At 63.0% G+C, this 56,387-nt stretch carries 53 protein-coding genes (2 of these 53 only partly in view); 30 read left to right on the top strand and 23 right to left on the bottom strand.

Going from position 1 to position 56,387, the window contains the following annotated elements; genetic code table 11:
- The 3 genes from AC0L14_RS01905 to AC0L14_RS01895 all read right to left on the bottom strand — a co-directional run.
- Window positions 1–1,150, bottom strand: partial view of a sugar ABC transporter ATP-binding protein gene (locus tag AC0L14_RS01905; RefSeq protein WP_473748491.1) — the 5' portion only. Its footprint begins 359 nt before the window's first position; only the first 1,150 of its 1,509 coding nucleotides appear in the window; it begins with the start codon at window positions 1,148–1,150; its stop codon lies off the left edge, out of view.
- Between the two features lie 66 nt (window positions 1,151–1,216).
- Window positions 1,217–2,155, bottom strand: coding sequence for a sugar ABC transporter substrate-binding protein (locus AC0L14_RS01900; protein ID WP_123146961.1), 939 nt, complete (start codon window positions 2,153–2,155; stop codon window positions 1,217–1,219).
- A gap of 147 nt (window positions 2,156–2,302) precedes the next feature.
- Window positions 2,303–3,313, bottom strand: a complete 1,011-nt coding sequence (locus AC0L14_RS01895) for an ABC transporter permease (protein WP_473488284.1) — start codon at window positions 3,311–3,313, stop codon at window positions 2,303–2,305.
- Between the two features lie 433 nt (window positions 3,314–3,746).
- Here AC0L14_RS01895 and AC0L14_RS01890 point away from each other — a divergent pair, with 433 nt between their 5' ends.
- Complete coding sequence (locus AC0L14_RS01890) at window positions 3,747–4,709, top strand: sugar-binding transcriptional regulator (RefSeq protein ID WP_473488283.1); 963 nt, start codon at window positions 3,747–3,749, stop codon at window positions 4,707–4,709.
- 27 nt (window positions 4,710–4,736) lie between these two features.
- Here AC0L14_RS01890 and AC0L14_RS01885 read toward each other — a convergent pair whose 3' ends face one another.
- The 6 genes from AC0L14_RS01885 to AC0L14_RS01860 form a co-directional block, all read right to left on the bottom strand.
- On the bottom strand, window positions 4,737–5,282 hold the full coding sequence (locus AC0L14_RS01885) for a hypothetical protein (protein ID WP_473748490.1): 546 nt from the start codon (window positions 5,280–5,282) through the stop codon (window positions 4,737–4,739).
- A gap of 153 nt (window positions 5,283–5,435) precedes the next feature.
- Window positions 5,436–6,929 (bottom strand): xylulokinase, encoded by a 1,494-nt coding sequence (locus AC0L14_RS01880; protein WP_473748489.1) that lies wholly within the window; start codon window positions 6,927–6,929, stop codon window positions 5,436–5,438.
- 20 nt (window positions 6,930–6,949) lie between these two features.
- The gene (locus tag AC0L14_RS01875; protein ID WP_473488280.1) at window positions 6,950–8,272 is read right to left on the bottom strand and encodes an NAD(P)H-dependent oxidoreductase; all 1,323 of its coding nucleotides are present in this window, start codon (window positions 8,270–8,272) and stop codon (window positions 6,950–6,952) included.
- A 356-nt stretch (window positions 8,273–8,628) separates the two neighbouring features.
- Window positions 8,629–9,735: a mandelate racemase/muconate lactonizing enzyme family protein gene (locus AC0L14_RS01870; RefSeq protein ID WP_473748488.1), complete on the bottom strand. Its 1,107-nt coding sequence runs from the start codon at window positions 9,733–9,735 to the stop codon at window positions 8,629–8,631.
- Window positions 9,736–9,794: 59 nt separating this feature from the next.
- On the bottom strand, window positions 9,795–10,532 hold the full coding sequence (locus tag AC0L14_RS01865; RefSeq protein WP_473488278.1) for a GntR family transcriptional regulator: 738 nt from the start codon (window positions 10,530–10,532) through the stop codon (window positions 9,795–9,797).
- Window positions 10,533–10,640: 108 nt separating this feature from the next.
- Entirely contained in the window at window positions 10,641–11,429 is a 789-nt protein-coding gene (locus AC0L14_RS01860; RefSeq protein WP_473488277.1) for a HalD/BesD family halogenase, read from the bottom strand.
- Between the two features lie 102 nt (window positions 11,430–11,531).
- On the opposite strand from AC0L14_RS01860, the gene AC0L14_RS01855 reads away from it, so the two are divergent.
- Entirely contained in the window at window positions 11,532–12,467 is a 936-nt protein-coding gene (locus AC0L14_RS01855; protein WP_473748487.1) for a LysR substrate-binding domain-containing protein, read from the top strand.
- A 10-nt stretch (window positions 12,468–12,477) separates the two neighbouring features.
- Here the strand turns inward: AC0L14_RS01855 and AC0L14_RS01850 are convergent, their stop codons facing one another.
- From AC0L14_RS01850 to AC0L14_RS01840, 3 genes are read right to left on the bottom strand one after another with little or no spacing between them, the layout of a single operon-like run.
- Window positions 12,478–13,635 (bottom strand): efflux RND transporter periplasmic adaptor subunit, encoded by a 1,158-nt coding sequence (locus tag AC0L14_RS01850; RefSeq protein ID WP_473488275.1) that lies wholly within the window; start codon window positions 13,633–13,635, stop codon window positions 12,478–12,480.
- A 16-nt stretch (window positions 13,636–13,651) separates the two neighbouring features.
- On the bottom strand, window positions 13,652–16,828 hold the full coding sequence (locus AC0L14_RS01845; RefSeq protein ID WP_473488274.1) for an efflux RND transporter permease subunit: 3,177 nt from the start codon (window positions 16,826–16,828) through the stop codon (window positions 13,652–13,654).
- A complete protein-coding gene (locus tag AC0L14_RS01840; RefSeq protein WP_287245229.1) occupies window positions 16,822–17,079 on the bottom strand; it encodes a hypothetical protein in 258 nt (85 codons plus the stop codon). The genes AC0L14_RS01845 and AC0L14_RS01840 overlap by 7 nt, the downstream gene beginning before the upstream one ends.
- Before the next feature lie 259 nt (window positions 17,080–17,338).
- On the opposite strand from AC0L14_RS01840, the gene AC0L14_RS01835 reads away from it, so the two are divergent.
- Together AC0L14_RS01835 and AC0L14_RS01830 are read left to right on the top strand one after the other, a co-directional pair.
- Window positions 17,339–17,920: a TetR/AcrR family transcriptional regulator gene (locus tag AC0L14_RS01835; RefSeq protein ID WP_123146972.1), complete on the top strand. Its 582-nt coding sequence runs from the start codon at window positions 17,339–17,341 to the stop codon at window positions 17,918–17,920.
- Window positions 17,921–18,259: 339 nt separating this feature from the next.
- The gene (locus AC0L14_RS01830; protein WP_473488273.1) at window positions 18,260–18,475 is read left to right on the top strand and encodes a hypothetical protein; all 216 of its coding nucleotides are present in this window, start codon (window positions 18,260–18,262) and stop codon (window positions 18,473–18,475) included.
- A gap of 266 nt (window positions 18,476–18,741) precedes the next feature.
- On the opposite strand, the gene AC0L14_RS01825 is transcribed toward AC0L14_RS01830, so the two are convergent.
- From AC0L14_RS01825 to AC0L14_RS01805, 5 genes are all read right to left on the bottom strand, one after another.
- Window positions 18,742–19,764, bottom strand: a complete 1,023-nt coding sequence (locus tag AC0L14_RS01825; RefSeq protein WP_473488272.1) for a LacI family DNA-binding transcriptional regulator — start codon at window positions 19,762–19,764, stop codon at window positions 18,742–18,744.
- Window positions 19,765–19,833: 69 nt separating this feature from the next.
- On the bottom strand, window positions 19,834–20,628 hold the full coding sequence (locus tag AC0L14_RS01820) for an ATP-binding cassette domain-containing protein (protein ID WP_254025385.1): 795 nt from the start codon (window positions 20,626–20,628) through the stop codon (window positions 19,834–19,836).
- 3 nt (window positions 20,629–20,631) lie between these two features.
- The gene (locus AC0L14_RS01815; protein ID WP_123146974.1) at window positions 20,632–21,618 is read right to left on the bottom strand and encodes an ABC transporter permease; all 987 of its coding nucleotides are present in this window, start codon (window positions 21,616–21,618) and stop codon (window positions 20,632–20,634) included.
- 119 nt (window positions 21,619–21,737) lie between these two features.
- The gene (locus AC0L14_RS01810) at window positions 21,738–22,670 is read right to left on the bottom strand and encodes a substrate-binding domain-containing protein (protein WP_473488270.1); all 933 of its coding nucleotides are present in this window, start codon (window positions 22,668–22,670) and stop codon (window positions 21,738–21,740) included.
- Between the two features lie 276 nt (window positions 22,671–22,946).
- Window positions 22,947–24,104, bottom strand: a complete 1,158-nt coding sequence (locus AC0L14_RS01805; protein WP_473488269.1) for a fumarylacetoacetate hydrolase family protein — start codon at window positions 24,102–24,104, stop codon at window positions 22,947–22,949.
- A 265-nt stretch (window positions 24,105–24,369) separates the two neighbouring features.
- On the opposite strand from AC0L14_RS01805, the gene AC0L14_RS01800 reads away from it, so the two are divergent.
- From AC0L14_RS01800 to AC0L14_RS01770, 7 genes are all read left to right on the top strand, one after another.
- Window positions 24,370–25,653 carry an NAD(P)/FAD-dependent oxidoreductase gene (locus tag AC0L14_RS01800; RefSeq protein ID WP_473748485.1) on the top strand — a complete coding sequence of 428 codons (1,284 nt, stop codon included), beginning with the start codon at window positions 24,370–24,372 and terminating at the stop codon, window positions 25,651–25,653.
- An 85-nt stretch (window positions 25,654–25,738) separates the two neighbouring features.
- The gene (locus AC0L14_RS01795) at window positions 25,739–26,626 is read left to right on the top strand and encodes an ABC transporter permease (RefSeq protein WP_236369936.1); all 888 of its coding nucleotides are present in this window, start codon (window positions 25,739–25,741) and stop codon (window positions 26,624–26,626) included.
- Entirely contained in the window at window positions 26,623–27,501 is an 879-nt protein-coding gene (locus AC0L14_RS01790) for an ABC transporter permease (protein WP_473748484.1), read from the top strand. The genes AC0L14_RS01795 and AC0L14_RS01790 overlap by 4 nt, the downstream gene beginning before the upstream one ends.
- Complete coding sequence (locus tag AC0L14_RS01785) at window positions 27,486–28,556, top strand: ABC transporter substrate-binding protein (RefSeq protein ID WP_473748483.1); 1,071 nt, start codon at window positions 27,486–27,488, stop codon at window positions 28,554–28,556. The genes AC0L14_RS01790 and AC0L14_RS01785 overlap by 16 nt, the downstream gene beginning before the upstream one ends.
- 168 nt (window positions 28,557–28,724) lie before the next feature.
- Window positions 28,725–29,333 carry a cupin domain-containing protein gene (locus tag AC0L14_RS01780; RefSeq protein WP_473529511.1) on the top strand — a complete coding sequence of 203 codons (609 nt, stop codon included), beginning with the start codon at window positions 28,725–28,727 and terminating at the stop codon, window positions 29,331–29,333.
- The gene (locus tag AC0L14_RS01775) at window positions 29,323–30,408 is read left to right on the top strand and encodes an ABC transporter ATP-binding protein (RefSeq protein ID WP_473748482.1); all 1,086 of its coding nucleotides are present in this window, start codon (window positions 29,323–29,325) and stop codon (window positions 30,406–30,408) included. The genes AC0L14_RS01780 and AC0L14_RS01775 overlap by 11 nt, the downstream gene beginning before the upstream one ends.
- Window positions 30,409–30,447: 39 nt before the next feature.
- Window positions 30,448–31,875, top strand: coding sequence for an aldehyde dehydrogenase family protein (locus AC0L14_RS01770; RefSeq protein ID WP_473748480.1), 1,428 nt, complete (start codon window positions 30,448–30,450; stop codon window positions 31,873–31,875).
- 65 nt (window positions 31,876–31,940) lie between these two features.
- On the opposite strand, the gene AC0L14_RS01765 is transcribed toward AC0L14_RS01770, so the two are convergent.
- Window positions 31,941–32,633 (bottom strand): FadR/GntR family transcriptional regulator, encoded by a 693-nt coding sequence (locus AC0L14_RS01765; protein WP_065010097.1) that lies wholly within the window; start codon window positions 32,631–32,633, stop codon window positions 31,941–31,943.
- 178 nt (window positions 32,634–32,811) lie between these two features.
- Between AC0L14_RS01765 and AC0L14_RS01760 the strand changes: the two genes are divergently transcribed.
- Genes AC0L14_RS01760 through AC0L14_RS01730 form a run of 7 tightly spaced genes read left to right on the top strand, consistent with a single transcriptional unit; the run spans window position 32,812 to window position 39,426 of the window.
- Window positions 32,812–33,807, top strand: a complete 996-nt coding sequence (locus AC0L14_RS01760) for an ABC transporter substrate-binding protein (protein ID WP_473748479.1) — start codon at window positions 32,812–32,814, stop codon at window positions 33,805–33,807.
- A 12-nt stretch (window positions 33,808–33,819) separates the two neighbouring features.
- Complete coding sequence (locus AC0L14_RS01755; RefSeq protein WP_473748478.1) at window positions 33,820–34,647, top strand: ABC transporter permease; 828 nt, start codon at window positions 33,820–33,822, stop codon at window positions 34,645–34,647.
- Between the two features lies 1 nt (window position 34,648).
- Window positions 34,649–35,452 (top strand): ABC transporter ATP-binding protein, encoded by an 804-nt coding sequence (locus tag AC0L14_RS01750; RefSeq protein WP_127314370.1) that lies wholly within the window; start codon window positions 34,649–34,651, stop codon window positions 35,450–35,452.
- Between the two features lie 6 nt (window positions 35,453–35,458).
- Entirely contained in the window at window positions 35,459–36,214 is a 756-nt protein-coding gene (locus AC0L14_RS01745; RefSeq protein WP_473748477.1) for an ABC transporter permease, read from the top strand.
- Window positions 36,215–36,216: 2 nt separating this feature from the next.
- Window positions 36,217–36,915 carry a fumarylacetoacetate hydrolase family protein gene (locus AC0L14_RS01740; protein WP_473748524.1) on the top strand — a complete coding sequence of 233 codons (699 nt, stop codon included), beginning with the start codon at window positions 36,217–36,219 and terminating at the stop codon, window positions 36,913–36,915.
- Entirely contained in the window at window positions 36,881–38,443 is a 1,563-nt protein-coding gene (locus AC0L14_RS01735; protein WP_473748476.1) for an acyl--CoA ligase, read from the top strand. Before AC0L14_RS01740 ends, AC0L14_RS01735 begins: the two co-directional genes overlap by 35 nt.
- Window positions 38,443–39,426 carry a 2-dehydropantoate 2-reductase gene (locus tag AC0L14_RS01730; RefSeq protein WP_473748523.1) on the top strand — a complete coding sequence of 328 codons (984 nt, stop codon included), beginning with the start codon at window positions 38,443–38,445 and terminating at the stop codon, window positions 39,424–39,426. The genes AC0L14_RS01735 and AC0L14_RS01730 overlap by 1 nt, the downstream gene beginning before the upstream one ends.
- 77 nt (window positions 39,427–39,503) lie before the next feature.
- On the opposite strand, the gene AC0L14_RS01725 is transcribed toward AC0L14_RS01730, so the two are convergent.
- Together AC0L14_RS01725 and AC0L14_RS01720 are read right to left on the bottom strand one after the other, a co-directional pair.
- A complete protein-coding gene (locus AC0L14_RS01725; protein WP_123146991.1) occupies window positions 39,504–39,989 on the bottom strand; it encodes an SRPBCC family protein in 486 nt (161 codons plus the stop codon).
- Window positions 39,986–40,351, bottom strand: a complete 366-nt coding sequence (locus AC0L14_RS01720) for an ArsR/SmtB family transcription factor (protein ID WP_473748475.1) — start codon at window positions 40,349–40,351, stop codon at window positions 39,986–39,988. Before AC0L14_RS01720 ends, AC0L14_RS01725 begins: the two co-directional genes overlap by 4 nt.
- Before the next feature lie 166 nt (window positions 40,352–40,517).
- Between AC0L14_RS01720 and AC0L14_RS01715 the strand changes: the two genes are divergently transcribed.
- Window positions 40,518–40,874 carry an ArsC family reductase gene (locus tag AC0L14_RS01715; protein WP_473748474.1) on the top strand — a complete coding sequence of 119 codons (357 nt, stop codon included), beginning with the start codon at window positions 40,518–40,520 and terminating at the stop codon, window positions 40,872–40,874.
- Window positions 40,875–40,889: 15 nt separating this feature from the next.
- On the opposite strand, the gene AC0L14_RS01710 is transcribed toward AC0L14_RS01715, so the two are convergent.
- Window positions 40,890–42,392 (bottom strand): xylulokinase, encoded by a 1,503-nt coding sequence (locus tag AC0L14_RS01710; protein WP_473529499.1) that lies wholly within the window; start codon window positions 42,390–42,392, stop codon window positions 40,890–40,892.
- 40 nt (window positions 42,393–42,432) lie between these two features.
- Window positions 42,433–43,416, bottom strand: a complete 984-nt coding sequence (locus AC0L14_RS01705; protein ID WP_473529498.1) for a sugar-binding transcriptional regulator — start codon at window positions 43,414–43,416, stop codon at window positions 42,433–42,435.
- A gap of 138 nt (window positions 43,417–43,554) precedes the next feature.
- Here AC0L14_RS01705 and AC0L14_RS01700 point away from each other — a divergent pair, with 138 nt between their 5' ends.
- Both AC0L14_RS01700 and AC0L14_RS01695 read left to right on the top strand, forming a co-directional pair.
- Window positions 43,555–44,883, top strand: a complete 1,329-nt coding sequence (locus tag AC0L14_RS01700) for a sn-glycerol-1-phosphate dehydrogenase (RefSeq protein ID WP_473748473.1) — start codon at window positions 43,555–43,557, stop codon at window positions 44,881–44,883.
- Between the two features lie 4 nt (window positions 44,884–44,887).
- The gene (locus tag AC0L14_RS01695; protein WP_473748472.1) at window positions 44,888–45,697 is read left to right on the top strand and encodes an HAD family hydrolase; all 810 of its coding nucleotides are present in this window, start codon (window positions 44,888–44,890) and stop codon (window positions 45,695–45,697) included.
- Between the two features lie 172 nt (window positions 45,698–45,869).
- Here the strand turns inward: AC0L14_RS01695 and AC0L14_RS01690 are convergent, their stop codons facing one another.
- Window positions 45,870–46,790, bottom strand: a complete 921-nt coding sequence (locus AC0L14_RS01690) for a sugar-binding transcriptional regulator (protein ID WP_473748470.1) — start codon at window positions 46,788–46,790, stop codon at window positions 45,870–45,872.
- A 155-nt stretch (window positions 46,791–46,945) separates the two neighbouring features.
- Between AC0L14_RS01690 and AC0L14_RS01685 the strand changes: the two genes are divergently transcribed.
- The 9 genes from AC0L14_RS01685 to AC0L14_RS01645 form a co-directional block, all read left to right on the top strand.
- Window positions 46,946–47,833, top strand: coding sequence for a carbohydrate ABC transporter permease (locus tag AC0L14_RS01685; protein WP_473748469.1), 888 nt, complete (start codon window positions 46,946–46,948; stop codon window positions 47,831–47,833).
- 1 nt (window position 47,834) lies between these two features.
- Window positions 47,835–48,707, top strand: coding sequence for a carbohydrate ABC transporter permease (locus AC0L14_RS01680; RefSeq protein ID WP_135935923.1), 873 nt, complete (start codon window positions 47,835–47,837; stop codon window positions 48,705–48,707).
- 59 nt (window positions 48,708–48,766) lie between these two features.
- Window positions 48,767–50,272 carry an ABC transporter substrate-binding protein gene (locus tag AC0L14_RS01675; protein WP_029355472.1) on the top strand — a complete coding sequence of 502 codons (1,506 nt, stop codon included), beginning with the start codon at window positions 48,767–48,769 and terminating at the stop codon, window positions 50,270–50,272.
- A gap of 307 nt (window positions 50,273–50,579) precedes the next feature.
- The gene (locus tag AC0L14_RS01670) at window positions 50,580–51,305 is read left to right on the top strand and encodes an SDR family oxidoreductase (RefSeq protein ID WP_473488245.1); all 726 of its coding nucleotides are present in this window, start codon (window positions 50,580–50,582) and stop codon (window positions 51,303–51,305) included.
- 31 nt (window positions 51,306–51,336) lie between these two features.
- Window positions 51,337–52,404 carry an ABC transporter ATP-binding protein gene (locus tag AC0L14_RS01665; protein WP_473748468.1) on the top strand — a complete coding sequence of 356 codons (1,068 nt, stop codon included), beginning with the start codon at window positions 51,337–51,339 and terminating at the stop codon, window positions 52,402–52,404.
- A gap of 424 nt (window positions 52,405–52,828) precedes the next feature.
- The gene (locus AC0L14_RS01660) at window positions 52,829–53,140 is read left to right on the top strand and encodes a helix-turn-helix domain-containing protein (protein WP_123147004.1); all 312 of its coding nucleotides are present in this window, start codon (window positions 52,829–52,831) and stop codon (window positions 53,138–53,140) included.
- Window positions 53,137–55,155, top strand: coding sequence for a hydrogenase 4 subunit B (hyfB, locus tag AC0L14_RS01655; protein ID WP_473748467.1), 2,019 nt, complete (start codon window positions 53,137–53,139; stop codon window positions 55,153–55,155). The genes AC0L14_RS01660 and hyfB overlap by 4 nt, the downstream gene beginning before the upstream one ends.
- Window positions 55,146–56,102 carry a respiratory chain complex I subunit 1 family protein gene (locus AC0L14_RS01650; RefSeq protein ID WP_473488241.1) on the top strand — a complete coding sequence of 319 codons (957 nt, stop codon included), beginning with the start codon at window positions 55,146–55,148 and terminating at the stop codon, window positions 56,100–56,102. Before hyfB ends, AC0L14_RS01650 begins: the two co-directional genes overlap by 10 nt.
- A protein-coding gene (locus tag AC0L14_RS01645) for a hydrogenase-4 component E (protein WP_123147006.1) crosses the window boundary here: on the top strand, window positions 56,102–56,387 show its 5' portion. 377 nt of this gene lie beyond the right edge of the window; 286 of the gene's 663 nt are visible here — the first part of the coding sequence; its start codon is at window positions 56,102–56,104; its stop codon lies beyond the right edge, outside the window. The genes AC0L14_RS01650 and AC0L14_RS01645 overlap by 1 nt, the downstream gene beginning before the upstream one ends.

The following is a 56,387-nucleotide window of genomic DNA, read 5'->3' as shown; positions in this document are numbered from 1 at the left end:
ATTTCTGTACCGCCTTGGGAAATACCCAGCCATTCGGCGCGACATGGTCGAAATTGCCGATCGCCAGATTCTCGCCGATGGTCTGGTCGAGCACCACGCCTTGCGCCTTGCGGTCTTCCGGAACCAGCACGACGCCGGCCTTGATCGCCGCCGCCGGGCCATTGAGGTGCACCGGTTTGCCGGCGACACGCACCGACCCTGAGGAAATCGGATCGGCGCCGGCGATCGCCCGCACCAGCTCGGTGCGGCCGGCGCCGATCAGGCCGGCGATGCCAAGGATTTCGCCGGTCCGCACCGAGAAGCTGACATTCTGAAAGCTGCGTTCCGGCGAGGACAGGTTCTCGACCTCGAGCAACGTCTCGCTGCCCGGCTGCGAGAGCGGCGGGAACATCCGCTCGACGCTGCGGCCGACCATCTGCTCGACTATCGCGCGCACCGGAATGTCGGCGCGCTCGTGGCGGGCGACGATGCGCCCGTCGCGCATCACCACCACTCGGTCGGCGATCTCTGCGATCTCGTCCAGCCGGTGGCTGATATAGATGAAGGACATGCCTTCCGCCTTGAGCTTGCGGATCTGCTGGAACAACAGTTCCGTTTCCTCGCTGCCAAGCGCTGCTGTCGGTTCGTCGAAGATCAGAAGCTCGGCATTGAGCGTCAGCGCCTTGGCAATCTCGACCTGCTGCTGGGCGGCGATGCGCAGCGTGCGCACCTTGCGTTCCGGCGAGACATCGAGGCCTAGCCGCTTCAACTGCGCCGATGCCCGTGCATTCATTGCCGCGCGATCGATGCGGCCGCCGCGCATCGGCAGGCGTCCGACATAGACGTTCTCGGCGACCGACAGATCCGGCAGCAGCTTCAGTTCCTGGTGGATCATTCCGACGCCGGCGTCGATGGCGGCGGCGGGAGAGGCGGGGGAATAGGGCTTCCCCCGCCATGTGATGGTGCCGGCATCGGATTTGGTCGACCCGGCGATGATGTTCGAAACGGTGGACTTGCCTGCGCCATTTTCGCCAAGCAGCGCCACGACCTCGCCCGGCCGCACCTCGAAGCTTGCATCGGCCAGGACCTGGACCGGTCCGTAGCTCTTGCAGAGGCCGTTGACGAAGAGCCCCAGATGCGGTGTCTGCGTGTGGCTGGGATCCAAGGACATCGTTCCGCTCGTTAACCGTCAGAAATGCTTGGGATCAGGGATGCCTGATATTATGGATGCCTGATATTAGGGATGCTTGGCGATGAACTGATCGACATTGTCCTTGGTGGTCAGCGTCGCGTCCTGCAGCTGTTCTGCGGGAACGGTTTCGCCGGCAACCAGCTTGATCGCCGCATCGACGGAAAGCCGGCCCATGCCTTGTGTCTGCTGCGTCGCGGTTACGTCAAAAACGCCGCCCTTCAGAGCCTTGAGCGCCGCCACGTCGCCGTCGAAGCCGGCAACCCAGACCTTGTGGCCGGGATTGGCGACCTTGACCGCCTGCGCAGCACCGAGCGCCAGCGCGTCGGCCTGGCCGATGACGATCGATACGTCGGGATGGGACTGCAGCAGGTCCTGCGTCAGCTTGAAACCTTCGTCCTGATGCCAGCCTTCGCTCCATAGCTCGCCGACCACCTTGATGTCGGGATAGGCGCTCAGCGCTTCGCCGCAGCCCTTCGACCGGTCGACCTCGGGCGTCGTGCCTTTCTGGCCATGGATGATGATCAGCTCGCCCTTGCCGCCGGCCTGCTTGGCGATGTAGTCGCATACCGCCTTGGCCGACGCCACGCTGTTGGTGGCGATGAAGGTGTCGCCGGGTGCGCCTTCAGCGTTGCGGTCGACATTGATGACCGGGATGCCGGCCGCCTTGGCCGTCTTGGTCGGCACGGTGGCGGCGGTGGCGCCGGCCGGGATGTAGATCAGCGCATCGATGTTCTGCGTGATCAGATCCTGCACCTGGCTGACCTGGGTCGCCGAATCGCCCTTGGCGTCGACGGTGACGATTTCGATGCCCTTTTCCTTGCCATAGGCTTCGACGGACTGCTTGATCTGGTTGAAGAAGTCGGCCTGCAGATTGGCGACGGCAAGGCCAAGCTTCTTGGCCTCCTTGGCCGACGCCATGTCGGACAATCCGAGCAGCGGAATGACGGCCGCGGCAGCTAGCAGCAATGAACGTTTGGTCAGCATGTGTTTCCTCCGTTGATGTTCAATCTGTCCTGCCGGCGCATCACGGCGCCCCTTGGCCGAACAACTCCCAGTTTCGGATCACCGATCCGTTTTCGCCCGGACATCCGGGTGAATCTCATTGCGCCCCGCTCTTCATTGCGCCCCGCTTCATTGTGCTCTGCGCCGCCATGTATCCGTGGCCACCGCCAGTGCGATCACGACGCCGATCACCACCTGCTGGACGAAGGGCGACACGCCGAGCAGGTTCAGCCCGTTGCGCAGCACGCCGATGATCAGCACGCCGATCGCGGTGCCGCCGATCGAGCCGATGCCGCCTGACAGGCTGGCGCCGCCGATCACCACCGCGGCGATCGTGTCCAGTTCGTAGCCGAAGCCGGAGCTCGGCTGGACGGAATCGAGCCGTGCCGCAAGCACGATGCCGGCAAGCCCGGCCAGCACGCCGCAGATCGCATAGACCCAGTTGGTCAGCGACTTGACTGGTATGCCGGACAGCCGGGCGACCTCGGCGCTGCCGCCGATCGCGTAGAGGCTGCGGCCGGTGGCGCGATAGTTCAGGAAGATCGCGAAGATGATGGCCAGCACGATCATCAAGCCGACGGTGACCGACAGGAAGCCGAAATGGCGGATAATCGACAGGCTGGTGAACCAGTCGGGAAAGCCGATGATCTGCGAGCCGTCGGTGATCATGTTGGCGAGACCGCGCGCCACCGACATCATGGCCAGCGTGGCGATGAAGGGCGGCAGCTTGGTGACGGTCACGAGCAGGCCTGAAACCAGCCCGCAGAGTCCAGCAACGACAAGCGCTGTGACGATGCCGGCGGGCATGCCGAGATTGAGATGGTCGGGATGGGCGACGAACCCCATCACCATGGCGGCGAGCGCCAGCACGGAGCCGACGGAAAGATCGATGCCGCCGATCAGGATGACCAACGTCATGCCGATCGCCATGATGCCGAGCACGGTGACCTGGTCGAGCACGTTGAGGATGTTGCGGACGGTCAGGAACGTGTCGGTGGTCAGCGACAGCGCAAGGCACAGCAGTACCAGCCCGATCAGCGGTCCCAAGGTTCCGGCGAACAGGGCCGAAAGCTTCGTGCCCGCCGCGGCCTGCGCACTTGGGCCGGCCTTCAACTCGCTTGCACCGTTGCTCAGAGCCATCTTGTCTCCTCCATCAGCGATCCGGCGATGCGTCGTCGGCTCACTCTTGCTCACCAGGCACCTCCCTGTGAACAATTTATCTTTGATATGTAATTTTGTTCAGCTAAACTGTTCGTCGGAAAATTGTCAAGGCCCGCCGCATCATTCCACGCCGGTTTGCGCCGCCAGCCGGTTTGCCTTACGAAAGGGCATGAAATGCCGCGTTTCAGGTCCGCTCTCATCCTGCGACTTCGTTTCGTCTGCTTGAGCAGGCCGGGACGGCCAAGACAAAGTAAATGTTGACCATTTTGGCTTTCATCTCGCGTTGTAGACGATATCCTGTCGATGTCTTAAACCTTGAATCCTGGGCATGCAGATCGATTTCGTGGCGCTTGGTCGGATACGCCATTTGAATGGCATTTAAGGATTCGGACGACCGCGTGAGGGCAAAAAGATGGCGATGATAGAGAATGACAGGGCCTCGCGCTTCCCGGATGCCGAGCTGAAGGCCCGTGCCGCATGGCACTATTATGTCGAGGGGCTGACGCAGGAGAGGATTTCGGAGATCCTCGGCATCGGCCGCATCAAGGTGCATCGCATCCTCTCCGCCGCGCGCGAGGAGGGCGTCGTCCAGTTCCGCATCCGCGACAGCGTCGTCGAATGCTTGGTGCTGGAAGAGGCCTTGAAGCAGCGTTTCGGGCTCAGCCAGGCCATTGTGGTGCCGTCGGCCGCTGACCGAAGCAATGCGCCGCTGATGATCGGCCATGCCGCGGGCGCCTATCTGGCCGACAATGTGAATGCCGGCGATGTCATCGCACTGGGCTGGGGGCGGACGCTGAAATTCGCCATCAATGAATTGCCGCGGCGGCCGATCGCCAGGACCACGGTGGTCTCCATGCTGGGCGGCCTCACCCATGCCCAGCCGCTCAACCCGACCGAGAGCGCCTGGGAATTCGCCGAAAAGATCGGCGCCGAGTGCTTCCTGCTGCCGGTACCGGTCTATGCCGACAGGCCGGAGCAGCGCGAAGCCTTCATGAGCCAACGCAGCGTTCAGGACGTCGTCTTCCGCGCGCGCCGTGCAAACATCGCCGTGCTCAGCGTCGGATCATTTTCCAATGACAGTCCGATCGCCAATTACGGCTTCATCAAGCCCAGCGAACTCGAGGAGCTGCAGACGGCCGGCGCTGTTGGCGATATTTTGTGCCATTTCGTTGACGCCGAGGGCAGGCTCGTCGACCATGAGGTCAATCGTCGGGTCTGCGCCTATCCGCTGCAGGACCTGTCGGACATCCCGGCCATCATCCTGGTTTCGGGAGGGCAGGAAAAAATCGCGATCATGCGGGCGGCGCTCGCCAACACCAAAGTATCGGTTCTGATCACCGACGAGGATGCCGCCAAGGGCCTGCTCAACCGCTGAGTTTTGCGCGCCTAGGACAGAGGCAGCTCAAAATTCACAGGGCTTGGGGCGGCTGTCATATGACCAGTCGGCGAGAGCCACTGGCTTGAATTCTCCTTCGATCGGTCTGCCGTCATCCAGTCCTTGCGAGGCGATGCCTTTGCCGGTGAGATAGTTGATGTCGCAACTGCCCAGCGTTGTTTCCACGTCGCCATCGGACGTCTGGACGTTCCAGTCCCAGTACCGGCTATAGCCGGCGACCAGGAATTTGCCGCCGCGATGGACGACCATGAGGGTCTCCGCCCATGATTTGTTGGCTCCGCAGCCGAAACAGGAGGTGACGCTCAGCGATCCTTTGCGCTTGCTTTCGAGCTCAAGAACTCGGCCCTCCGTAAGCGCCCTCTTGATGAAAGCCGGCTTGCGCGAAGGATCGAGCTTTTCATCGCCGGCAGCCAGATAGATGTAAAGGTCCGCTTGCCCACTGTCGGGATCCTGCACCATTACGGCCCGATCCATCTGCCCATCATCATCGATGTCGAGCGCAACCTCGAGCGGCGCCTCGGCCGCGGGCCCGTTCTCCGCGAGCGAGGACATTGGAATTGCCGCAACGGCGACAATCCAAGACAAGGCCGCATGATGAAACGCCGTCTTCATGAGCAATCCAATGCCCCCGGAATCGAGCATTGGAATCTAACATTGGCTGGACAAGACGCAAAATCAAAGACGCCAGACGTCTAGGTCGTGAATTCACGCCGTCGCGTTGCCGAGCCGCACGTGGATAGCGCGCGTCGCCTGATAGAGGTCGCGGTAGATCGCCTTGCGCGTGCGGTAACCGGAGACCAGATCGCCGACGGGGTCGACGTGCCTGGTCGGCGGCACGGCCATAGCCTCGGCCGCCGTTTCGGGCGAGGCAAACCATCCGACGGCCGAAGCCGCCAGCATGGCGGCGCCGAGTGCTGCGGCTTCGTTGACCGGTGAGACGGAGAGCGGCCGCTCGAGCACGCTTGCCATGATCCGCATCAGCAGCACCGAATTGGTGCCGCCGCCGGCGGCGATCATCGCCGCCGGTTTGCCGCCGGCTTGAGTTTCCATTGCCTCGCTGGCGATGGCCTGCTCGAAGGCGATGCCTTCCAGAACCGCTCGAAAAAGGTGCTTCGGCTCATGGTCGAGCGACAGGCCGACAATGGCGCCGCGCGCCGCGCCGTCCCAATAGGGGCTCATGACGCCGGCCCAATACGGCATGACAAGCAGTCCCTCGCTGCCGGCGGCAACGTCCACCGCCGCCTTCTCCAGCGCTGCGGCCGACGGCGAGCCGGTGGTGCGAACGATCCAGTCGACCAGTTGCATGCCGGAGCGCAGCACGGTCTCCAGCATGAACCCCGAGCCGGTGGGCGAGACCAGCGTTCGAAACGCGTCCGACGTCGCCATCCCATGGGAATAACAGCCGCTGACGACGCCTGAACCGAGCGAAAGATAGCTTTTGCCTTCGCCATAGACGCCCATGCCGAGTCCCATCGCCTGGCCGGCGCCGGCGCCGGCGACAACAGGCGTGCCGGGCTTCAGGCCGGTCAGCCTGGCCACGCTTTCACTAAGCCTGCCGCAGATCGCGCCGGGCGCGACCAGTTGCGGCAACTGGTCCGGCCGCAGTCCTGCGGCCTCGACGAGCTCAGGGTGCCAAGTGCCATTCTTGATGTCGAGCAGCCCGAGCGGATCCGCACTTGCCGTGCTGGTGACTAGACTTCCGGTCAGCCGGTGGACGAAGAAGCCGTGCACGTCGACAAGTGCGGCTGCGTCGTCGAGCGCTTGCGGCTGGTGTTCGGCAAGCCAGGCGATCGCATAGAGCGCGGGCGTCGGGTCCGGCGGCTTGCCGCTCCAGTCGCGGATCGCCTCGCGGCCGAGTTCAGCTGAAAGCCTGATGACTTGCGGACGGGCGCGCTCGTCCAGCCACAGGATCGCGGGAATAAGCGGCTTGCCGGCATGATCAATCAGCGTAAAGGTCTCGCGCTGGTGGGCGATGGAGATCGCCGCCACCCGCGCAGCGCCAACCGCCTCAGTGACCTGCTTCAAGGCGCCGAGCAGCGCGGTCCACCAATGTTCGGCATCCTGCTCGAAATGGCCGGGCTTGGGATTTGAAAGCGGATAGGCTTCGCGCGCCTGGAACAGCTCCTTGCCGTCGCGCGTGAAGGCAATCGCTTTCACGGCCGTGGTCGAGGCGTCGATCCCGATTACGACATCGTCCATCAGGCGGAAATCCAGCGGATTTAGGCGGCGTTCGTAACGAACCGTCCGTCCGACTGGTCGAGACGACGGCGGATCTGGGTTATCACCATCGAATCGTCGGGTACACAATTTTCATAGGTGAGGAAATCGCCTGTCTTGACCGGTTTGACCACCTTGGCGCGTTCGGCGAGGCCGAGCGGCAGGGCGCCACGGGCGCGTGCGTCTTCCCAGGTCATGGCGAAGCCGCGATAGTCGTTCTCGCCGATCATGCCCAGCGACTGGCCAAGGCCAAGGTCGCTCTTGGCAACCGCCACCGCCTCGGCGACTGGATGGTCGAGCGGCTCCATGTCGGCGCGCTTGTAGACCACGGCGCGCGCCGCCGACAGCGGCACTTCCAGGCTGGTCAGGTGGTAGGGGCGGAAGATCGTGAAATACGGCCCCTTGCCGACCTTGAGGTCGATCATGCGCTCCAGCACCCGTGGATGCCTGGTCTCGATGATGCAAAACACGCCGGGCGCCACGCCCTTGCCGATCGAATAGTCGACCACGCCCTTGCGGTGCAGCACGCCGCCATCCTCGCGCGGGCAGAGCACGCCGGCGAGCTCCTCCAGAGTCGCGGTCGGGCCGTGCATGCCGGGCACGTCGGGCACCAGGCCGGTGGCGTTGGCGATCGCCACCATCTCGATCGCCGTCTTCGAGCCGTCGACGAATTCGACCAGCATGCGCGCATTCATGTTGCGCTCGGCCGCCTCCTTCTCGTAGTCGGCCGGCATGGCGTCGATCTTCAGCGGATTGTTCTTGCCCTTGCCGGCGGCGATGATGTTGAAGCCGAGGCTCTTGGCAAAGCCGATGATCTCCAGCGTGCAGGCCGGCTCGTCGCCGGCGGCACCCGTATAGACGACGCCGGCCTTGCGCGCCTCTTCCTTGAGGAAGCGGCCGATGGTGATGTCGGCCTCGACATTGAGCATGACGATGTGCTTGCCGTTCTTCATCACTTCGAGTGCAAACAGCGTGCCGATATTGGGATTGCCTGTCGCGTCGATGATGACGTCGATGCGGCCGGCGGACGCCAGCGCATGCAGGTCTTCGGTCACCGCGATCTTGCCGGCCTCGATGGCGCGGTCGATCGCCGCTGCATTGCCGGCCTGCACGATATCCGAGCGGTCGTGGCCGGCGAGCAGCGCTGCGTCGATCGCCGCCTGGGGCCTGACCTCGGAAATGGCGCCGATCCGCATGCCCGGCATCAGCGCCACCTGGACGACGATGTCGGTGCCCATCTGCCCGGCACCGGCAAGCCCGATGGTGATCGGTCCCTGCTTTTCAGCGCGCTGCAAAAGTTCCGCTGCAAATTGCGGATGGGCCATGTCGCTTCCTCCAGTTCCTGACGCGCCGCAGCGTCGAAGTCATCATTTTGAACATTCCTATTTCCAAATGAAAAATATTTCAACCTGCAATTCGGCAGCCGTCCCCCAACATTCTGTGATTTCAATTTGTGCGCCCTTGGCATGCGACTTGGCTGCGCGGTCAGCTAGGGAGCAGAGAAGAAGGCGTGATCTTTAGTCTAGAATGCAGACGGCGATGACCGAGACATCGCTTCTCGCAAGCGAGCAAGTGCGGCGATAAGTTGTTCCATGGCCGTTCAGCTGCCGCTGCGCCAATCGCTAGCGACGAAGCCGCGCAACAGATAGCGCCAGCGGCATGCTCGGCGCACGCCAGTATCTCAGCTGCCGACCTCGAAGAAGGGCGCGCCAAGCAGGTCGGGAACAACGTCGATGCCGAGGCCCGGCCCGTCCGGAACGCCCATTCGGTTTCCCGAAACCGGCGGCTTGTTCGATGCGGTGCGCACCGTCACCCATTCGTGGAAGGCAATGGCGTGCAGCCGGCGCTCCTCCGGCGTCGACAGTGACAGATGCGCCATGGCTGATGTGTCGATCTCGGCGCCGCCGGTGTCCTCGACGGTGATCATGAAACCAAGATCGACGGCAAGGTCGCGGATCTGCCGCGTCTTGGTCACGCCGCCAAGCCGCGAGATTTTCAGCGTCAGCCCGTCGGCCGCGCCTTTGCGGTGGATGTCGAGCATGTCGTCCAGCGAGGCGACGGATTCGTCGAGCACCATCGGCTTGTCGAGCGAGCGGCGCACCGACATGCATTCGTCGATCGTGGTGCAGGGCTGCTCGAATGTGTAGTCGATGGCGCGCGTCGCGTCAGTGAACTGGCGCGCCTGATAGTGCGTCCAGCCGGCATTGGCGTCGCAGAAGATCACCGTGCCCTTCGGCACCGAAGCGGCGACCGCGGTGACGCGCTCGATATCGTCATGGACGTTGCCGCCGACCTTTACCTGCAGCCGGTGGAACCCGTCATTGACGATGCGCTTGGCCAGTGCGGCCATCGCATCGACCGTGCCATGGGTGACGACCTTGTAGAGCTCCGCCGTCTCGCTCTCGCGCCCGCCGAGCAGAGTGACCAGCGGCACGTCGGCGGCGCGTGCCGCGAGATCCGAACATGCCATGTCCAGCGCCGACTTGATGTAGGGGTGGCCCTTGAACACCGTGTCCATCAGCCTGCCGATACTGGCCATCGCGCGAGGATCGTGGCCGAGCAGATGCGGTGCAATTTCGATGACGCCGGCGCGAACGCCGGCCGCGAATGCCGGCGAGTAGAAATTGCCGAGCGGCGCCATCTCGCCCCAGCCGGTGAGACCGCTGTCGGAGGTGATGGCGACGATCACCGCGTCGAACGCGTCGGAGACACGCCCTTTCGACATACGGTAGGGCCCGTCCACGAAGGGTTGCACGACATGATAGGCCTTGATGGTTTTGATCTGCACGTTCTCTGTCCGTTGTCTGTGATGTCGCGGCGAACCGCCAATTGGCGGCCTCTGTCGGCTCAGCTGCCGTCTGGTCGGTTGCGCGTCGGGCCAGCGCGATCGGCCTTGGCGCCCTTGGAGTCGCGCTGTTCGAGGCTGCGCGCATAGGCGAGCAGTTCTTCGAAATCGAGGTCGATATGCTCGCGGGCGTGGCGCTGGGCTGCGCCCATGTCGGCGCCCTTCAGCAGTTGCACATAGGTCTCGTGGATGTCTTCGGCAGGCACCGGCTCTTTGCGCGCCCGCTGGTGGAGGGCAAAATACATCTGCAGCCGGCTGGTCAGCCGCTGCCAGGTCTCGAGCAGAACCGAATTGTCGGCCCACTCATGGATCAGCCCATGCAGTTGCAGGGCCGTTTCGATCTGCCTTGTGGTGTCGCGGTCGCGCGTCGCCTGCTTTACCGCCTCGTGGCGCCGGTCGAGCTCGTCGAAGAAGCGCTGGTCGCGCAACGGCCAGGTCAGTTCGATGGCGAACTCATCCAGCACCTTGTTAAGCGAATAGGCGTCATCGATGTCCTTGGCGGTTACGTCGATGACGAAAGTTCCGGCGTAGGGAATGCTGGTCAGGATGCCTTCCTGCACCAATTCGCGCATCGCTTCGCGCAGCGGCGCGCGGCTCACCCGCATCTGCTCAGCAATCCTGAGTTCGTTGAGCTTCTGCCCGGGTTCCAGCTGGCCGGTCAGGATCGCGCGCCGAAGCAGCGCCACGATCTCGGCGCGTCTTGTCGTATCCGCGATTGGGCTGAAATCCTGCTTCCCCATTCGGTCACTCCACAAAGAACCGAAATCAAGACAAGCAGATTGTCGACAATCTAACAAGGCCCTATTTGTGAACTCGCGATTCCAGGCAGAATGTCGGCGCCTTCGGCCTCAGGCGGCCCGGCCGTAGAAGCCGATGCGCTCCTCGTCGCTGAACATCACGCCTGACTTCTCGTAGTAGGAGAACACCGCGATCATGCGGTCGTATTCGCCTTCGACAGTGGTCACGCGATGCGCGGTGTTCTTGCCGCGGAAGACGTTCAGCGTGCCCGGCATCATGCGCAGTATCCTTGCCTCGGGGTCGCGTCCTTCGAGCAGCCTGGCGACGCCGTCGTAGTTGGGATTGTCGTCCGAGCGGAGATCGGTGCGGTATTCGAGATCGCCGCCGCGTTGCGCTGCCTGCAACAACAGGGTCGTGGTGAATTCCGAGCGATCGAAATGCCAGTTCAGCGCCTCGCCGGCGCGATAGGCCATCACATTGGTGCGCGCCAGCGGGTCCTGCATGACATGCAGTCGCGTCTTGCCCATCGCCGCCGCCAGGAAGCGCAGCAGCGGTTCGTATTCGTAAATGGCGAGCACGAGGCTGTCAGGAATTTGGTCGGCGCAGACCGTATGGCTGATGGTCTCGACCTTGCGCAGCGCAGGATGGTCCGGAGCGAGCTCCGGGATATCAGGCTTGAAGTAGATGTTGTGCATCCGCTTGTGCACGTGCGAGCGCGTCGCCATGACGGGCTGGATTTCCTGCACCGCCCGTTCGGCTACGCCGGGCCGCAAAAAACCTTCGAGATTGAACATGCCGTCGGCCTCCAGCGCCGCAATCGAGGTCTTCACGAGGCGCTTCCACTCGGCGCTGCCTTCACGGTCGAGCGGGTACCGGTCCAGATCGAGAATATCTTTCATCGTCTCATGCTCCAAGGTTTGGACACAGAAGACGGCAAAAAAATCTTTCTCTCAATGGCGAAAATTATTAGTCTTCCGCAGGAAAAACTTATGGAAGACTCGATGGAACGGCTCCCCCCGCTGAACGCGATCAAGGCCTTCGGGGTCGCGGCGCGCACCGGCAGCTTCACCTTGGCCGCCACCGAACTCGGCGTCTCCTCGGCGGCGGTCAGCCAGCAGATCCGCAATCTCGAGACCTGGTTCGGCAAGCAGTTGTTCGTGCGCAGCGGCAACCGCATCGCGCTGACCGACGCCGGTCATGCGATCTATCCGCAGACGGCGCGCGCCCTGGGCGACATCGCGGCGATCGGGCGGCGCATGCTGGATGGCAGCCTAAAAACCCGTCTCGCCGTCAGCGTGCCGTTCTCGCTGGCCGAATTGTGGCTGGCGCCGAGGCTGGCCGTGCTTCTCGACGCTTTCCCGCAAATGGCGATCGACGTTAGGGTCGAAGACGATCCCGTCGACCTGGTGCGCCAGAACATCGATCTTCGCATCAGCTATGGCGACTATCACTATCCCGGCCTGCGGCTCGTCCGTCTCGTCCATGACGATGTCCTGCCGGTCTGCGCGCCGGACTTTTGGCAGAGATACGGCGACGGTGCCTCCAGCCTGTCGGATGTGCACGAGAGCATGTTCATCCATACCAACTGGGGTCCGAACTATGTCTCGCATCCGACATGGGCGGACTGGTTTTCGGCGTCAGGCGGCAGCCGCTCGCCTGACCCGTCGCATGGGCGGCGCGTCGGACTGTCTAGCCTGGCGATCACCTCGGCCCGGCTGGGTCTCGGAATAGCCCTTGGCCAGAGGATCATGGCCCGCGCCGATCTGGAAGAGGGCCGGCTGATCGCGCTGTCGTCGGTCTCGGTCCGGCTCGGCCATCCCTATTGCGCCTTCATACCGCCGGCCAAGGCCGATCGCGCCGATATCGCCGGCCTTGTCGAACTGCTCAGCAAAACGGCGCCCCCGGCTATGCCGAGGGCGCCGCTGGACCGGGCCTGATGGGGGGGTATCAGGTGGCCGGTTTCTGTGGCAGCGGCGAGACTGGCATTCCCGGGCCGATCTTCTGCAGATTGCCTGTTATCACCTGGTCGCCTTCCGATACGCCGCTCGAGATGGCCACCAGATCGCCATTGGTCGGCCCGAGCGAAACGATGCGCTGGTCGACAGTGTTGTCCTTGCCGACGACGTAGAGGTACTTGCCGAGCTGGCTCGATCCCAACGCCGTCTGCGGCACCATCAGTGCATCGGGCTGCTGCTTGATGTGCAATCTCACACGAACATATTGGCCCGGCAGCAGCGTGAACTTGGCGTTGCCGATCGTCGCCCGTGCAGTGATGGTGCCGGTCGAACGATCGACCGTGTTGTCGATGAAGGTGAGCTGACCTCTCTGGCGCGGCTCGGTATCGCCGGGAAGCAGGACGTCGACATCGATGGGCCCCGCCGCGCGGGCTTCCTCGATCTGCACCAGATCCGTTTCGCTCGGATTGAAGGTGACATAGATCGGGTCGAGCTGCACCAGCGTGTTGAGCACCGTACCGGCGACGCTGACCAACGTTCCGACCGAGGCTTGGTTGCGGCCGACGCGCCCGGCGAACGGCGCCTTGATTTCCGAATAGCTCAGATTGAGCTCGGCGGTCCGCACCGCCGCCTGGTTGACGGCGAGCGAGGCCTGGGCCTCACGCAAGCTGCTGGTGCGCTGGTCGAACGCATCCTTGGCGATGTATCCGCTCTTGGCCAGCTCGGTGCCGCGACCAAGGCTGGAACGGGCATAGTCGAGCGTTGCTTCGTCGCGCTGGACCTGAGCCTTCGCCTGTTCAAGGGCAGCCTGGAAATCCTCTGGAGCGATCTTGTAGAGAAGGTCGCCCTTCTTGACATCGCTGCCGTCGGGCGCGACCTGCTCCTGCAGATACCCCGGCACGCGCGCCTGCAGCGTGATGCTGCGGATCGGCTCGGTGCGGGCGGCATAGTCGAGATAGATCGGGATCGTTTTCCTGACGACGCTCACCACCGGCACCGGCATGACAAACGCCGCCGCGGGTTCAGGTGTTGCCGCCCCTGCCGTACCGGCATTAAGGCCGAAATCGCCCATGTCGAGCAAGTGAACGCTCGCCACCGAGATCGCCCCAACGGCGACGGCTGCTCCCAACGCAATTTTCCATTTACGCATGATCAATTCTCCAATCCTATTCGGCCGCTTCGGCCAATCGCTCGAAAGCGGGTTCGGCAGTCGGTTCAGTCGGTTCGGCAACGGGTTCGCTCTTGCTGCCACGCTCGCGCAGCTGCTCGATAACCGCATAGAAGACCGGCACGAACACCAGCGACAGGATCGTCGCTGCGACCATGCCGCCAAAGACGGTGGTGCCGATCGACTGGCGGCTCGCTGCGCCAGCACCTGTCGAGAACATCAGCGGCAGCACACCGAGGATGAACGCGAAAGCGGTCATCAGAATAGGCCGCAGCCGCAGGCGCGCCGCTTCCATTGCGGCGTCGACGATGCTGAGGCCTTCCTCGCGCCGGCGCCGGGCAAACTCGACGATCAGAATGGCGTTCTTCGCCGCCAGCCCGATCAGCATGACGAAGCCGATCTGCGAATAGACGTCGATCTGCATGCCGCGCATCAACAGGGCGACAAACGCACCGAACAGGGCAAGCGGCACCGCGAGCAGGACCATGAAAGGCATGGCCCAGCTCTCATATTGGGCAGCGAGGATCAGGAAGACGAAGACCATGGCGAGACCGAAGACAATCGAGGCGATCGATCCGGCCTTGAGCTCCTGATAGGTGATCCCTGTCCATTCGTAGCCGAAATCCTTCGGCAGTGCCGTGGCAGCGGCACGTTCCATCGCCGCGACCGCCTGGCCCGAGGAGAAGCCGGGTGCGGCACCGCCGTTGATCAGGGCCGACGCATTGTTGTTGTAATGCGGAACGGTTTCCGGGCCGACGATAGGCACCAGCTTGCCGAGCGTGCTCAACGGCACCATGCCGCCTGAGGCATTGCGCACATAGAGCCGCGAGATGTCGGCGGCACCCGCACGCGCATCCTTGTCGGCCTGGATCGTCACCCTGAAGGTGCGGCCGAACAGGTTGAAGTCGTTCACATAGAGCGAGCCGAGATAGATCTGCAGCGTGTTGAACACGTCAGGCAGGCTGAGGCCGAGCAGCTTCGCCTTATTGCGGTCGAGGTCGTAGTTGAACTGCGGCGTCGAGGTCGAGAACGACGAGAACAGTTGCTGCGGGTTGAGCTCGGGCTGCTTGCGCGCTTCGGCGAGCACCGCTTGCGTCGCGTCGTTGAGCGCAGCGCTGCCGCGACCGGTCAGGTCCTCCACCTGGAACTCAAAACCGCCGGTCGTGCCGATGCCCGGGATCGAAGGCGGATCGAAGCTCAGCGCGAACGCTTCCGGAAGTTCCATGAGCTTCGAGCGCACGTCGGCGACGAGCTTCGAGGCGCTCTGGTCAGGGCCGCGTTCGTCCCATGGTTTCAGGATGGCGAATTCCACCGCCGAGTTCGACTGGGCGGCACTTGTGAGGAAGTTCAAGCCGCTGATCGAGCCGACGATGTCGACACCGGGCGTGTTCTGCAGGATATCGCGCGCCTTCCGCGCCACCGCGTCGGTGCGTTCCAGCGATGCCCCATCCGGCAACTGGATGACCACGAAGAAATAGCCCTGGTCCTCGACCGGAAGGAAGGTCGAGGGCAGGCGCTGCCAGACGAAATAGGTGGCGACAAGCCCGGCCGCGAATATGCCGAGCATGATCCAGCGCAGGCGAATGAGGAAGCGCACACCATGGGCATAGGCATGCGATATCAGGTCGAAGCCCGTGTTGAACCAGCGGAACAGCACGAACTGCGTTGCCGGGCGGTGGCGCAGGAAGGCGGCGCTGAGCGCCGGGGTGAGCGTCAGCGAGACGAAGGCGGAGATGCCGAAGGAGATCGCCACCGTCAGCGCAAACTGGTTGTAGAGCCGGCCGGAAACGCCGGGTATGAAGGCGACCGGCACGAACACGGCCATCAGCACGGCGGTCGTGGCGATGATCGGGCCGGTGACCTCGGCCATCGCCGCGCGCGTGGCAGCCAGCGGTTTGAGGCCGGCCTCCAGCTGGCGCTCGACATTCTCGACGACGACGATCGCGTCATCGACGACGAGGCCGATCGCCAGCACCATGCCGAGCAGGCTGAGCATGTTCAGCGAGAAGCCGAACATGTACATGACGACGAGCGTGGCCACCAGCGACACGGGAATCGCAATCGTCGGGATGATCGTGGTGCGCCAGCTCTGCAGGAATATGAACACCACCGCGACGACCAGGACCAGCGCCTCGCCGAGCGTGACCAGCACGTCCTGCATCGACGCCGAAACGAAACGTGTCGTATCGTAGTGCATGGCGTAGCTGACGCCCTTCGGGAAGCGGGCCGACAGTTCCTGCATCTTGTCCTTGACGCGCTGCTGCAGATCGAGCGCGTTCGAGCCCGGCATCTGGTAGACCGCGAGCACCACGGTCGGGTCCTCGCCGAAGAACGCCGACGACGAATATTGCAGGGCGCCGAGTTCGATGCGCGCAACGTCGCGCAACCGCACAAGCGAACCGTTCGCGGCATCGGCGCGCACGATGATGTCGCCGAATTCCTTGGGATCGCTCAGTCGGCCGACGGCGTTGACCTGCATTTCGAAAGCGGTGCCGGCCGGCGCCGGTGACTGTCCGATCTTGCCGGCCGCGACTTGGACATTCTGCTCGGCGATGGCGTTTTGGACATCGACGGCGGTGATGCCGAGATTGGCGAGCTTGTCGGGATCGAGCCATACGCGCATCGAATAGCGCCGCTCGCCGAAGATCTGCACGTCGCCGACGCCGGGCAGGCGCTTCAGCGGGTCGACCACTTGCAGGTAGGCGAGGTTGCTGAGCGCGACCGGATCGACGGAGCCGTCGGGCGAGGTGAGATTGACGATCAGGACGAAGTTCGGGTTCTGCTTCTTGATCGTCACGCCGCCCTGGTTGACGATGGCCGGCAGCGAGGACGCCGCCTGTGAGACGCGATTCTGGACATCGACAGCGGCGGTGCTCAGGGGATAGCCGACCTCGAAGGTAACGGTGATCGTCGACGAGCCGTCATTGGAGCTCGACGACGACATATAGGTCATGCCTTGAACGCCGTTGATCTGCTGTTCAAGCGGCGTCGTGACGGTGTCGGCCACGACTTGCGCACTGGCGCCAGGATAGTTGGCGCTGACCACGACCTGAGGCGGCGTGATATCGGGAAACTGCGAGACAGGCAGCAGGAAATAGCAGATCGCCCCGGCGAGCACCATGATGATGGCGATCGACGATGCGAAGATCGGACGGTGGATGAAGAAATTTACCATGACACGCACGCCTCGCCCGATGCTCTCGCCTGGCCAAAGGCCTTGGCCAGCCTGGACAGCCGCCGGCTGCGGCTTTGCCCGGAATCCTCCAGGAAACGAGGCGGCGCCTTGCGGCTGCGGCCTTGCGCATCCGCAAGGGTACGCAGCATCGTCTCGAAAGAGCGCGGGTCGACACGGTCGGCCTGCATCAGCATCCGGATCATCGGATCCTTCACAACTTCGTCGATCGTCAAATCTTTGCGCTGCGACATCGTAGCGGCTCCTGGCTTGGCGATCTGCGACGTACGCCGCAGATCGGGTGGTCTTCCTGTTCGCGGCCAAAGTCGCCTGGGGCGCAGTTTCATGCCTGGGCCGATTCGGCGGAGGCTGTTCACAGGCGCCTGCGAGATTGACACGAGGCAATGGGGGTGTTACCAGTAAGTAACATCTAGAAGTTACAGACCGGTAACACCCTAGTCAAGAGGTGTACCGAGGGATTTTTCGGAAATCCCGGAAACCAAGGAGGTTTTGATGGAAGACGGCACTGCGGAACGCATCCGCCCCCGGGATCGCATCCTGGAGACGGCACGGGATATGTTCCACAAGCATGGCATCAAGGGCGTCGGCGTCGACGCGATCACTGAGGCCGCAGGTACCAACAAGATGACGCTCTACCGTCATTTCGAGTCCAAAGACGATCTGGTCATCGAGTGCCTGCGGGCGACCGCATGCAGCGCCAACGCGATGTGGCAAAAGTTCGAGGCCGAGCATCCGGGCGACAAGCTTGCGCAACTGCACGCCTGGGTTCGGATGGCGGCCGATTGCCTGATGATGGACGGTCGCGGTTGCGATATGGCGAACGCCGCCATCGAATTGAGCGAAACCGACCATCCGGCGAGGCGTGTGATCAAGGAACTCAAGCAGGCCCAGCGCGACCGTCTGGTCGGCCTGTGCCGGGATGCCGGCATCGGGCAGCCGGAGCTGCTCGCCGATACATTGTCGCTGCTGCTTGAAGGCGCCCGTGTCAGCCTTCAAAGCGTCGGAGCCGAAGGCCCCAGCGCGCAATTTGTCCGCATGGCGGAAGGTTTGATCAGCTCTTTCAGGGCCAGATAGTCTCGCCAGCGGCGAAACGATCGGTAGCGTGTTCATTGCGAGCCGCGCCGCCGAATGCTCTTTTGTCCGTTCGGACGTGCCGTCATCGCGCTTCTCCTTTGCCGGTCTGTCGCCGCACCATTTGCTACCTGTTGCTTGTTGGTGAGGCAGGATAGGACCGACAACGAATTGGTGAGAGTGACAAGTGTGACGGGATTCCGACGGATCCGCTGATCGCGGCTGCAACATGCCCTACCGCTCGCACCTTTGCGGGCGAACATGCTGTCGGGCAATCAACCCTGGTGACAGCTGTCATTCGTGCTCAGACTGCTGAACGGGAGCGCAGATTGAATAAACCGAATGACGAAGAACGCGGCGGTCTGCTGCAGGATCAGCCAGGGTCGGCCGGTAAGTCTTCACTGCATTGATGGCGAAAGTGACGACGATGCCGCCAGCATTCCCGACCCGACCGGGGCTGGCATTCTGGCGGTCCGTTTAGTCAACGGCCCGAACAAGCCGGTGATGATCGCCGCTAAATGGTCATTCGGCGCGCGGACCGACAATCATGTCCGGTGATAGTCATGACCCCAGCCTTTGCCCAACCGGAGCCGGAACAAAAAAAGCCCGCTGCCGGGAGGAGGTGGCAGCGGGCTTGATGTCGAATGCGGCACGGGAGGAGGTGCGCCGCACTCAGCGTCGGCATCACATCTGGGAGGAGTAGATGGCCGACACGCAACATATATGGGTTGCTTAATGATTCGGCAACAACAAAAGTTGCATAGCTGGTGTGCAGACTTGCGGCGTCGTCTCAAAATTCGCGATGTCGGTCTGGAAGCGCGGCGTCACTGGACCGGCACGTTTTCCTTGAAGATAAGGCGTGGCTCGATGAATTTCCGCGTCAGATAGGGCGCCGAGGAAGCGATCGAGCCGAGCAGGCGAATGACCGATTGCTCGGCGATCAGTCGTGCATTCTGGTCGATGACGACATCGAGCAGATCGTCGACGAGATAGCCGCGTGTCGCCCTCGTCAGGTCGTGACAAATGAACACCGGCTTCCTTTGCGGCTTGGCTTCCAGCAGCGCTTTCGCCACACCAGAACGTCCGGCGCCGACGCAATAGATGCCGAGCAGTTCCGGCTCGTTGTGCAGCGCCTTCATCGTTGCCGTATAGCTGATATCAGGCTCGTCGTTGATCTCGACGGCGCTGGTCACGGTCAAATTGGGGAACTCCTCGCTGAGCACGGAACGAAAGCCCATTTCGCGTTCCTCATGTCCGCGATAGGAGCGTGAGCCGACGACCATCGCCAGATGGCCCGTGCGCCCGCCCAGGAAACGTCCCATCAAAAGGGCTGCGGTGCGCCCGGCGACACGGTTGTCGATGCCGACATAGGCCGATCGCGGTGCGCCCGGAACGTCCGACACCAGCGTGACCAGGCGGATGCCGGCCTCGACGATCTCGCGCAGGATGTTGCGCGTTCTCGGATGATCGATCGCGATGACGCCGACGCCGTTTGCCTTGAGCGAGAGGTTTTCGACGGCCGCCTGCAACGCGCTCGGCGAGATCCCGGCGAGCTTGTGGATGCGGCAGGAGGCGACAAGCGGCAGGCGTGCCGCATAATCCTCGATATGATTTGCCAGATCCATCATGAAGGCATTGGAGCCGATCGGCAGGAAGAACTCGAGATGCGCCGGCCGCGAGGGCAACACGACCTGATCCACGACCGGCAAATAGCCAAGCTGCTTGGCCGCCTCCATCACCCGCTGCCGGTTCGCGGCGCTGGCGCCTGGCCGGTTGTTCAACACCCGGTCGACCGTTGCGGTCGACAGCCCGCAGCTTCTGGCGATGTCCGCAACGGTGGCTTTCATTGTCGCAGTCATAGGAGCCGATGTGATCCTGTACCAGAGATACGGCCAACCCGGCTTCCAACTGGCCACTCAGCCCTGCGATTGCTTCCCCTGGACGATGGCGTCGCGGATCTCCTTGTCGGACATGCCGGTGATGATCCGTTCGACCTCGGCGACACTGGTGTTCTTCGGGTCTATATCGTCGGCGACCACCTTGCCGCGGCGCATGACGACGATGCGGTCGACCACCTGGAAGACGTGATGGATGTTGTGGGCAATGAAGATGCAGGAATGGCCGGAATCGCGGGCGCTGCGCACGAAGCTCAGCACACCTTGCGTCTCGGCGACGCCGAGATTGTTGGTCGGCTCGTCGAGGATGATGAGGTCGCTGTCGAAATGCATGGCGCGTGCGATCGCCACCGCCTGCCGCTCGCCGCCTGAGAGCGAGCCGATCGGTGTGGTCGGCGGGATGTTCTTCGAGATGCCGACCTGCTTGAGCAGATCGCGGGCGACCACGTTCATCGCCTCCTGGTCCATACGGTTGAGGAAACGCGGCGGCTTGATCGGCTCGCGCCCGAGGAACAGGTTGCGCGCGATCGACAATTGCGTGACCAGTGCCGAGTCCTGGTAGATCGTCTCGATGCCGTGGGCGATGGCGTCGCTGGTGCTGCGGAAGTCCACCTTCTTGCCGCGGATGAAGATGTCGCCGCTGGTCAGCGGAACCGCACCCGACAGCACCTTGATCAGCGTCGACTTGCCGGCGCCATTGTCGCCGAGCAGGCCGACGATCTCCCTTTCATTGACGTGGAAATTGGCGTCTACCAGCGCTTGCACACGCCCGTAGGACTTGCGGATGTTTTCCATGCGGACAAGCGGTTCGGCCATGGTTCAAGTCCCCGCCTGATGCCGGCGTTCCAGCCATGAGTGGAGCGCCATCATGCCGAGGATGATCGCGCCGATGAAGATGTTGTAGGCAAGCCCTGGCACGCCGATCAGCACGATGCCGTTGCGCATCACGCGCAGGATCAGGATGCCGAGCACGGTTCCGATGATGGTGCCGCGTCCGCCGGTCAGCGCCGTGCCGCCGATCACCACCATGGCGATGACTTCGAGCTCGTAGCCGGTGCCGCTGTTCGGGTTGGCCGCCGAGGTGCGCAGCGAGCTGATGACGCCGGCAAGCGAAGCCATGATCGACGACAGGATGAACAGGCCGATCTTGACGCCGCTGACATTGACGCCGCGCGCCCTTGCCGCATTGGGGTTGCCGCCGGCCGCTTGGATCCAGTTGCCGGTCCGGCTCTGTGTCAGCACGTAACCGAGTGCGATCGCGGCTGCGATGAACCAGAACAGCGACATGTAGATGCGGAACGGCCCGATGAAGAAATCGCCGACCAGCGCCTCGGCGAGCCAGCTGCCTTCGGCGCTCCAGGTGCGTTGCGGAAATCCGCTGGTGACGAACAGAGCGGTGCCGCGCACCACCAGCAGCATGCCGAGCGTCACCAGGAAGGATGGAATCTTGAGTTGCGTCACGAACCAGCCATTGACTAGGCCGATGAAGGCGGCAACCAGCAAGGCCACGATAAAGCCGGCTTCCAGCGAGGTCAGGCCGCTGTTGAAGAGCGTCCACATCAAGACGGGCGAGAAACCGAACAGCGATCCGACCGAGAGGTCGAATTCGCCTGAAGTCATCAACAGCGTCATCGCCAGCGCAATCAGGCCAAGCTCGACCGTGAAGGCGAGTATGTTGCTGATGTTCTGCGGCGACAGGAAGTCGTGGTTGAACCCCCAGAACACCGCGAGCTCGACGACAAGCAGCACGAAGGGCCCGAATTCCGGCCTGGCGATCGAGCGTTGGATGATGGAGCTGTTTTCCACGTTGGACCCGCGACATGGTTGGGACTGGCCAAACCCGGCGCCGCATGAGGCGGTTCGAGGCTCAGCGGGATGATGGGGATGATCGTGGCAGGCGTGCCGCGACCATCCCGATCGCGGTTTTATTTTCCGGACAGGATGTCGTCGTAGACCTGTGCGGTGTCCTTTTCGTAGAGTGCGCCGGTGATCACGTCGAAGCCGGGCGGAATGCCGCTGGCGGCCATGTTGGCGATCGAAAGCGCCACATAGCTGGTCGCCTGCGGATCCTGCCATTGTGCGGCATTGACGTAGCCGGTCAGCACCTCCTGGGTGGTGTCGAGCGAGTTGCCCCAGCCGACGACCGGGATTTCACCGGGCTTGACGCCGGCTTGGTCGAACACCCGCTTGATCGAGCCGGTCACCAGGTCGCCGAGACCGATGATCGCCTTGACCTTGGCCCTGTTGGCAGTGAGGTAGTCGACCATGCGGTTGATCGCTTCGGCCTGATCGAGCGTGGCTTCGGTGATTTCATAAGTGATGCCGAGCGGCTCGAAGACGCTCTTGATGCCTTCTTCTTCCTGGACGCCATAGGTGGCGCCCGGGATTTCGACCGGCATCCAGACGAAATCGCCCTTCTTCACCAGGCCCTTGTCGACCAGATACTGCGCCCAGTTCTTGCCGAAGGTGACGTTGTCGCCGCCGACATAGGCGTTGAAGTCCGCCTTCGGATCGGGCGTGTTGAAGTTGATGATCGGGATGTTTGCCGCCCGGGCTTCCTTAGCGAGCTCGATAAGGCTGCCCGGGTCGGGGCTGGTGGTGGTGATGCCGTCGGCCTTTGCAGCGATGGCCGCGCGAACAGCCTCCTGCTGGGACGACACGTCGCCATTGTGGAACGAGGTGTTGACGGTGTTGCCGGTGTCCGTCGCCCATTGCTTGGCGCCGGCGAGGAAGTAGGTCCAAACCGGATCGGCCGGGCCGCCATGCGAAATCCAGTAGAAGGTCTTGGCCTGTGCCGCCGCTGGGATGGCCAGCGCCACGATCAAGCCGAATACAAATAGTCGTAGCCTTGTCAGCATTTGATTTCCTCCCATTTTGAAAAACTTCCTCCACCTCCGACGACGATCACGGCAAACCCTGATCGTATTTCTTGCCAGCGCCGATCTGGATGCATCAGAGCATCCGCTTTTTCGACATATGGCAAGCCTCCATTTGCCAGTGGTAGTTGGCGCGCGAGAAGGCGCCATCAGCAGTCCCATCAGATTACATCAGTTTGGCTGATATTTTCCAGGCAGGCGGATCCTCAATTCGAGCACCAGGCCGGGACATCTCTCCGTCGCAGTCGGGGCGGGAACCTAGATAAGATCGGCCCTGGCGAGGTCGCGCATCAGATGGCTGGCACCGTAGGTCCAGTGGGGACAGTCGGGTGACAGCCGCACCCGGTTGACCAAGGCGCCGAATTTCTCCGATGAGATGGTGACGATGTCGCCGACCTTGTGCGTGAAGCCCTTGCCCTTTTCGCCGCGATCCTTCGACGGCACGAACATGGTGCCGAGATAGAGCGCCAGCCCGTCCGGATATTGGTGATGCGGACCCATGGCGGCCGCGACCAGCTCTTCCGGCGAGCGGCTGATCTCGGCCATCGAGCTGGCGCCCTCCAGCGAGAAACCGTCCTCGCCCTCGACCTTCAGGCGCACGATGGCCTGCTTCACGTCATCGATGGAAAAGTTATCGTCGAACAGCCGGATGAACGGGCCGAGCGCGGCCGAGGCATTGTTGTCCTTGGCCTTGCCGAGCAACAGCGCCGAGCGCCCTTCGACGTCGCGCAGATTGACGTCGTTGCCGAGCGTCGCGCCGACGATCTTGCCGCTGCTGGCAGCGATCATGGCGATTTCCGGCTCCGGATTGTTCCAGGTGGAAACCGGATGCAGGCCGACATCGGCGCCGAAGCCGACCGATGCCATCGGTTGGCATTTGGTGAAGATCTCGGCATCGGGGCCGATGCCCACTTCCAGATATTGCGACCAGGCGCCGCGCTGGATGAGCTTGGCCTTGATCTCCATCGCCTCCGGCGAGCCGGGCTTGAGCTTCGACAGATCGTGGCCGATCAGCCCGGCAATGTCGGTGCGAATGGCGTCCGCCTTCTCGGCGGAGCCACGCGCCTGCTCCTCGATGACCCGTTCGAGCAGGCTGACGACGAAGGTGACGCCCGACGCCTTGACCGCCTGCAGATCGACCGGAGAAAGCAGGTACGGTTTTTGCGAATCGCGCGCGGCCTGGAAACTGTTGGCGGCGATCGCATCAAGTGATCCGATCGGTTCGCCCCCGGCCGCGTGGACGTACCCTGCTGGGTCTGGCACCTCGCAGACATCGCGCACGGTTGGTGCCATGCTCGACGTGATGTCGAACACCGTGCCGTCGCGCACCGTGACCACCAGCGGATGGGGCGTATCGCTTGTCCGGGCGCGGCCGATGAAGAGGCCCTCGTTGGGTAGGAGAGTGGTGTTCGTCATGGCTGCGGTCCTCTGCTGTCTTGTTCTGCTGCGACGGTCATCGCTGCCGGACCAACGGTTCATAAAAAGCCTGACCAGCGGCGGCGGCACTTTCAACAAATTCCCGCCAAAGGTCTATCCCGTTCCTCGCGGTCGAGCCCTGCGCTGCATTTCGCATCGGCGGACGCCATCCTCTTCACTCCGCTGATGCCGAGATCAAACGCTCTTTCAAAATCATGAAATCGTCACTAGGATTTTCATTTGACGAAGTACATTCAGGTGACCCTTGCCCCTACCGTTTTCCGATCCGATCTGGCAGAAGCCGCCGGCGGCCCCTGCGTTCCGGTCGCTTTTTCCCGGCGGCCAGCGTGCCGATGTCGTCATCGTTGGTGGCGGGATTCTCGGTCTGTCGACAGCCTTGCATGCAGCCCGGTTCGGTCTTGCCGTGCAGGTGCTGGAAGCCGGCGAAATCGGCCAGGGCGCATCGGGCCTGAATGGCGGTCAGGTCATCCCCGGCCTGAAATATGATCCGGAATGGTTGCTGGAGCATTTTGGCCCCGAACGCGGCGAGATCCTCGTCAATTTTGTCGCCTCGACGGCGGACGCCGTCTTCGAATTGATCCGCGACGAGAAACTGGCGGTGCCGTTCGTCCGCAACGGCTGGATCCAGGCAGCGCACACCGAGACGGCGCTGAAGGCGGCGGCGAACAGGGACCGGCAGTGGCGGAACCGTGGCGCCGATGTCCGGCTTCTGAGCCAGACCGAGATCGCCGCGTTGACTGGCGCGCAGGGCTATCTCGGCGGCTGGCTCGACCGCCGCGCCGGCGTGATTGATCCGCTTGCCTACACATCGGAACTGGCACGGATCGCCTCGGCCGCGGGCGTGAAGATCGCCGAGCACCAGAAGGTGGTGCGCCTCGATAAGAACGTCGGCCTTTGGCGCATCTCGACGGAGGACGGCGCCGAATTGCAGGCGAAGGCTGTCATTCTGGCGACGAACGCCTATACCAGCGACCTGCTCCCCGGTCTCGCCGAGACGATCGTTCCGCTGCACTCCTTCCAGATCGCGACAGCACCGCTGCCGCCCGATCTGGCGGCCGGGATTCTACCGGAAGGGCAAGCAGTATCGGACTCACGCCGCATCCTCGTTTATTACCGCAAGAGTGCCGACGGGCGGCTGGTGCTCGGCGGGCGCGGCCGGATGGCGCTGCCGACCAGCGAAAGTAATTGGGCGCATCTCGAGCGCGCGCTGCTCCGGCTCTATCCGGCGCTATCCGGCGTCGCCATCCAAAAGCGCTGGTTTGGCCGGGTGGCGATGACGCCGGATCACCTCCCGCATATCCACGAGCCCGAGCAGGGCCTGATGGCCGTGGTCGGCTGCCAGGGCCGTGGCGTCGGCCTGATGACCGCGCTTGGCGAGCGCATTGCCGGCTATCTGGCGAGCGGCGACGCCAGGCAATTGCCGTTCCCGGTCTCGCCGATCCGGCCGATCCCGTTGCATGCCTTTCGGCAGGTCGGCGTCGCCGCGACGATCGCCTGGTATCGTATGCTGGATGCATTCGAGCGCTGATTTTATGCCGATGCAGGAATCAGCTTGACAGTTTCATGATTCTGAAAAATTCTTGAGTGATTTCAAATTTCGATGGGCAACCCCGATGTCGACCATCGTTGCAAGGCAGCCGCTGCCGGAGTCCAGGTCCTCGACGGGTTTCCGGTTGGCCATGCTGCTGCCGGGCGGGCTGGTCACCTTCTTCCTAATCCTGTTTGCCCTCGGCCTCGTGGTTTTCCTCGCCCTTCGCGGCAATGACGGTTCGCTGCTGGGCGCCGGTTTCACTTTTGCGAATTTCATCACCGTGGCATCCGACCCGCTGTACTGGACGGTAACACTGCGCTCGCTGGCCATTGCCGGCCTGGTGACGCTGGCCACGGTCGTCACCGCCTATCCCGTCGCCTACTACCTGGCCTTCCATGCCGGACGGCGGCGCGGGCTGCTGCTGTTTCTGGTGACGCTGCCGTTCTGGACCAGCTATCTCTTGCGCGTCTTCGCCTGGAAGATCGTGCTTGCCTACAATGGCGTGCTGAACTCGGCGCTCGTCGAAAGCGGCATCTGGTCCGAACCGACACTGGCGTTTCTCAACACGCCGGCCGCCGTCATCGTCACGCTGGCTCACGCCTATGCGCCGTTCGCGATCCTGCCCATCTATGTGGCGCTGGACACGATCCCGAAATCGCTGCTCGAAGCCGCTTCCGATCTCGGCGCCAGACCGTTCACCAGCTTCCGCCGCGTCGTGCTGCCGAACTCGATGCCGGGCGTGTTGGCGGCGGCTCTCGTCGTCTTCGTGCCGACGGTCGGCGACTATGTCACCCCCGCGCTGGTCGGCGGCCCTGCCAGCACCATGATCGGCTCGCTGATCCAGGCCCAGTTCGGCAAGGCAAATGACTGGCCGTTCGGCGCAGCACTCGCCGTTGCCGTCATGCTGGTCATCCTTGCCGTGGTGCTGGTCGTGCGTTCCGCCGACCGCAGATTTGGCAGCCGGACATGAGCGCGGCGCGGAAAGACGCTAAGAAAGGTGGGAGTTGGCTCGGCGCCTACGTCCTTGTCTACTTGGTATTTCTGTATTTGCCGGTATTGCTGATCCCGCTTTTCTCCTTCAACGATTCGATCCAGGCGGCGTTTCCGCTGCAAGACTTCACGTTTGAATGGTACAAGACGCTGTCCGGCAATTCGGCGCTGTCCGGCGCCCTTGCCAACAGCCTCGTCATCGGTGCAATTGCCGCCGCCGGTGCCACGCTCTGCGGCATCACCGTGTCCTACATGGATCTCTTCGGCCGTTCGCCGCTTGCCTTCACGATCAGCGCCATTGCGCGGCTGCCGATCCTGATCCCCGGCGTCATCGTCGGCATCTCGCTGCTGATCCTGGTCAACCTCATTGGCTTCGGACCGTCACGCACGGCCATCGTGCTCGGCCACATATTGGTGGCGCTGCCGACGACGGTGGTGATCATGAAAAGCCGCTTCGCCGCTATCCCCAAGACCATCCACGAGGCGGCACTCGATCTCGGCGCGTCCGACTGGACGACATTCAGGCGGGTCATGCTGCCGCTCAGCCTGCCCGCCATTGTATCAGCGTTCATGCTGGCCTTCCTGACCTCCTTCGACGAGTTCATCGTCGCCTTCTTCCTCGCCGGCACCGAGCCGACCTTGCCGCTCTACATTTGGAGCCAGCTGCGTTTCCCGAAATCGCTGCCGACCGTCATGGCGCTGGGCACGGCCATCCTGGCCGTGTCCTTCGTCATCGCGGCAATTGCCGAAATCCTGCGCCATCGCGGGCTTGCCGCCGCCCAGCGGCCGGTGCCCGCCAACCTGTCCAAACCAGAAGAAACCGAAAGAGGAGAACTGCAATGGCATTCGACCTGAAATCGATTAATCGCAAGACAGTCCAAGCCGGATTGGCAGCCTTCGCGCTGGCGCTTTCGTCGACCGTCGCGCTTGCGGCCGACAAGCTGCAATATTTCACCTGGTCGGGCTACGAACTGCCCGACTTCAACAAGAGCTTCCTCGCCGCACACCCCGATGGCGTCGAGGCCTCGATGTTCGGCGACGACGATGACGCCTTCACCAAGGTCAAGGCCGGTTTCCGCCCGGATGTCGCGCATCCCTGCTACGACAAGGTGGCGCGCTGGAACAAGGAAGGCCTGCTGCAGCCGATCGACACCAAGCGCATCAAGAATTGGGATTCGATCTTCCCAGTCTTCAAGAACCTGCCCGACCTGCAGGCCGGCGACGGCAAGGTCTGGATGGTGCCGTGGGATTGGGGCAACACCTCGATCCTCTACCGCACCGATCTGGTGAAGAACCCGGAACCGAGCTGGAACCTTTTGTGGGACAAGCAATATGCCGGGCGCATGGCGACGATCGACGCCGTCCACGATACGCCGGTGGTGGCGGCGCTTCTCGCCGGCGTCAATCCGTTCGACATGACGCCGGAACAGATGGAAAAGGTGGCTGAAAAACTGCGCGAGCAGCGCCCGCTGCTCTCCAACTACACCACCGACATGACTTCGGTCGAACAGGCGCTGGCGAGTGGCCAGTTGGTCGCCGCCATGACCTGGAACGCGTCGGCCACCTCGCTGAAGAAGCAGGGTGTACCCGTCGAGTTCATGAAGCCTAAGGAAGGCATGCTGACCTGGGCGTGCGGCTTCGTCATGCTCAAGGACGCCAAGAATGTCGACCTCGCCTATGATTTCATCAACAGCCGGCTGGAGACGGATTCGGGAAAATACCTGATTCAGGCCTATGGTTACGGCAGCTCAATCAGCTCGGCCTTCGCCGCGGTGCCGAAGGAGGAACTGGAAAAGCTGCAACTGCCGTCCGATCCGGAAGTGATGCTGAAGACCACCGTCTTCACCGGGCCGATGAAACAGAATGACGAACTCGCCAAGATGTTCGAGAAGGTCAAGGCAGGCGGCTGAACCTGGCCTTCCCTTCTCCCCTTTGCGGGAGAAGGTGGCCGAGCGGAGCTCGGTCGGATGAGGGGTGGTCCAGCTCGGCACAACCGCGCTCCGGCCAGCACCCTCAACCGTCTCGGCGCTGCGCGCCAAGCGCCGCTCCAGGATACCGAAAACGAGGTCGGGAAACAGATGGACATACTGGACGAAACGGCTGAAAAGCCGAAGGACGACGCCGATGTGCGGGTCGGCCGGCGTGTGCGTGCGCTCAGGCTGGAACGCAATCTTTCGCTGGCCGAGCTTTCCGCCAAGGCCGGCGTTTCGATCGGGGCGCTCAGCCAGATCGAGCGCGGCCTGTCCTCGCTTCGCGTCAAGGTGATCTGGCCGCTCGCCGCCGCTCTCGACATTGAGCCCTCGGCGCTGATTGCTGACGGCAACGACGGCGTCAACGATCTCTATTGTGTACGCGCCAACAGTCGGCGCCAGATCCCGGTGAAGTCGGAAGGCATCGCCAAAGCGCTGCTGTCGCCGCCGGCCGCCACGCTCACCGGCATGCTGGTGACGGTGGAAGCCGGTGGTGGCACCCTCGAAGCCTACGCCCATCCCGGCCACGAATTCGGTTTCGTCCTGTCGGGCGAAGTCGAACTCGTGATCGATTCAACCACCTATGGGCTGAAGACCGGCGACAGCTTCGCCTTCAAGAGCACCTTGCTGCATGCTTTCCGCAATCCGGGCGCCGAGCGCTGCCAAATCCTCTGGGTCAACACGACCAAGCCGTCCGAGGTTCGCGATGGCGCCTGAACCTCTCGTCCGGCTGGATGCAGTGTCGAAGATCTTTCCTGGCGGCGGCGTCGGGCTGGACGCCGTCGATCTCGACATTGCCCGCGGCGAGTTCCTGACCTTGCTCGGCCCATCCGGCTGCGGCAAAACCACCAGCCTGCGGGTGATCGCTGGTTTCGAAAGCCCGTCGAGCGGACGGGTGCTGCTCGAAGGCCGTGACGTTACTTCGCTGCGGCCGTTCGACCGTCCCGTCAACACCGTGTTCCAGGACTATGCGCTGTTTCCGCACATGGACGTCGCCGAAAACGTCGGCTTCGGCCTGTCGCTGCGCAAGCTTTCCGGGGTAGAACAGGCAAAGCGCGTCGGCGAAGCGCTCGACATGGTTGGCCTTGCCGAAAAGCTCGGCGCCCGCGTGTCCGAATTGTCGGGCGGCCAGCGCCAGCGCGTCGCGCTTGCCCGCGCGATTGTCTGCGAACCGCGTGTGCTGTTGCTCGACGAGCCGCTGTCGGCGCTCGATGCGCATCTGCGCGAACAGATGCAGGTCGAATTGAAGCGGCTGCAGTCGCGGCTCGGCACGACCTTCGTCATGGTCACGCACGACCAGACCGAGGCGCTGTCGATCTCCGACCGCATCGTCGTCATGAACAAGGGACGCATCGAGCAGATCGCGCCGCCGGCCACGCTCTACGACCGGCCCGCCACCAAATTCGTCGCCAGTTTCATCGGCACGATGAACCTGCTGCAGTCGCGCTTTGTCGGCCGTGACGGCGATCGGTTGCGTTTCGCCGCCGGCGCCTTGCCGCTCGAAGCCACATTGGAAACCGGCGAAGCGCCGGGAGAAGGCGCGGTGCGAACCATCGGTGTGCGTCCGGAGGATCTTCTGGCAGCGACCGAAGCTGCGACCGGCACCGCGCCGGTGCGGGTGAGCAGCATCGTCTTTCACGGCCGCACCTTGCGCCTGCACGCCGAATTGGGGCAGGGGATACCGGTGGTGATCGATGCGCCACGCCGGGCGGAAGGTTTTCAATTCAGCGTCGGCGATGTGGCGCATATCAGCCTGCGTCGCGGCGCTAACTGCCCTATGCTGCCCGGCTAATCTGATCCCCGTCCTTTCCAGAAAACCGGAGCATCACCCATGAGCAATCACCTGAACTTCTTCATCGACGGCAAATGGGTCGCGCCCGTGGTGCCGGCGACGCTGGATGTGATCGATCCGTCCACCGAAGAGGCCTACACCAAAATCTCCGTCGGCTCGAAGGCCGATGTGGATCGCGCCGTGGCGGCGGCGAAGGCCGCTTTTCCGGCCTTTTCGCAGACCAGCAAGGCCGAGCGCCTGAAGCTGCTGAAGCGCATCCTCGAAGTCTACAACGAGCGCTACGAGGACATCGCGCAGGCCGTCAGCCAGGAAATGGGCGCGCCGATCACCTGGGCGCGCGAGGCGCAGGCCTGGGCGGGCAGGGCGCATATGGAAGCCACTATTCATGCGCTGGAGGATTACGAATTCAGCGAGAAGCGCGGCACCACCATGGTGGTTAAGGAGCCGATCGGCGTCTGCGCGCTGATCACGCCGTGGAACTGGCCGCTCAACCAGATTGTCTGCAAGGTGGCGCCGGCGATCGCCGCCGGCTGCACCGTCGTACTGAAGCCTTCCGAGATCGCGCCGATCAGCGGCATCGTCTTTTCGGAAGTGATGGAAGCGGCCGGCACGCCGAAGGGGGTCTACAACATGGTCAACGGCACCGGCCCGGATGTCGGACAGGTCATGGCCGGCCATCCGGATGTCGACATGGTTTCCTTCACCGGCTCGACCCGGGCCGGCATCATCGTCGCAAAGACGGCGGCCGAGACGGTCAAGCGCGTGGGGCAGGAACTCGGCGGCAAATCGCCCAACATCGTGCTTGCCGATGCCGACTTCGAGAAGGCCGTGCGCAAGGGCGTCAACGCCTGTTTCGGCAATAGCGGCCAGTCCTGCGATGCGCCGACGCGCATGCTGGTGCCGGCCGCCCGCCACGATGAGGCGCTGGTGATCGCCAAGAAGGCGGCAGAGGCGCACAAGGTCGGCGATCCGCGCTCGGAAGACACCAAGCTCGGGCCGGTGGTCAGCAATATCCAGTTCGACAAGATCCAGCGGCTGATCGAGGCCGGCATCGCCGAGGGTGCAACGCTGGTCACCGGCGGTCCCGGCCGGCCGGAGCATCTTAATCGCGGTTATTACGTGCGGCCGACCGTCTTTGGCCATGTCACGCCAGGCATGACCATCGAGAAGGAGGAGATTTTTGGGCCGGTGCTTTCGGTCATCTCCTATGATGACGACGACGACGCGGTGAGGATCGCCAACGACACGGTCTATGGCCTAGCCGCCTATGTGCAGTCCGGGGATATCGATCACGCGCAAAAAATCGCCGGTCGCCTGCGCGCCGGACAAGTCTCGATCAACTATCCGGAATGGGACACGTTCGCGCCCTTCGGCGGTTACAAGCAGTCAGGCAACGGCCGCGAATATGCCGACTGGGCGATCCACGATTTCCTCGAGATCAAGGGCATCATCGGCTACGGCGCGTAGGGCTTAACCCGAACAGCGCCGCGCATCCAAGAAGGACGCGCGGCGCTGTAGCGGGTCAATCCGAGCTATTCGGCGGCTTCGCGGACAGGGATCAGGCGCCGCTCGACCTGTTGGAGATGCAGCCGCATCGCTGCCGCCGCGCCGCCGAGGTCACGCTCTGCGATCGCTTCGACGATGCGTTCATGGTCGGCGAAGCTGTGATGGTCCGCCGGAGGGCGAGCGCCTTCTGAGCGAAGACGTCCCCAGACCACGGTTCGGCGCACGGCGTTCAGGACGTCGAACAGGCCGAGCAGCACATTGTTTCGGCTCGCCTGCGCAATCTGCCGGTGGAGCAGATTGTCAATGTTCTCGTATTGCCGCCATGTGACGGCTTCCCGCGTCTGCACCAGCGATTGCCGCATCGAAGCGATATCGGAAAGCGTGGCGTGCAGCGCCGCTTCGCGCGCAATCTCGGGCTCGATGATGAGGCGCGCGCGCATCACGTCGGCCGGATTTGTGCGTCCGGCGATTTCCGAAATGCCGATCGTCTCCTCGACCGGTCCACTGCCGACGAATGTGCCCCTGCCGACGTGACGCCAGATGCGGCCGTCCTTCTCGAGCACTGCCAGCGCCTTGCGCAGATCGCCGCGCGATACGCCGAGGCTCTCGGACAGTTCCCGCTCTGCAGGCAGCCGCGTCTCACCGGCGTGGTCCATCTGGGCAAGATAGGCCTGAAGCTGAACCAGGGCGGCGTGGCCGCCATTACCGGGATCGTCCATCAATTTAACCAATCCGCTTATGATTTCCGTTTGTCGGTGTTAAAACGATTAGTTCAAACCGTCAACTGCCGAGTTTTCTGGGCCTGTACGTACGACATGGCGCAATTTCTCCTTGACCAATCTGCTCCATAGTCTTAACCAATCAAGGAAATGGTTACAAAAACGGGAGGAATGATAAATGGCCAGCGTGTCCAGACGTACCGTACTTGCCACCGCTTTTGCCGCGGTCCTGGCATGTGCATCGCCCCTGTCGGCCGCAAATGCGGGCGATATGCGCATCGCATTCGGTGACCTTCCCGGGATCGAATCCATCCAGACGCTTGCCGCGATAGAGCGCGCCAAGGAACGCGGCGTGAATGTCGAGCTCATTGTTCTCAATGACGAGGATCTCGCAGCCCAGGCCATTGTCGGCGGCCAGGCCGATGTTGGCATCGGCGCTCCCTACACTCTGATCCAGAAGGTGGGCGTGCCGATCCGCATCTTTGCGCAGATATCGACGCTGCGCTTCTTCCCGGTCGTCAACAGCGAATTCTACAAGGAATGGAAGGATCTCGACGGGCAGGAAGTCGCCGTTCAGGCGCGCGGCTCCGGCACCGAGGCTGTCATGCTCCTGATGGCGAAAAACCACGGCATCAAGCTCGGCAACATCAGCTATGTCCCGGGTTCCGAGGTTCGCCGCAATGCGCTGCTGCAGGGGACCATCAAGGCGTCGATCGTCGATGCCGCCAACCGGCGCGCGCTCGAGGCCGAAGCCCCCGGCAAGTTCATCGTTCTGCCGGTCGAGGATCTCGGCGCCTCGGACGAAGCGCTTTTCGCGACCGCAGACTATCTGAAGAACAACGCCGCCGACGTCGACGTCCTGGTCGAGGAACTGATGAAGACCGCGCGGGAAATAACCGCGAATCCGGCGGTCGCGGTCGAGCTTCGCAACAAATACAAACTGCTGCCGGATCTCGGCGCGGAGGCGGACAGCGAAATCACCGAATACTACAAGGAAACCGCGGAAGCCGGCAGCCTTGCCCTGAATGGCGGCGGAGCGGATGCGGCTAAAGACGACTTTGCCTTCTTCAGCCTTGCCGGCCAGATCGAAGGCGATCCCGCGAGCCTCAAGGTCGAAGACTTCTGGGATGTCTCCGCAATCGACCGCGCCGTCGCCAAGCTCGGCAAGAAATAGGCGGCCTGCCTGATGGCCGTAAGCATCAGAACCGACGGCGAGGCTGCCGGCCTCGCTTCCTCATCCTATCGCAATGCAACGGGCGCATCTTGGGACCAGCCGATCCTGCTCAGGCTTGTGTCGATCGCCCTGTTCGCGGGAATCTGGGAGGTGGCCGGGCGCATTCCCGTCAGCTTCGCCTTTCCGACCTTTTCCGACACCGTCGTCGCGTTTTTCGGACTGCTCGCCGACGGGAGCTTGGCAACCGCCTACCTTTCGACACTTCAGCCGCTGGTGCTGGGTGTTGTCCTGTCGGCGTTCCTGGGTGTCGGCCTCGGCACGATCTGTGGCTTGTGGCGCACCGGCGAATGGCTGGTGATCCCCGTGTTTATCGTGCTTCAGGCGGCGCCCGTCGCCGCTTTCATTCCGATGGTCACCTTCGTCTACGGAATAGGCATGACCGCCAAGACGCTCGCCGTCATGATCCTGGCGCTGCCGGTCATCGTGCTCAATACCTACAAGGCCGTGCGCAACGTCAACGAGTCGCTGCTGGTCATGTGCCGATCATTCCTGGGCACAAATTGGCAGACCGTCGCCAAGATCATTCTTCCGGACGCCAGCCCGGTGATTTTTGCCGGCTTGCGCCTCGGCGTCGCTGCCGGGTTCGTCGGCGTGGTGCTCGCCGAATTGCTGATTACCCCGACCGGCATCGGCGACCTCATCACCTTCCACCGCTCGCGCGCAGACTACGCCGAGATGTACGCAACAATCGCCTCGATCATCGCGCTTTCCACCCTGACGCTCGTCTTTCTGCAGTGGGTGGAAGTCCGTGTTTTCAGGCCCGAGAGTAGAGGTGCATAATATGGGCGCGACCGCATTGCGAAATGGACCGTCGCCGGTTCCCGCACCGATCGATTCAATCGTGGAAGTGAGAGGAATCTCCAAGACCTACGGCAATGTCGAGGCGTTGCGCGGCATCGATCTCGACTTTCCCAGGGGCAAGCTGACCAGCCTTCTCGGACCCAGCGGTTGCGGAAAGACGACGCTGTTGAAGATCATAGCTGGCCTGATACGGGCCGATGGCGGCACCGTCGCGATCAACGGCAAGCGCGTCAGCGCACCCGGCCCCGAACGCGCTTTCGTGTTCCAGGACTTTGCGCTGATGCCGTGGGCGACCGTGACACGCAACGTCGCCTTCGGACTGGAATTGCGCGGCACCAACAAGGCCGAGCGCGAGGAGATCGCCCGCCGCTACATCGCCGAGGTGGGTCTCGCCGGCTTCGAGGACAAATACCCGCACGAACTGTCGGGCGGCATGCGCCAGCGCGTCGGCCTGGCGCGGGCCTTGTCGGTCGATGCCGACGTCCTGCTGCTCGATGAACCGTTTTCGGCGGTCGACGAGCAGAACCGGCGGAAGTTCCAGGAAGACCTGATCCGGCTGCGCACCAACCAGAACAAGACCTTCATCTTCGTGACGCACTCGATCGAGGAGGCGGTCTACATTTCCGACCGTATCGTCTTGCTGTCACCGAGACCCGGCCGCGTTTCGCAGATCATTGAACCGGAAATCGACCGCTCCGGCGACCCCGAGCGCATTCATCGCGACAGGCACTATCTCGATACCGTCGATGAGATCTGGCAGGGGCTGAAGCAGTATGTGGAATAACCGGCCATGACCTTGTTTGGCTACCGAATACCAATGATGGCGTCCCTGCTCGTTTGGTGCGTCGTATGGGAAGTCGTTGGCCGGCTCGACCTTGTCTTTCTGCTGCCGCCGTTTAGCGACGTGCTGGTTGCAGCGGTCGATCTCGTTCAAACCCCGTCCTGGCAGAGCGCAACGGTCACGACCCTTCGCGCCTTCGCTATGGGCATGGCCCTGTCGATCGTTATCGGCGTGCCATTGGGCATCCTGATGGGACGCGTCAAGATCGCCGACGACCTGCTCGGCATGTGGGTCAATATCTTTTCAAGCGCACCGCTCTCGGCGATCGTCCCGGTGCTGATGATCCTGTTCGGCTTCGGCGAGAAGACGATCGTTGCCGCGGTGTTCCTGTTTGCGATCTGGATCATCGTTCTCGACACCCGCGCCGGGGTCCGCCATATCTCACCGTCGCTGATCGAGATGGCGCGTTCCTATGGCGCCTCGCGCCCGGCACTCTATAGCAAGATCATCCTGTGGGCGGCGCTTCCGGAAATCCTTGCCGGCATCCGTCTCGGCCTCATCCGCGGCGTCAAGGGCGTCGTCATCGGCCAGTTGCTCGTCGCCATCGTCGGTTACGGCGCGCTGTTCGAGACCTTCTCGCGAAATTTCCGCATGGCCGAATTCTGGGCCTTGACCATCATCCTTTTCGCCTTCGCCCTGCTGATCGCCGAACTGATCGAAAGGGCCGAAGCCAAAGTCGAATTCTATGCAGGAGCGAGACAGTGAACATGCACGGCACGACCTCAAGCTATGTCATCGAACCGACCGCAATCCCCAGAATCCCGGTGGCGGCAACCGACAAAATGTTTCCGGTGCACCGGGTCTATTGCGTCGGGCGGAACTATGCCGCGCATGCAGTCGAGATGGGACACGACCCCAACAAGGAGCCGCCGTTCTTCTTCCAGAAGAATCCTGACAACCTCGATACGACAGGGGAATTTCCGTATCCTCCGGCCTCCAACGATGTCCATCACGAGATCGAAATGGTCGTGGCGCTGAAAAGCGGCGGTACGGATATCCCGGTCGAAAAGGCTCTGGACTGCGTGTTCGGTTATGGCGTAGGTCTCGACATGACGCGGCGCGACCTGCAAGGTAAGGCGAAGGACATGGGCCGTCCATGGGAGGTCGGCAAGGCCTTCGAGGCATCGGCGCCATGCACGCCATTGGTTCCGGCAAGCTCGATCGGCCATCCAACCCAGGGAGCGATTTGGCTGGACGTCAATGGCGAGCGGAAACAGACCGGCGACCTCAACCAGATGATTTGGAAAGTTCCGGAAATGATCAGCTATCTCTCAGGTCTTTTCACGCTGATGCCGGGAGACATCATTCTTTCCGGCACACCGGCGGGCGTCGGCGCGGTTGTTCGCGGTGATGTCCTTCGCGGTCATATCGATGGCGTCGGCGACCTCGAGGTTCGCGTTGTCTGAGACGGCGTCGATCATTGAGCGGCTTGCCGCCGGCGCCGACGATGCGCCGGCGATTTCGGCACCCGACAGGACCACGCTCAGCCATAGCGGGCTGCGCCGCCTGGTCTCCGAAACGGCAGCGCAACTGCATGCGCTGGGCCTCGGCCGTGGCGACCGGGTGGCCATCGTGCTGCCGAACGGGCCGGAGATGGCGACGGCCTTTGTCGCGGTGGCGGCGGCGGCGTCGACGGCGCCACTCAATCCGGCCTACCGGGCCGACGAGCTCGATTTTTACCTGACCGACATCGGCGCCAAGGCAATCCTCGTCGCCGAGGACGAAAGCGGCCCGGCGGTCGCGGTTGCCGAGCGCCTGGGTATAGCTGTGCTCAGGCTCATAGCACTCCGTGACGCGCCAGCCGGAAGCTTTGGGATCGAGGGTGAACCGATCGGCCCGCCGGCTGCGCCCGAATTGGCTGAGGACGGCGACATCGCGCTGTTGCTGCACACGTCCGGCACCACGTCACGACCCAAACTGGTGCCGCTCAGCCATGCCAATCTCGCCGCCTCGGCCGCACATATCGGCGCTACGCTCGGCCTGACAGCCGGCGATCGCTGCCTCAACATCATGCCGCTGTTCCACATCCATGGGCTGATCGCGGCGGTGCTGTCCTCGCTCGCGGCCGGCGGCGGCGTCTTCTGCACGCCGGGCTTCAACGCGCTGCGCTTCTTCCATTGGCTTAGCGAGGCGCGGCCGAGCTGGTACACGGCCGTGCCGACCATGCATCAGGCCATCCTGCCGCGGGCGGCGCGCAATGCCGATGCATTGGCCGCCGCGCCTCTTCGCTTCATCCGCTCGTCCTCGGCATCGCTCCCGCCGCAAGTGATGGCGGAGCTTGAGGCGACCTTCGGCTGTCCGGTGATCGAATCCTACGGCATGACCGAGGCCGCGCACCAGATGGCCTCGAACCGGTTGCCGCCGGGCCTGCGCAAGCCGGGCAGCGTCGGCGCCGCCGCCGGACCGGAAGTGGCGGTGATGGCGCTGGACGGGCAATTGCTGCAGCCCGGTGAGACCGGCGAGATCGTCATTCGCGGGCCCAATGTCACCGCCGGCTACGAGAACAATCTGGACGCCAATGCCACCGCCTTCGCGCATGGCTGGTTTCATACCGGCGACCAGGGCATGCTCGACGATGACGGTTATCTGCGCGTCACCGGCCGGCTCAAGGAGATCATCAACCGTGGCGGCGAGAAGATCTCGCCGCTCGAGGTCGACGACGTGCTGATGGATCATCCGGCGGTGGCCCAGGTCGTCACCTTCGCCACGCCACACGACAAGCTCGGCGAGGAGGTCGCGGCTGCGATCGTGCTGCGCGAGGGCATGGCCGCCACCGAAGGCGACATCCGCAGCTTTGCCGCGCTCCGGCTTGCCGACTTCAAGGTGCCGCGCATTGTCCTGATCTTGAACGAAATCCCGAAGGGCGCGACGGGCAAGCTGCAGCGCATCGGTCTCGCGACCAAACTGGGTCTTGCGAAACCCGGGCTGGGATGATGCGGATCACCATTTTTGGCGCCGGCGCGATCGGCGGCTATCTCGCGGCCAAACTTGCCATGGCCGGCCGCGTCGATCTGTCGATCGTGGCGCGGGGCGCTCATCTCGAAGCGATCAGGACGGCCGGGCTTCGCCTGATCGAAGACGGTCATGAATCCGTCGCCTCTGTCAGGGCCGCCGCGCAGGCGCAAGAGCTAGGTGTCCAGGACTACGTCGTGCTGGCGCTCAAGGCCCATTCGGTCGCACCAGCGCTCGACCAGATCGCGCCGCTGCTGGGCGAGGGGACGGCCGTCGTCACCATGCAGAATGGCGTGCCCTGGTGGTACTTCCACAAGATCGGCGGTTCGCTCGAAGGCACGCGGTTGCAAGCGGTGGATAACGGTGGAGTGATCTGGGACCGGCTTGGGCCGGATCGCGTCATCGGCTCGGTCGTTTATCCCGCGGCCGAGGTGGATGCGCCCGGCCTGGTCCGCCATATCGAGGGAAAACGCTTCTCGCTTGGTGAGCCCTCGGGCGAGAAGAGTGAACGTGTCACGCGGCTTGCCGAGGAGATGGTTGCGGCGGGGCTGCAGGTGCCGGTTCGCGACGACATCCGAAGCGAAATCTGGGTGAAGCTGTGGGGCAATCTCTCCTTCAACCCGATATCCGCGCTGACCGGCAGCACGCTTGCGGCAATCGCTGCCGACGAGGCAACCCGCACGCTTGCCCGCGCCATGATGCTGGAGGCGCAGGCGATCGGCGAAAGCCTCGGCGTCCGTTTCCCGATATCGGTCGACCGTCGCATCAAGGGGGCCGGCGACGTCGGCGAGCACAAGACGTCGATGCTGCAGGATCTGGAACGCGGCCGGCCAATGGAGATCGACGCACTGGTAACGGCGGTCCAGGAGCTTGGCCGGCTGACCGGCCAGCCGACGCCCACCATCGACAGCGTGCTGGCGCTGGTACGCCGCCTCGCCATCGAGCGCGGCTGTTATTCCTCCTGATCCAAAGCCGAGTTCCTTGGCCGCTGGCAATTGAGTGGCCAGGACGACGCCGCGGCCGCATGTGAGAAGACAACGCCTCATATCGTTCTGACATACGCCGCAAGCTGGTCGGCCACTGTTCCCCAGCCGTCGAAAAAGCCCATCTCCTCGTGGTTCTTGCGTGTCGCTTCATCCCGGTGGATGGCTGTCGCGGTGTAGCGCGTAGCCTTGCCTTCCGGCTGCAATGATATGACCGCTGTGATGAATGGGTCCCCTGACGGCCGATAGCCGGGCAGCAACGCATCGGTCCACACCAGCCGCTCGTTGGGCACGATGTCGAGGTAGCAGCAATGCCGGTCGTTGACCTCCTTGCCATCAGGCGACTGCATGCGGGTCCTGAACAGGCCGCCGGGCCTGAGGTCGATCTCGCAATCGGTGACGATCCACGGCTTCGGTGTGAACCATTGCCGAACATGTTCGGGCGTCGTCCAGGCTGTCCACAAAAGCTCGCGCGGCGCGTCGATGACGCGTTCGAGAACGAGGTCGAGTTTTGGGTCGGGTTTGAGCAGCAGGGTCGAACTCATTTGTCTTTCTCCTTGAGTTTTAGGACGTAGTCGTCGAATTGATCGAGACGGCGTTCCCACAGCGCGCGTTGCTCGGCCAGCCAGTTTTCCGCGAGTTTCAGCGGCTCGGGCGCGAGTTGGTAGGTCCTGATCCGGCCAGTCTTTTGCGAGTGCACCAGCCCGCAACCTTCTAAAACCCTGAGATGTTCAATGAAGGAGGGCAGGGCCATGTCGAATGGCTGCGCGAGCTCGCTGACGGAGGCGGGGCTTCTGTTCAGCCGCTCGACGACACGGCGGCGCGTCGGATCGGAAAGTGCCCGGAAGATGCCGTCGATCGGCGGGATGTTCGGACTTGCGGTCTGCAGGGTTGTTGCGGCGGTCATGTCGTCCTCGCGTCACAGCACATAATTTATGTTACTTAGGTAAAGACCTTAGTATTGGCAAGAGCAAAAAATTCTGAGGATGCCTGCGGGGTCGCCGCTGGCAATGTCTGAAGGGTGGTTTACGGTGCGCCAGATTCGATGAGCGATCAGTCCGAGGGCCAAAATTTTGACGATCACCATGTACGGCATCACCAATTGCGACACGATCAAGAAGGCGCGTGTCTGGTTGGAAAGCCACGATGTCGCCTATCGGTTCCACGATTACAGGGTCGAAGGCCTGGAGGCGGATCGGCTCGACGGCTGGTTCGGCAAGGTCGGCTGGGAAATCCTGCTCAACAAGGCGAGCACGACATTTCGAGAACTGTCGGACACGGACAGGCTGAGCCTCGACGAGAACAAGGCCAAGGCGCTGATGCTGGCCAAGCCGACGATGATCAAGCGGCCGGTCCTCGATCTTGGTGATCGTATCCTCGTCGGCTTCAAGCCTGATGTCTATCAGCAGGCGGTGGGCGGGTTGAAGTAGCCGGACGGGATGCTTTCACGCTCCAGTCCGCCAGGCGAATTGGGTCGCGGGGAAGACCTTGGCCTGCCTGGCCGAGAGCGCGTCCCATGCTGCGCGGCAGCTGGGGTCCGGTTCGATCGTCTCGGCGATGCTGGTCATGGCATCCGCCGCCTCAGAAAAACTTTCGAACCATCCGACGCCGACCGCCGCGCTGATCGCTGCGCCGAGGGAGGAGGCTTCGGCATTGTGCCCCTTATGGATCGAGATCCCCGTTGCGTCCGCGATCATCTTTGTCCAAAGCTTGCTGTTGGCGCCGCCGCCGATCGCCACCATTTGCGCCGGCGAAAGACCATGGCTACGCATCTCTTCGAGAGCCCGGGCGGTTTGCAGCGTCATCGCCTCGAGCCCTGCACGATAGAAGTGACCGAGCGTGTGCGAGGGGTGCATGCCGATGAAGCTCGCGCGTGCGCTCGGATCCCAATGCGGGTCCATGCAACCGACCAGGGTGGTGCCGGCGAGAAGTCCGTCGGAGCCGATCGGGACGGCCGCCGCTTCCCTTTCCAGGCGGTCGAAGATCGCCGGATCGGAGCGCCCGCCGGCAAAATTGTCGACGAACCAGTTGACGAAATAGACACCCGCCCGCTGCACTGCTTCGAGGAAATAGCCATCGCCTGTCGGCGAGGTCATGGTACGCCAGAAATCGCCGACCACCGGTTCCCGCGACCAGATTCCCGCTATGATCGCAGTTCCGAGATTGAGATAGACGACGCCGTCGCGCATGGCATTAACGCCGAGCCCGGCGCATTGCCCATCGCCGCCGGCGGCAATCACTGGCGTTCCTTCGGAGAGGCCCGTTGCTGCGGCGGCCGCGGCATCAACCGTCCCGACCCACGTGCCGGACCGCACCGCATTGGGAAGTTGCGACGGCTTGATGCCGAGATGATCGAGGACCGGCTGCGACCATGCCTTACGCGAGATGTCGAAGAGACCGAACGGATCGGCGCTCGTCCAGCTCGCACTTGGTGTTCCCGTCAGTTTCAGCGTCAGATAGCCGTGCACGTCGAGGATTTTCTTCGCATTGTCCAACCGTTCCGGCTCGTTCTCGCGCAGCCATTTCAGGCGGTAGACGACCGGCGTCACATCGATCGGTTTACCGGTGATCGCGTGCAGCCGCTCACGGCCGATCTCCGCCGCGAAACGGTCGACCAGCCCGGCGGCACGTTCGTCGAGCCAGAGGCTCGCGGGTCCGATCGGCTCGCCGGCGCCGTCGATGAGGGCAACGGTCTCGCGCTGGTTGGAGATCGCGATCCCGGCGATGCGTTTCGGGTCGACCGTGCCGACAAGCTGTCGCAGTGCCGCTGTTGCGGCCCGCCACCAGTCAGTGACCTCCTGCTCGACATAATCCGGCCTCGGCCTCATCAGATCGAGCGGCGCGCGGCCTTCCGCCACGGCTTGTCCGTCCCGGCTCCAGGCAATCGCCTTGCAGGATTGCGTGGAACTGTCGAGGCCGACGACAAGAGGTCCGTCGCTGCTGCCCATGATTTGTCCTCCCGAGACGATGGGTTCCACCGAGTGCTGGTTATTCCAAGAGAATGTTTGCGGTGGCCATGTCGGTGACAAAATGTGTCGCATATCCGCCGCCGAGCCCAGCCCTGATCGCCCCCATCTTGCGGGCGCCGCCGGCGGCGCAGATGCGGACGGGCACCGCTTTCAGTTCGTCGAGCGTGATGCCGACGGTGCGTCCGTCGAGCGGCGTTGCGAAAGGGGCTCCTTGAGCGTCGATGAACCGCCCGATGATAACGCCGAGAGCTCCCTGCTCGATCATGCCGGCAAGTGCGGCGGCATCCGATATCCCGGCTCGGGCATAGGTGCTCTCCGGCCCGATATCGCCGATCCCGAAGATGACTTTGCCGGCGGCACGGATCATGCGGAACTGGTTGACGAGCATCGGCTCCTGCATGAGTTGGTCGTGCAGGTCGTCGGTGGAGACGATCGCCGGGGCAAGCAGGTTTATGCAGCGGGCGCCGAGCCGGTTGGCCATCAGCGAGGTGCAGAATTCCGGCGAGAAATCGCTGGTGCCGATCGAGCTTCCCGAGAGCTGGACGACGGTGAGGTTCCGATCATGCCGTAGTCGTGGGATCGAGCGGGCGGCAGCGAGCACCGTTTTCCCCCAGGCAACGCCGATCGTGTCCCCCGGATCGACCATCGACGCCAGCAACCGTCCTGCCGCTTCGCCGATGCGGCGGTCGGCATCGTTGGGATCGAGGTCGGGGATAACCGCCGCGCCGCGAAGCCCGTATTTTTCCATGAGACGCCGCGAGGTCAAGGTGCGGGCAAAAGCGTCGTGGTCGACCTGCACGGCGACAAGTCCGCTTTCTCGCGCCTCCTGCAGATAGTGTACCACGCTCGCCCTGGAGACGTTCATGACCTTGGCCACATCGCTCTGGTTGAGCTGGTCGACATAGTAGAGCCAGGCAGCCCACGCCACCGCGCTGTCGAATTCGGGCGGCAGTGCCGAGAGCCCAGATGGTCGGACCACGTCGATGTCGGCGTTGGCATTCATGTCCCTTTTTCCGCAGGTTTGCGGAACGAAGTCAAGCGTCGCGGGGAAATGCTTGACAAAAGACAGCGATAGGTGACTATTGTTCGATGCGCAGCGCGCCTGCGTCTCGATTAGAGAGTTGCCCCACAAGAGGACGCCATGACCAATCCGGCAGCCGGATCCTGGACGACTTTAATCGACGACATTTTGGACGGGCGCTGGACCAACCCGGAGACCGGGATAAAGGCCGTCGTGCCATATGAGCGGATCGTCATCGAAGGAAGCCTCGAAGGGCGGGCGGCCGATCTCGTTTCTGAGCTCGACCTGGGTGAGCGGTTCACGGTCGTTGCGGATGCCGCGACCTATGATGCGCTTGGCGAACGCGTTGCGCGCGAACTGAAGACGCTTGGCCCCGTCAATGTCGTGATATTGGATCACCCGCATGCCGACATGGCCAACGTCGAAAGCCTGGCCGTCAAACTCGCGGATGCGGATGCCGTGATCGCGGTCGGTTCCGGCACGATCAACGATCTCTGCAAGTTCGTCACCGGAAGGAATGGACGGCGCTACTGCGTGTTCGGGACGGCCGGTTCGATGAACGGCTACACATCGACGACCGCATCCATCACACTTGAAAGCGGCCTGAAGGTATCGCTCCCTTCCCACGCGCCATCAGGCTTTTTCGTCGATCTTGGCGTCTCCGCTGCCGCCCCGACCTATCTGTCGGCGGCGGGGTTCGGGGACTGCCTTTGCCGCTCGGTCGCCCAGATCGACTGGTGGATGTCGCACCGTCTGCTTGGCACTGCCTACCATCAGGTTCCGTTTCTGATCCAGGAAAAGGATGAGGCGGCGCTCAACGAGCGTGCGGCAAAGCTTGCCGAACGCGACATCGAGGCCAATGGCTATCTCTATCGCGTGCTGACGCTCTGCGGCCTCGGCATTTCCTTCACCGGCGTCTCCAATCACGGTTCCATGGGCGAGCATCAAATATCGCACTACATCGACTGCTTCGCCGGCGAGCGTCACCCCGGGACGCTCCACGGCACTCAGGTCGGTGTCGCCTCACTCACCATGGCGCGATTGCAGCAAGCAATGCTTGCAAGCGACCAGCCGCCGGTGGTGAAGGCGACGAGGATCGATCCTGACGACATGGTCCGCCGCATGGGGCCGGCTGTCGCCGCACAATGTCTCGACGAACTGAAGAAGAAGGCCTTCGACGAGAATGCCGCCGCCGCGTTCAACGAGCGGCTGCAGGAGGTCTGGCCGACACTCAGGCAGGAGCTCAAGCAATTCATGGTGCCTGTCGACGAGATGCAGCGCCTGCTGAAATCTACCGGCGGCCCGATTTCAGCCGCCGAACTGGGCACGCCGGCCGATTTCTATCGCGAGGCCGTCGTTCATTGCCGGGAGATGCGCAATCGCTTCTCCTTCCTCGACATTGCTGCGGATGCAGGAATGCTGGAGGATTTTGCGCGCGGGGAAGCCTGACCGGATGCGCGACCTCGCCGAATTCGCACCCGAAACTGCGTCGCGCATGCGTGGCGTCTTCTGCGATATCGACGACACGCTGACGACCGAGGGTCGTCTGCCGGCCGACGCCTACCGTGCGCTCGAACGCCTGCACGAGGCGGGCCTTGTCGTTGCTCCCATTACCGGGAGACCGGCAGGCTGGTGCGACATGATTGCCCGGTTCTGGCCGGTGACCGGCGTGGTCGGCGAAAATGGCGCTTTTTACTTCGCTTATGATCAGGCAACGCGAAAGATGATCCGGGTTTTCGCGGCGAGCGCTGAGGAACGCCGGGAAAACAGGCGCAGGCTCGCCGAACTGGAAAAGCGCATTGTCCAGGAAGTGCCGGGGTCGGCCGTATCGGCTGACCAGCGATATCGCGAAGCCGATCTGGCCATCGACTTTTGCGAGGATGTTCCGGCGCTGCCGCTGTCCGATGCCAGGCGCATCAAGCAGCTTTTCGAGCAGGCCGGCGCTGTCGCCAAGATTTCGTCGATCCATGTGAACGGCTGGTTTGGCCGATACGACAAGCTGTCGATGACGCGCCGCTTTGCGAGCGAGAGGCTGGGAACCGATCTCGATGCTGAAAGGCAGGCCTATGCATTCGTCGGAGACAGCCCGAACGACGCCCCGATGTTCGGGTTCTTTCCGAACTCGTTCGGGGTTGCGAATGTGGTGGATTTCCAGGGACAGATCGACGCCGAACCCGCTTACGTCGCCAGGTCGCGAGGTGGCCGCGGCTTCGTCGAGATTGCCGATGTGATCCTGGCAAACCGGAGGTTAGGGGTGGCCTGATCGGCCGGCGCGAAATGTGCCGCCCGCAAAGACCCAAAGGATGTTCTGCGGCGAAACAGAACCAGGGACGGAAGATTCGATGCCAGTCTGCTTTCAGATGAAAGCGAGCGCAACGCTCCAGGCAACATCGCACAGCAGCTTCGGCTGCCACCGCGATGCCGGCCGGTGGATGTCACAGCGAGCTGCCCGTCTCCTGGTCGGTGATGAGGCCGGTGAAGAACCCTTTTTCCAGGAGCTTGGCCATGATGCCGACCTTGTTCTTTCCGCCGGAAACGAGGATGCGTTTGGGAATGTTCAGCGTGTCGAGAGGATAAACCCCGACAATGCGTTCGTTGACGGGATGGTCGATGAGTTCGGCGTTGCGGTCGAAGAAGTAGCCGAGAAAGTTCCCGATCGGCTTCAGTCTCAGGACGTCGTCGAATTCCTCGTCCGTCATATAACCGACGCTCCGAAGCGTCGAACTGGTCGTGCCGCCGACGCTCATCAGCGCAAGGTCGGCGTTCAACGCCTTCTGGATAACCTCGCGCGCGCTCGGTTGCTGCAGGATCGTCTCGCGGCTTTCGCGGCTGTCGCAGATGATGGGTCCGGGGAGATAGTAGGATTCGGCCTGAGTGCGCTGGGCAAAGACGGCGGCTGCGTCGTATTTATCGATCGACGACCGGCGCGACAGAGAGCCGAGAAGCGGCACGACGGTAACGTTCCTGAGCGCCACCGGTTCGATGTTGGAGGCGAGCCATCTCATGGTACGGCCCCACGCCATGGCGACCGTCATGTCGTCCCTGAGCAGCGTCTCGACGGTCTGCGCGGCATAGATGCCGATCACTTCGGAGAGCCCGAGCTCCGACCCGGTGTCATCAGGCGTGATGCTGCATATGTCGAGCCGGTACTTCCGCCTGAGCTGTTCTTCAATTTCGAGCGCCTGGGACGTCCCGGCGTTGATGCGGATCGAGACGATGCCGCGCTCCTTCGCCTCGGCCAGCAGCCTGTGGATCTTGGTGCGGTTGATCTGCAGCCGCTCGGCGATGGCCTGCTGCGTTTCGCCCAGCACGAAATATTGATGGGCAACCCGAGCCAGCAGACCGATCGACGTCATGAGGGTTCTCCGATGCTGGTGGCGCACCCGTCTGAATGCCGCTGTCGCTGGCCAACAAGTGCTTGCCACGGACATGGTGAAGATATAGCATTTGAACAAATGCACAAGATATGAACATTTGTGCATCGCAAAACGAAGCGGTTCGGGAGGAACGCGTGCGGGTTGCCCAAGCCAGACGTTTCGTCGTTTCGGATCACCCGCTGCCCTGGCTGCTGCCGCTGGTGGCGATCCTGCTTGTCTTCACGGTCTATCCCCTGATCTACAACATCTGGCTGAGCTTCCATGAGTTCGTCCCGCGCCGACGGGCGCTCGAATTCGTCGGAACGGAAAACTGGGTGCAGCTCTGGAACGACGCGCGGTTCTGGCAGTCGCTCGTCATCACCTTCACCTATTTCGCCATCGCGCTGGTCTTTGAACTGGTGCTCGGCATGGCGATCGCGCTGCTCCTCGACAGCGACGGCTTCGGTTTCGGATTCTTGCGCGGCGTCCTGACAATGACGCTTGTCATCCCGCCGGCCATCGTCGGCATGATGTATCTGCTGATGGAGGACCCGCAGTTCGGGGTGATCAGCTACCTCCTGCAGTCGATCGGCCTGCTCAATCCGAACAACCCTATCCTCGCCACGGCGTCGACCGCGCTAGCCGGCGTTCTCGTCGCGGAAATCTGGCAGTGGACGCCGTTCATGGTCCTCATCTTCCTTGCCGGTCTCAGGGCGCTGCCGCCGGAGCCTTACGAGGCCGCGATGATCGACGGCGCGTCGTCGTTCCAGATTTTCCGGCGCATCACCCTGCCGATGATGTCGAAGGTGATCGCGATCGCCGTGCTGGTCCGCGGCATCGATCTCTTCCGCGTCTTCGATTACGTCTTCGTCATGACCTCCGGCGGGCCGGGAGCGTCGACCTACTCGCTGTCCCTCTATGCATGGCAGCAGACGTTCAGCTTCGTAAAATGGGGCTATGGAGCCACGCTCAGTCTCGTCACCCTGGTGATCATCCTCGTCATTGCCAATCTCTTCATCCGTATCGCGAAGGTGAGATGGTAAAATGAACGGCTCCTTCTCGACGCGCATGCTTCGCACCATCGCCGCCTGGGTTGTGGTCGCAGTCTTCTTCTTTCCGATCTACTACTGGACGTCGGTGGCGTTCAAACACGGCAATGACATCTTCAACCGGCCGCCGAAACTGTTCGCCTTCACGCCGACCTTCGACAATTTCCAGAAGGTGTTCGGGATTTCGCTGGGCAGCGGCGGCATCACCGTGACGCCGGGCGGCGGCAACTTCTACATGGCGCCCCGCGTCTGGGATTCGATCGTGATCGCGACGCTGTCGACCGTGCTCGCCGTCGCCATCGCCACGCTTGCCGCCTATGCCCTGTCGCGCATGAACTTCCGCGGCCGGCACAGTTTTGTCGGATGGGTGTTGTCGACGCGCATGATGCCACCCGTCGCGGTCGCGGTTCCGATGTTCTTTATCTACAAGAATTTCGGTCTCATCGACACCTATACCGGCATGGTGCTGATCCACGCGCTGATGAACCTGCCGCTCGCCGTCCTCCTGATGAAGAGCTTCTTCGACGACATTCCGTCGGAGATCGACGAGAGCGCCATCGTCGATGGCGCCAGCCGCTTCATGATCTTCCGGCGGATCGTGCTGCCGATGGCCAAGGGCGGCATCGCCGCCACGGCGGTGCTCTGCTTCATCTTCAGCTGGACCGAATTCCTGTTTGCGCTGACCCTGACCACCACGTCGGTCAAGACCGTGCCTGTCGTCTCGTCGACCTTCGTCACCTCGATCGGCACCGCCTGGGGCAACATGGCCGCGCTTGGCGCCGCATCCATCATTCCCGCTTTCATCTTCATTCTGTTGGTTCAAAAGCACCTCGTGCGCGGTCTCACGATGGGATCGTTGAAACAATAGATGGGAGGCTCGAATTCGCAGCCTTGTGAAAATCGCGAATTAAACCGGAGGAGTAGACAATGAAAGACAGCATCAGAAAGGCGCATCTTGCCTCTGTCACTGACCGCTTCGTTCGCGGACAGATGGACCGGCGCTCGTTTCTTCGCGCAGCAAGCATTCTCGGCCTCGGCGCCGGCGCGCTCGGCATGGGCCTGGGACGACGTCCGTTCTACGGCATCAGCCAGGCATCGGCTCAGGAACAGGAACTAAAGCCCAGCGCCGAAATCACTAAGTGGCTCTCGGATGTCGGCAAGCCCTTTGCCGGAACGACGCTTCGTCTCGCCACCGAATCGACGCCGCCGTCGAATGCCATTGCCACGCAACTCAAGCAGTACTTCGAGGAGGCTACCGGCATCAAGGTCGAGATCGAAGTGCTGCCGCTCGAGCAGGTGCTGCAGAAGCTGACGCTCGACGTGGCTTCGAGCCTCGGCACTTACGACCTCTACTATATCGACCAGAGCTGGGCGGCGAGCTTCAGCCAGGACGTCTTCGATCCGCGCGAGCAGCTCAAGAACGCCGACCTGGCAATGCCGAACTACAACATCGACGACTTCCTGAAGCCGCTCGTCGACGGTATCGCCATGTACGAGGACCGCATGGTCGGCGTGCCCTACGACATCCCGATCTTCATCATGCAGTACCGCAAGGACGTCTGGGACGAGCTCAAGCTGCCGCCTCCGGCCACGCTGGACGATTTGCTGAAGGCGTCTGCGGCGATCACCGACGCCAAGGGCCCGAACATGTACGGCACCAGCGGCCAGATGAAATCGGGCCATTACAGCCTCGAATGCGATTGGACGGCGTGGCTTTGGGGCCATGGCGGTTCGATTTTCGGCCCCGACGGCAAGTTCACCGGCAATGACGAAGCCGGCTTGGCCGCCATGGCCTACTGGGACAAGCTCAAGGCGACGATGCCGCCCGGGGTCGACGGCTGGACATGGGATGGCGAGGGCCAGTCGGTCGGCCAGGGCGTCGCCGCCTCGATGCTGTCCTGGGGCGAATTCTTCCCGTTCTTCGACGATCCCAAGGCCTCCAAGGTCTCCGGTCTGATGGAAGCGATGGTTCCGCCGAAACCTGCCGCCACGCTGCGCACCGTCGAGCAGACCGGATTCGGCGAAATTCCGGGCGTTGGTCACCAGGGCGGTTCTTCGCTCGCGGTGTCGAAATACTCGAAGAGCCCGGACGCCGCCTGGATTTTCATGCAGTGGGCGACCTCAGCCGATACCCAGGCGCTGATAACCGTTCTGGGCGGCGGTACGGGGCCAACGCGCACCAGCGTCTATGACGATCCGCGCGTGCTGGCCAATGCGCGTGTCGGCGCCGGCACGACCCGCCATTTGCCGGTCGTGCGCGACACCATCGCCAACTACATGGGATCCGAGCCCGACTTGCCGGCGTGGGCAGAACTCTCGAGCGACATGATCCCGGTTGCACTGGGCAAATACTTCGCCGGCCAGTCTGGCTCGGCCAAGGAGTCGCTCGACGCCCTGAAAACCCAGGTCGACGATCTCGTCGCCAAGGGCTGAATGTTCCCGGGGGGGGGGGGGGGGGGGGGGGGGGGGGGGGGGGGGGGGGCCGCCCCCCCCCCCCCCGGCGGGGGGGGGGGGGGGGGGGGGGGGCGGCGGGGGGGGGCGTGGGGGGGGGGGGGGGGGGGGGCGGCGCCGGCCCCCCCCCCCCCCGCGCCGCCGCCCCCGCGGCACCCGGCCGCCCCCCCCCGCCCCCCCCCCCCCCCCCCCGCCCCCCCCCGCCGCCCCCCCCGCCCCCCCCCCCCCCCCCCCCCCCCCCCCCCCCCCCCCCCACCCCGGGTATCGACAATCCCCAAGAGGAAAAGCAATGGCTGGAAAACAGCTCGTAGCAGTGACAGGAGCGAGTTCTGGTATCGGCGAGGCGGTCGCCAGGGTGTTTTCGCGCGCCGGCCATCCTGTTCTGATGATGGCCCGCCGTCTGGAGCGCATGGAGGCGCTGAACCTCCCCAACAGCATGGCCCGGCAGGTCGACGTCCGCGACCGCGCCGCAATCGCAGCCGCCGTGAAGGAGGCGGAAGCAGAATACGGACCGGTCGACATGCTCTTTGCCAATGCCGGCATCGCGCGTCTTGCCGACATAGGCCGCCAGCCGCCCGAGGAATGGGACGAGATGATCGACATCAACACGAAAGGCGTGCTGAATTCGGTCCACGCCGTGATGTCGGGCATGATGGAGCGCCGTCATGGAACGCTGTTCATGATGAGTTCGATCGCCGGCCGAAAAATCTATCCGGATCATACCGTTTACTGCGGGACGAAATTCTTCGTTCACGCCGTGTCGGAATCGCTGCGCGACTATCTTTCCGACTATGACGTCCGCGTGGTCGTGCTTTCGCCCGGGGTGATCGAAACCGAAGTTCTGAGCGGCGTCCTCGATCCGCAGACGCTCGCCAACTACAAGGCCAATAAGCTCAAGATCGGCGGCGGCATCGGACCGGAGCACGTCGCTGACCTCATGCTGCACACCTACCAGATGCCGCAGAACGCTCTCGTGCAGGAAATCGTCATCACGCCGACCAGGCAGAAATACTGACGACCCGAATCCGGGCTTCTGGAGAGAGAGAATGGCTACCGTAGAATATAAGAACATCGCCAAGAGTTTCGGGCATGTCGAGGTGATGAAGGACATCTCCTTCGGCATTGCCGACCGCGAATTCGTCGTCCTTCTTGGGCCGTCTGGCTGCGGAAAGACCACGCTCCTGCGCATGACAGCCGGGCTCGAGCGAGTGACCAACGGCGATCTGTTGATTGGCGACAGGCGGGTCAATGACGTTCACCCGCGCGATCGCGACATCGCGATGGTGTTCCAGAACTACGCGCTCTATCCGACGATGAAGGTGTTCGACAATATCGGCTTCAGTCTCGAAGTGGCGAAAGTGCCAAAGGCCGAGATCAGGAAGAAGGTCGAATGGGCGGCGGAAATCCTGAATCTCACGCCCTACCTCGGCCGCTATCCCAAGGAACTGTCGGGCGGCCAGCGCCAGCGCGTCGCCATGGGCCGCGCCATGGTGCGGAATGCCGCCGTCTTCCTTTTCGACGAGCCGCTCTCCAACCTCGACGCGAAGCTGCGCACGCATATGCGCGTGGAAATCCGCCAACTCCACAACCGTCTCGGCACGACCACGATCTACGTCACCCATGACCAGATCGAGGCGATGACGATGGCTGACAAGATCGTGCTGATGCACGCCGGCAGGATCGTGCAGATCGGCACGCCCGACGAGGTCTACGAACGCCCGAACTCGAAATACGTCGCTGATTTCATCGGCTCGCCTTCGATGAACTTCATCGCCGGCGCTGTCGAGACCGCGGGCGGCAGTCCTCGCTTCGTCGCCGAAGGCGTGTCGATCGGCCTCTCACCTGAGATCAAGGCGAAGCCAGGCCAAAAGGTCATCATGGGCGTGCGTCCGCACGATCTCGGCATTTCGGATGCGGGTGAGATCAAGGGCGAGGTCGTGCTGTCCGAAACGACCGGCGCGGACGTCCAGATTCATTTGCGTGTGGCGGGATACGACGCCGTCGCCGTGGTGCCGCGTGACGAGCGCCGCAACGCCGGCGCCGCGATCAACCTTTCGGTACTGCCGGGCAAGGTGCACCTCTTCGATGCGGCCACGGAACTGCGTGTCGCCTGAACAGATTCGCGGTGCCGCGCGCCCGGCCATCGCGCTGGCGACTGAGTAACTGCACGCGTGAGCAGCCGTTGCAGGGTGGCTGCACTCTTTGCCTAAGGAGATGGTGCAGCCGCCGCGTCTTCCACGTCGAGAGAATCTTCGATTGCTTCCGGATTCCGGGCGATGGTCCAGAGGAGAGTATTCGCCGCTGCATCCGGTTGCGATATCTTTAGCGCGGGCCGCGCGGCCACGACCTATGGCCTTCCTATGTCAGCGGCCCCGCCATCTTGGTTTGATTGCGGGGAACGCCCGGATGTTCGCCCGTCATCTCATCCGGGTCGTCGGCAAATAGATGCCTCATACATCAGTAATTGACGGTAGCACATTTCAATGTATGCTGCAACGCTGAGACATCATGTCTCAAAGCTGAGCCGAAGGGTCGCCGGTGATAACTGCACCACAATTGCGCGCCGCCAGGGCGCTGCTCGGTATCGACCAGCGCAGGCTTGCCGAGTTGTCCGGCCTTTCGGTCCCGACAATTCAGCGCATGGAAGCCAGCGAGGCGATGATCCGGGGCAATGTCGATTCGTTGATGAAATTGATTGCAGCACTTGAGGCTGCCGGCATCGAGTTGATCGGGGAAGGCGCGACCAGCCAGGCTGGCGGACGGGGCGTGCGGCTGAAGGCGGGGCTCAATCCAGCCAGGATTTCAGGCGCCGACGAAGCGGAAGCCGAGGTCGGCGGGGGCCTGCCGTGACGTCGATCGTTGCCCTTCTTTTGTGGGGTGTCGCCGCGTTTTTGGGAACCGCCGTACTGGCTGTCGCCGTCAGTCGGCGCGGCTCGGCGACGCATCTGGTCTATGGCGCAACCCTTGGCATCTCGGCCGTCATGTTCGCGATCGCCGCAGCAGAGCTGACAGGCGATCCTGCCGGCGTGTCCACTGTTACGCTGCCACTCGGACTGCCGTGGATCGGCGCTCATTTCCGTCTCGACGCGCTGTCGGCATTCTTTCTGGTCGTCGTCAATCTGGGCGGCGCTGCGGCCAGCCTCTATGGGCTTGGCTACGGCCATCACGAATCTGCGCAACACCGGGTGCTGCCGTTTTTCCCGGCCTTTCTTGCCGGCATGACTCTTGTCGTGCTGGCCGACGACGCCTTCACCTTCCTGCTGTCCTGGGAGTTCATGTCGCTCGCCTCGTGGGCGCTCGTCATGGCGCACCATCGCGAACAGGACAATACCCGGGCAGGCTACATCTATCTGGTGATGGCGAGCTTCGGCACATTGGCGCTGCTGCTCGCTTTCGGCCTGCTGGCCGGACCGGACGGAACCTACACATTCGACGCGATGCGTGCCGCCGAGCCAAGCCGGTTCGTTGCCGCAGCCGCCCTGGTTCTCATGCTGCTCGGCGCCGGCTCCAAGGCCGGCCTTGTCCCGCTCCACGTCTGGCTGCCGCTCGCTCATCCGGCGGCGCCAAGCCATGTCTCGGCCCTGATGAGCGGCGTCATGACGAAAGTCGCCGTCTATGGCTTCATACGCGTCATTTTCGACCTGCTCGGTGAGCCGGCATGGTGGTCTGGCGTCGTCGTGCTTTTCCTCGGCGGCCTGACGGCGGTGCTCGGCATCCTCTACGCCTTGATGGAAAAGGACCTCAAGCGGCTCCTTGCCTACAGCACCATCGAAAACATCGGCGTCATCTTCGTTAGCCTTGGCCTTGCGCTCGCCTTCAAGGCCAATGCGATGCCGTCGGCCGCCGCACTGGCGCTCACCGCAGCACTGTTCCACGTTCTCAACCATTCCTTTTTCAAGAGCCTGCTGTTTTTCGGCGCGGGCGCCGTGCTCACAGTGACCGGCGAGCGCAACATGGAGAAGCTTGGCGGTCTTATCCATCGCATGCCGCTGACCAGTTTTGTCTTTCTCGTCGGCTGCGTTTCGATCTCAGCACTTCCGCCCTTCAACGGCTTCGTCTCCGAATGGCTGGCCTTCCAGGCCATCCTGCAGAGCCCCGATCTGCCGCAATGGGGCCTGAAGGTCATGGTGCCCGCTGTCGGTGGCCTGCTGGCATTGTCGGCGGCGCTGGCCGCCGCCTGTTTCGTAAAGGCGTTCGGCATCACATTTCTCGGCCGGCCACGCTCCGTGGCGGTGGAGCAGGCGCAGGAGGTCGACCGCTACTCACTGGCGGCGATGTTCGTTCTCGCGGCCCTTTGTCTGCTTGCCGGTATTCTGCCGGGCCTGATCATAGACGGTCTGTCACCGGTGACGCTTTCGCTGATCGGCAGCCGCATGCCGGTGCAGATGGCGCAGCCCTGGCTGTCGATCGTGCCGATCGCCGAGAGCCGCAGCTCCTACAACGGCCTGTTGGTGTTTGTGTTCATTGCAATCTCCGCATCGCTTGCGGCGTTCGTCATTCACCGCTTCGCCTCGCATGCGCTGCGTCGCGGCCCCGCATGGGGTTGCGGCTTTCCCGACGTCACGCCGGCCGCGCAATATACGGCCGTCAGTTTCGCGCAGCCCATTCGCCGCGTCTTCGGCACATTCGCATTCCGTGCCCGGGAAAAGGTGGAAATGCCACCACCGGGCGCCACCGGGCCGGCACGCCTCACTGTGGAAATCCACGATGTGATCTGGGAGACATTTTACCAGCCGATCGCTGGCGCTGTCGGCTATGCGACCGAGAAGCTGAACCATCTGCAGTTCCTGACCATCCGGCGCTATCTGACCCTGGTCTTCCTCTACCTCGTCACCTTGCTTCTGGTGCTCGCGCTATGGCCCTGATCCTTGAACTGGCCGTCCAGGGCGCGCAGATGGTGCTGGTGCTTTTGCTGGCACCGCTGCTGACCGGCTTCGTGCGCAAGGTGAAGGCGAGACTGCAGCGCCGCCGGGGACCTTCGCTGTTCCAGCCCTACCGCGATCTCCTGCGGCTGATGCGCAAGGAGGTCGTCCTGGCGGACAACGCATCCTGGCTGTTTCGCGTCATACCCTACCTGATCTTTGCCGCCACCTGGGTCGCCGCCGCGCTCATCCCGACATTCGCAACCGGCCTCACCTTCAGTTGGACCGCCGATCTCATCGCCATTGTCGCGCTGCTCGGCAGCGCGCGGTTCTTCCTGGCATTGGCGGGCATGGATGTCGGTACGAGCTTTGGCGGCATCGGCGCGAGCCGCGAGGTGATGATCGCTTCATTGGCCGAGCCCGCCATGCTTTTGATCGTGTTCAGCCTGGCGCTCGTCGCCGGCGCGACGCAACTCTCCACCGTCGCCGCCGTCATGGCTTCGCCGGATGTCGGCCTGCGGGTCTCTCTTGGCATGTCGCTGATCGCTCTCGTCATGGTGGCGCTCGCCGAAAACGCCCGCATACCGGTCGACAATCCATCCACCCACCTGGAACTCACCATGGTTCACGAGGCGATGATCCTGGAATATTCCGGCCGCCATCTGGCGATGATCGAGTTCGCCGCCTTCCTCAAGCTGCTGCTCTATGTGTCGCTGATTTGCTGCGTCTTCATTCCGTGGGGGCTGGTGACCGCTCGGGCCGGACCAGGGTCCTATGCTCTGGGCGTCGTTATCTACATCGGCAAACTTGCCGCCTGCGGCATTCTGCTTGCCGTGTTCGAGACCGCCATCGCCAAGATGCGCGTCTTCCGCGTCCCGGACTTCCTCGGTGCCGCCCTCATGCTGGCGCTGCTCGGCACGCTCTTGCTGTTCGTCTCACGGAGCCTTTGATGAACGGTCTCACCTTCGACATCGCTCATCTGCTCGCCGGTGGGCTGGTGCTGGTCAGTTTCATGATGCTGTATCAGGATCGCCTGTTTGCGCTGATCAACGTCTTTGCGCTTCATGCGATCGTGCTCGCTTCGTCCGTGGCCTGGCAGGCCTACGTCCAGGACGCCCATCACCTTTATGTCACCGCGGCGATCGCCCTCATTTTCAAGGCGATCGTCATTCCCGTCGGGCTTCATCGCATCATCCAGCGGCTCGGCATCCACCGCGACATCGAGACCGCCGTCG

It is taken from the genome of Mesorhizobium sp. WSM4841 (assembly GCF_055811515.1).
Note: the sequence above shows the minus strand (reverse complement) of the source record. Positions and strands in the feature narration are given on the sequence as shown.

Coding starts and splice junctions, on each gene's coding strand:
- AC0L14_RS01710 (WP_473529499.1), bottom strand. CDS start 42,392: ATGGGCAGCAGCGACGGACCTCTTGTCGTCGGCCTCGACAGTTCCACG.
- AC0L14_RS01735 (WP_473748476.1), top strand. CDS start 36,881: ATGGCGTCGGCGACCTCGAGGTTCGCGTTGTCTGAGACGGCGTCGATC.
- AC0L14_RS01695 (WP_473748472.1), top strand. CDS start 44,888: ATGCGCGACCTCGCCGAATTCGCACCCGAAACTGCGTCGCGCATGCGT.
- AC0L14_RS01850 (WP_473488275.1), bottom strand. CDS start 13,635: ATGCGTAAATGGAAAATTGCGTTGGGAGCAGCCGTCGCCGTTGGGGCG.
- AC0L14_RS01650 (WP_473488241.1), top strand. CDS start 55,146: ATGGCCCTGATCCTTGAACTGGCCGTCCAGGGCGCGCAGATGGTGCTG.
- AC0L14_RS01680 (WP_135935923.1), top strand. CDS start 47,835: ATGAACGGCTCCTTCTCGACGCGCATGCTTCGCACCATCGCCGCCTGG.
- AC0L14_RS01765 (WP_065010097.1), bottom strand. CDS start 32,633: ATGGACGATCCCGGTAATGGCGGCCACGCCGCCCTGGTTCAGCTTCAG.
- AC0L14_RS01750 (WP_127314370.1), top strand. CDS start 34,649: ATGGGCGCGACCGCATTGCGAAATGGACCGTCGCCGGTTCCCGCACCG.
- AC0L14_RS01665 (WP_473748468.1), top strand. CDS start 51,337: ATGGCTACCGTAGAATATAAGAACATCGCCAAGAGTTTCGGGCATGTC.
- AC0L14_RS01725 (WP_123146991.1), bottom strand. CDS start 39,989: ATGAGTTCGACCCTGCTGCTCAAACCCGACCCAAAACTCGACCTCGTT.
- AC0L14_RS01840 (WP_287245229.1), bottom strand. CDS start 17,079: ATGTCGCAGCGCAAAGATTTGACGATCGACGAAGTTGTGAAGGATCCG.
- AC0L14_RS01900 (WP_123146961.1), bottom strand. CDS start 2,155: ATGCTGACCAAACGTTCATTGCTGCTAGCTGCCGCGGCCGTCATTCCG.
- AC0L14_RS01730 (WP_473748523.1), top strand. CDS start 38,443: ATGCGGATCACCATTTTTGGCGCCGGCGCGATCGGCGGCTATCTCGCG.
- AC0L14_RS01820 (WP_254025385.1), bottom strand. CDS start 20,628: ATGGCCGAACCGCTTGTCCGCATGGAAAACATCCGCAAGTCCTACGGG.
- AC0L14_RS01690 (WP_473748470.1), bottom strand. CDS start 46,790: ATGACGTCGATCGGTCTGCTGGCTCGGGTTGCCCATCAATATTTCGTG.
- AC0L14_RS01795 (WP_236369936.1), top strand. CDS start 25,739: ATGTCGACCATCGTTGCAAGGCAGCCGCTGCCGGAGTCCAGGTCCTCG.
- AC0L14_RS01705 (WP_473529498.1), bottom strand. CDS start 43,416: ATGAATGCCAACGCCGACATCGACGTGGTCCGACCATCTGGGCTCTCG.
- AC0L14_RS01785 (WP_473748483.1), top strand. CDS start 27,486: ATGGCATTCGACCTGAAATCGATTAATCGCAAGACAGTCCAAGCCGGA.
- AC0L14_RS01875 (WP_473488280.1), bottom strand. CDS start 8,272: ATGGCCCATCCGCAATTTGCAGCGGAACTTTTGCAGCGCGCTGAAAAG.
- AC0L14_RS01825 (WP_473488272.1), bottom strand. CDS start 19,764: ATGAAAGCCACCGTTGCGGACATCGCCAGAAGCTGCGGGCTGTCGACC.
- AC0L14_RS01700 (WP_473748473.1), top strand. CDS start 43,555: ATGACCAATCCGGCAGCCGGATCCTGGACGACTTTAATCGACGACATT.
- AC0L14_RS01830 (WP_473488273.1), top strand. CDS start 18,260: ATGACGAAGAACGCGGCGGTCTGCTGCAGGATCAGCCAGGGTCGGCCG.
- AC0L14_RS01805 (WP_473488269.1), bottom strand. CDS start 24,104: ATGACGAACACCACTCTCCTACCCAACGAGGGCCTCTTCATCGGCCGC.
- AC0L14_RS01880 (WP_473748489.1), bottom strand. CDS start 6,929: ATGGACGATGTCGTAATCGGGATCGACGCCTCGACCACGGCCGTGAAA.
- AC0L14_RS01810 (WP_473488270.1), bottom strand. CDS start 22,670: ATGCTGACAAGGCTACGACTATTTGTATTCGGCTTGATCGTGGCGCTG.
- AC0L14_RS01895 (WP_473488284.1), bottom strand. CDS start 3,313: ATGGCTCTGAGCAACGGTGCAAGCGAGTTGAAGGCCGGCCCAAGTGCG.
- AC0L14_RS01890 (WP_473488283.1), top strand. CDS start 3,747: ATGGCGATGATAGAGAATGACAGGGCCTCGCGCTTCCCGGATGCCGAG.
- AC0L14_RS01740 (WP_473748524.1), top strand. CDS start 36,217: ATGCACGGCACGACCTCAAGCTATGTCATCGAACCGACCGCAATCCCC.
- AC0L14_RS01845 (WP_473488274.1), bottom strand. CDS start 16,828: ATGGTAAATTTCTTCATCCACCGTCCGATCTTCGCATCGTCGATCGCC.
- AC0L14_RS01835 (WP_123146972.1), top strand. CDS start 17,339: ATGGAAGACGGCACTGCGGAACGCATCCGCCCCCGGGATCGCATCCTG.
- AC0L14_RS01780 (WP_473529511.1), top strand. CDS start 28,725: ATGGACATACTGGACGAAACGGCTGAAAAGCCGAAGGACGACGCCGAT.
- AC0L14_RS01675 (WP_029355472.1), top strand. CDS start 48,767: ATGAAAGACAGCATCAGAAAGGCGCATCTTGCCTCTGTCACTGACCGC.
- AC0L14_RS01670 (WP_473488245.1), top strand. CDS start 50,580: ATGGCTGGAAAACAGCTCGTAGCAGTGACAGGAGCGAGTTCTGGTATC.
- AC0L14_RS01860 (WP_473488277.1), bottom strand. CDS start 11,429: ATGAAAGATATTCTCGATCTGGACCGGTACCCGCTCGACCGTGAAGGC.
- AC0L14_RS01790 (WP_473748484.1), top strand. CDS start 26,623: ATGAGCGCGGCGCGGAAAGACGCTAAGAAAGGTGGGAGTTGGCTCGGC.
- AC0L14_RS01770 (WP_473748480.1), top strand. CDS start 30,448: ATGAGCAATCACCTGAACTTCTTCATCGACGGCAAATGGGTCGCGCCC.
- AC0L14_RS01720 (WP_473748475.1), bottom strand. CDS start 40,351: ATGACCGCCGCAACAACCCTGCAGACCGCAAGTCCGAACATCCCGCCG.
- AC0L14_RS01760 (WP_473748479.1), top strand. CDS start 32,812: ATGGCCAGCGTGTCCAGACGTACCGTACTTGCCACCGCTTTTGCCGCG.
- AC0L14_RS01865 (WP_473488278.1), bottom strand. CDS start 10,532: ATGGGGAAGCAGGATTTCAGCCCAATCGCGGATACGACAAGACGCGCC.
- AC0L14_RS01855 (WP_473748487.1), top strand. CDS start 11,532: ATGGAACGGCTCCCCCCGCTGAACGCGATCAAGGCCTTCGGGGTCGCG.
- AC0L14_RS01755 (WP_473748478.1), top strand. CDS start 33,820: ATGGCCGTAAGCATCAGAACCGACGGCGAGGCTGCCGGCCTCGCTTCC.
- AC0L14_RS01745 (WP_473748477.1), top strand. CDS start 35,459: ATGACCTTGTTTGGCTACCGAATACCAATGATGGCGTCCCTGCTCGTT.
- AC0L14_RS01775 (WP_473748482.1), top strand. CDS start 29,323: ATGGCGCCTGAACCTCTCGTCCGGCTGGATGCAGTGTCGAAGATCTTT.
- AC0L14_RS01885 (WP_473748490.1), bottom strand. CDS start 5,282: ATGTCCTCGCTCGCGGAGAACGGGCCCGCGGCCGAGGCGCCGCTCGAG.